The sequence below is a fragment of the Sulfurimonas lithotrophica genome, assembly GCF_009258225.1.
Lineage (GTDB): Bacteria > Campylobacterota > Campylobacteria > Campylobacterales > Sulfurimonadaceae > Sulfurimonas > Sulfurimonas lithotrophica.
Window position 1 is genome coordinate 230687 of sequence record NZ_CP043617.1, and the last position, 53884, is coordinate 284570.

Genomic DNA, 53884 nt, shown 5'->3' on the forward strand with positions numbered 1-53884 from the left:
TACTTTCAAATGCTTCTCTGAAATAGCAACAAAAAAATTCCTTATTATTGAACTTGACATTAAATTCAAAATAGCTTCTTTTTCAGGATTTTCCTTACCAAAGAAGTTGAATCCAACCATTGCTACAACTGCTCCAGAACCTTCAAGATGGGATAACTCTTTTGAAATTATATTTGGTATTAACCCATCTTTTAAAAAGATGTCATTCTCTTCTATAATTGGTTCATCTTCTGTCCTTAAAAAACCAGCCCCATTTTTTAAAGTTCCATCATTTCTGTGAGTTCGTAAAAGTGCTTGACCTGAACAAATTATTTGTCCATCATCTGATTTTCCACCGTAAAGAACATATCGTAAATTAGATATATTAAATGCTGAAAAGTGCCCATTACCATATGAACCACCTGAATTCATTGGGTCACTTTTTTTACTAATGCCATCACTCAATATACTTACTAAAGTTTCTTGATTAAATCCTATACCGTTATCTATAACATACATAATCGGTATTGTGTCTTTTGAGAGCTCTTCCTGAATAGCAGACAAAATGTTTTCTTCTTGGCTGGATAGCTCTTCTTTTTCGATTGCTTCAATCGCATCATTGTATTCAGAAATACCAGGTATCTCACTTTTATTTATAGTATCAATGACAATCTTTACTTGAGCTTCTTTTTTCTTTGCATCGTCAATTGCTGAATCAAAAGAGTTCTGTAATAATTCGCGAATAATAACGGAAGCATCTTTATCGTTTGATGCTGATATAGACGCATTTGTTAATCCACTTTGGCTATCTGCTCTACTAAAAATTAATTTTCCACTATCCATAAATTTCCTTTTTAAAATTTGAAATCAAACATATCATCTTTGCTTGATGATTCAAATCTTTTTTTTACATTTTTCACTGCATCTTCTAAAGAAGTAATAATTTTCTTTACTTCTTTATCCGTATATTCATAGTTGTTTTTATTACTTAAATTACCAACCAAGTGAATCATATGCAAGGCCTTTTGCATTCGTGATTCTGCTAATGATATAAACTTTTCTTTTTTACTCATTAGAAACCTCTTTTATATGTAAATATAGCAGTATATACATATATATATAATATTTTTATTAAAAATACTATATTTTTAATATATAGTTATATATTTATTTTTTTTAATATATAGCATTTTTTTATAATATAGTTTATATATAATTAATTATTTCTTTTATATGCTAATATATTAAGTGTTTAATTTGCAACATATATTGTTTAATCAAATATTTAGTCTCCAAAAACAGAATAATTTCCTCAATAACTTCTTCTTTCAGAGGTTGTTTATTGATAAATTAGATTATTATTCAACAAAGTTAAAAGCTAAAAAATCTCGCTTAGTAGGTGCATCAATATATCTTACTCATGAGGCAATTCAAAAAGATTTAGATGGTAGGATTGAAAAGTTGATGAAAGTATTCGTCATCAATGACGGAAGTGACTAAGTTTCCGCTTTTTTTAATCCATTGGAGATAATGATTTTCATCTTATCACAATCAGCTTCCATACAATCAATAGAAGCGGTAATAAAATCATTGTTTTGTAAAGTTTGTTGATAATCGATATATTCATATCCATTATAGGTAACAATCATATCAAAGAAAAGTCTGAGAGACCGTCCATTGCCTTCATTAAATGGGTGTAGAACTATCAATTCACACATATAATAAGAGAGTTTTTGAGCAAATTCATCTTTTTTTGAAACATCTTCAAAGTCTCTTAGGTAGTTATCATTTTTGAGTTTTGTAAATATCTCTTTTGAGAATGTGTCTAGGTTCATGTATGGGCAGAACATACTCTCACTCTTAGAAATATTTACACTTCTGTATTGCCCACCCCATTCAAATAATGATGAAAATATTGAACGATGAATTTTACAAAGATACACTTCATCAAAAACTGTATTTTCATCTAGTTCATTGTGAAGCTGGTGATAGGCTTCAACTAAAAGCTCTTTTTCAATCTCTGTGATAACTTCTAAATCTTTGATGTTGAGTTTATTGATTGGAACATCACTATCTTCATAGTAGATGTGGTTTGATGGCGGGTAGTATTTCATTTATTTTAATAGAGAAAGATACTGTTTAACTTTTTTCAATACTTCTTTATCTTTAGACGGTTTGTAACCCTCTATTTGATTTGATACAGTAGCAGTTTTGATGGCTTTTTGTTGTGAATACGGTGGTTTACTCATAAATTAACTCCTACTTTTATAATTCTCAATTATATCAAAACTATGATTTATAGTATATAAAATATGGATAATTAAGGTGTCGAATACTATCATTCCATATGGAAAATATTAGTGAGAAACTTATGGGAAACTCTAAACTACCCACACTTACGGGGTTTGATGGAATTCAGTATCCTCTCATCCGCACCATCCCCTTTAAAAATCTTTTAAAACCAGTATTCTTATTTAAGTAAATGTTCCAAAGACTTTTCTATTGTTTTATATTTAAATTCAAAACCTGAATTCTCAAGTGCTTTAGGATATACCTCTTTAGAATCCGTCAATACACTCGAAGCTTCTCCGAAAATAAGTTTTAAAACAAAAGTCGGTATCGGAAAAACTGTCGGACGATTTAATGTTTTACCTAAAGCTTTTGTAAACTCATAATTACTTACGGGCTTTGGCGCAGTTGCATTAAAAATACCGGTAAGTTTATTTTCACTCAAATATAAATAGATGTTTACCAAATCATCTATATCTATCCAGCTTGTCATCATTTTTCCGTTTCCTATAGTACCGCCCAAGCCAAGTTTAAAAGGTGTCAGCATCTGTTTTAGTGCCCCGCCTTCTTTACCTAAAATAACTCCAAAACGTACTATTGCAGTTTTTTTATTGCATTTTAGAGCTTCGGCTTCCCATTCTTTAGTAAGTGAAGCTAAAAAATCATCTCCGTAGCTTTGAAAACTTTCATCGTATTTTGCGTCATTTGGATATGCGCCGATGGCTGAAGTAGATATGAAGTAACCCACATCACTTTTATTTATTGCATTGACGAGTTTTTTTGTAGTATCTATGCGACTTGATACAAGAGTTTTTTTATACTCTTCATTCCACTTTTTTATTATAGGTGCACCCGCAAGATTAAAAACTGCATCTACGTCTTTAAGCTTTTCTAAAATATCATCTTCGTTGTCATTACGATCTATAATTATATAGTCGTTAAACTCTTTAATCAGGTGTGAGGCGACAAAACCACTTGCCCCTGTTAGTGCGACTTTCATCCTACACCTCCGTAATTTATATTTTTTTATTTAAGAATATGAAATATTATATTAACAATTTTATTAAAGTTGGCATTAGTATATTACTTAATAAGTTTTTTTAACTATGACAACACTCGGTATATCCGAGAAAAACATAAGATGATGTAAAGTTGTTTAGGGATAAAATTATTATATGGAAATTGAAAAACTTATAGAAGAAAAAAACTTAAAATTAACTTCTGCCCGCAAGGAGCTTTTAGAAATATTTTTCAGTGCTAAAAAACCTCTTTCATTTGAAGATGTAAAAGATAAAGTTAGTATGGATAAAGCTACTTTTTACAGAAATATTTCAAAGTTTGAAAGTGAATCCATTTTAAAGAGTTTTGAGTCAAACGACAAAAAAAGATATTATGAGCTTCAAAAATCTCCACATACCCATTTTATTTGTAATATTTGTAATAATATAGAGTGTATCGACAATCTTTTTGATGTAAGAATAGATGGTTATATTATTGAAGATCTGATTCTAAAAGGCGTATGCAAAAAATGTAAAACATAACTACTTTTCAATTTTTTTACGCCAAAACTGCACAAGAAAAGCAGTTATTAAAACCAATGCACCCATTATAGATACGGCATATAATGTTCCGCTTGTACCGCCTGTAAAAGGTAAAGAACTAGTGTTCATACCAAAAAAACCTACAATTAAATTCAGCGGAAGAAAAATTGCAGATATTATGGTTAATATATATATCATTTTATTCATTTTATCGTTGGATTTAGCATTATAAAAACTATAAAGATAATCTAACTTAGATAACTGAAGCGTAGCAGAACGCATCGTTCTTTCTATATGTTCGTGTAAATCCATATAATGGTTTATGGGAAAAGTTTCATCATGTTCATAATAGTCTATAAAGTTTTCTATAGTGTTTGAAGTTTTTAAAAGTATCCGTTCTATTTTTAAGATTTCAAGTTTTAACTCCAGCCATACATTCATAAAATTTTCTTTTATCTTATTTTCGTATAGAAGTTCTTCTATCTCCGATATTCTGTCTTGATAGTTTATAAACGATTTTAACATTTTGTCTATATTTTTATCTAGTAATTTATAAGGTTCTTCAAAACGACTTTTTAACTCTTCAAAATTGTTTTGTGTTTTGTTAAAAAAATAACTTTTCTCTTTGGTAATTATAAAACCAAATGATTTTGTTCCAAGTTCTTTTGCAATAACGGGTATGCGTATAATCAGCATATCATAATCATCGTTTTCATCAAAAATTGAGGGGTGCAGTTGGTTTTTTAAATCTTCTAAGTGCAAAGAATCAATTAGGTTTTCAATATTTTGCATATCTATACTTTATTATTTTGTTTCATATTAACATCAAGCTGAGGGAACGGGATGCTGATGTTATTGGCTCTAAGTGCATTATATATCAGTATTAAAAAATCAGATTTCAAAGGGATGTTTTTTTGTTTAGGGTCTCTATTTACCCATACGATTAGTTCCAAATCGACACTGCTGTTGTTCATAAGCGTCATTCTTACATCTGGATTTTTATCCTCATCGCCTCTTATAAAGTTCAAGTCACTTTTTTGCAGTGCATCCAAAACAACTGATTTCACATCTTGAATTTCAGTATCATAAGCTACGCCAAAAGGTATGTGGAGTCGTCTTATTCTATCTTCGAGGGTTAAATTTATAACATTGTTTTGAATAAAAGAGGAGTTTGGTACAATAATGTCTATGTTGTCAAAAGTTTTTATAGTAGTTGAGCGTATTCGCATATCCGTAACCGTACCGCTCAAAGTATCGTTTATCTCTATAATATCTCCGATTCTAATGGTACGCTCAAACATTAAAATAATGCCCGCTATCAAGTTTGATACAACCGTCTGTAAGCCAAAACCTATACCTATGGATAAAGCACCCGCAATGAGGGATAATGATTTTAAGTCTATACCTATACTTCTAAATGCACTCATAAAGAAAATAAGAATAATTATATAGTACCCGATGTTTGATATAAGACGGATACTCATCATACTCATATCTTTATATTTTTTAGTAATTTTTAAAATCCATTTTTTATAAATAAAACCGAGCAAAAAACCTGCCAGTACATACAAAAGAGCTTTTATTAAATTGGATAAGCTGATAGGTTTTTCATTAAATACAAAAAGAGACGACTCAAAAAAATCTTTAGCTTGGGAAGTTATATCCGAAGAAGCAAAAAGATGCGTGGAAAAAAATAAAATACTAAAAAAAACATATTTCATAATATACTTTTGAGAACTACTTTTATTCTTCATCGTTTACTGCCTTTGTAGAAGCTTTTGAGTTTTTTAATTTTATATTCTTATCTAAAGTATATATTTGAAGTAATTTTACACAAAGCTCACTTCTAATTTTAGAAACATCTTTAAAATTTACTTCATAAGATATAAGACATATGATACCCGTTTTTAGATTATTAAGCGTAAAAGTAATTGTATGGTCTATGTTTAAGCTATCAAGTAACTCTCGGGTAACTTTTTTTATATCTTCAAAATTATTATCCGCAGAAAATTCAAACTCTATTAAATCATTTATCAAGCCGTTTTTCTTTTTAGAATAATTATAAAAAACTTTAGTAAAAACATAGCTGTTTGGTATATATATGGTTCTACCTACATTCCTGACTTCTTTTAAATTGCTATAATCTTCAATCTCGTTTAATTTAATTTTCATAAGCGAAATATCTTGTATATCTCCTATAGTATGTTTTGTTTCAAACTGTACCATAACCCTGTCGCCTATTCTTAGCATATTGCTGAAAAATATATAAATGGAAGCGACGATATTTAAGATAATTTCTCTAAGAGCTATTGTTAATGCCGCTGCTACAACACTTAAAAATGTAATAACGTAGATAAAATCTTCCATATATCTCATAATTAAAGACAAAAAAATCATTATATAAAATATGATTGATATAGTCTTTTTGTATATCCCACTCGGATCTTTTTTAAATTTGTATTCCCAAGATAGATATATCATAAAAAATACTCTATATAAGATATATACAATTATTAATACTACGAAAGTAATAATATGCTTTTGTAATTTTTCTTGATAATACTCTTCATACTTTTTATCAAGTTCATCTTTTGTATCGAGTAAGTTAAAATATGTTTTATTTATATTGTCAAAAAATTCATCAAAATATCTTATATCATCTTGGGAAACAATGCCGTTTTGGTTTTTCTTATGATAATTTTTTAAAAGTGAAAAAGCTTTATTAAACTCATTTTTCATAAAAATAAGTTTTTCAATTTGTTTATTTAGTGTTTTTTTTGAGTTTTTGTATATATAATCATAAGCCGTTATTTCCGGTATATTAAATTTATAAGCTAAAAGCAGATTATTAAAACTTTTATTTTTTTCATAAAGAGATAATTTTGATTTTTGTATCTCAAGTCTTCTATTTAAATTCTCTAAAATATGAGTGTTTTTTGTATTGTTTTTTATTTTTTGTTCTATCTTAACAATATTGTTAATGGTAATATAATAATTTTTATTATTTATAAAAGTTTTAATCCATATGTTTTTACTGTCAAATATATTTTTTGAAATATCAGCGTCATCTGAATTTAGTGACGAAGTTAGTAAAAAAAAGATAAAAATTATTTTAAAGTATTTCATTTAATATCCTCTTGATTAATATTTATATACTCACAATCTTCTATAGCATCTTCACAAAAATAAAGTATTTTTTTATTTGCAACTTTTAACTGATTAAAGTTTGCTATATGAAACACTGCATCCCCTTCTTGAATAAGAGGAATTTTGGTCTTTCCTATTATTACTCCGTCATAAGGAGCAGTTAACTTATAAATGTTTTGATCATCCAAAGGCTCGTTTATATAAGCGATAGTTTCACCTTCTTTGACAGTATCGCCCAAATCTTTTAGAGTTCTTAGAATTCCGCTTTGGGTGGCTCTTAGCCAACTGCTGTTTCTCGCAACTAAAGGTATGATTTTTCTTTTTCCTGTTTTTGAAGATTTTGGCAGCATCTCATTTGCTCTAAGAACATTTACAATACCTTTAACACCTATTCGGATGCTTTGTTCATCAAACCTAAGTGCTTCGCCTGCTTCGTATAAAAGTATAGGTACGCCTTTTTCTTGTGCGACTGAACGAAGTGAACCGTCCCTTAATTCTGAGTGAAGAACGACAGGTGCTTCAAAAGCTTTTGCAAGTCTAAAAGTATTTTCATCATCAATATTTGTTCTAATTTGAGGTAGGTTTGATTTATGTATAGATGCAGTATGCAAATCTATTCCCAAATCGCATTTTAATACAATCTCATCAAAAAATATTTTTGCAATCCTGCTGGTAAGCGAACCTTCCGAAGTTCCCGGAAAATATCTGTTTAAATCCCTTCTATCTGGCAGGTAACGCGAAAGATTCATAACGCCGTAAATATTTACTATCGGAACTAAGATAATGTTTCCACGAAGCTTGTTTAATATTTTTAAATTTCTAAATCTTCTTATAATTTCTATACCGTTAAGTTCGTCTCCGTGGATAGCCGCACTTATAAAAATAGTCGGTCCGTCTTCTTTACCGCGTATTACCCTTATAGGTAGTTTAGTAGGCGTATTGTAAAGTTTAGGCAGTTCTATATTTATTGTTTTTTTTGTTCCTTTTTGAATTTTTATACCGTTAATAATAAATTCATTTGCGTATAAAAAACTAAAACAAAAAATAATAACAAGTAAAGTTTTCATAATCTATTCAATAATCTCTTCATTGTTTAATTCGTAAAATTCACTTTGCTCAATAGCATCTTCACTAAAGTACTCCAACTTTTTATCGGCTACTTCAAGGTTTTTAAAATTAGCTATATGAAATACTGCATCCCCTTCTTGAATAAGAGGGATTTCTGATTTTCCTATGATTATACCGTCATAAGGTGATAGTATTTCAAAACTCTCATCACCTAAAGGCTCATCAATGTATGCGATAACTTCATTTTCATAAACGGTCTCACCAAGTGCCTTTATGGTTCTTAGCATCCCACTCTCAATAGAGCGTATCCATTTACTTGTTTTAGTGATTATAGGTGTTTTGGCAACTTTTTTGTTTGGTGTTTTTGGCAGCATCTCGTTTGCTCTTAAAACATTTACAATACCTTTAACACCTATTCGGATGCTTTGTTCATCAAACCTAAGTGCTTCGCCTGCTTCGTATAGAAGTATAGGTACGCCTTTTTCTTGTGCGACTGAACGAAGTGAACCGTCCCTTAATTCTGAGTGAAGAACTACAGGTGCTTCAAAAGCTTTTGCAAGTCTAAAAGTATTTTCATCATCAATATTTGTTCTAATTTGAGGTAGGTTTGATTTATGTATAGATGCAGTATGCAAATCTATTCCCAAATCGCATTTTAATACAATCTCATCAAAAAATATTTTTGCAACCCTGCTGGCTAGCGAACCTTTGGAACTTCCGGGAAAACTTCTGTTTAAATCCCTTCTATCTGGCAGGTAACGCGAAAGATTCATCATTCCATATACATTTACGACAGGTACGAGAATCAAAGTGCCTCTTAGTTTTTTTAGAATATTTAGTTTTCTAAGCCTTCTAATAATTTCTATACCGTTAAGTTCGTCCCCGTGTATAGCTGCACTTATAAATACAGTCGGTCCGTTTCTTTTTCCTCTAATTACCCTTATAGGTAGTTTGGTAGGCGTATTGTAAAGTTTAGGCAGTTCTATATCTATTTTTGTATTTGTCCCTTTTAGTACTTCATAACCACCTAAAAAAAACTTTTCAGCCGGCATCTTATGCTCCTATAGAATCTCTTTTTATTCTTTTTTTCTTTTTTGTCGTATCAGATTTTGGAGTTACGTTTTTTTCTATATACTCCATGATTTTTCCTGCGATATCAAGTCCGGTTGACTTCTCAATACCTTCAAGTCCGGGAGAAGAATTTACCTCCATTACAAGCGGTCCACGTTTAGATGGAATCATATCGACTCCGCATACCCCTAATCCCATTGCTTTTGCAGCAGCTAGGGCAGTTGATTTTTCTTTACGTGTGAGTTTATGTGCGGTTGCACTTCCGCCTTGATGCAGGTTTGATCTAAAGTCTCCTTCGGCACCTTGACGCTTCATTGCACCTACTACTTCTCCGCCTACAACCAAAGCTCTTATATCGGCTCCTCCTGCTTCTTCGATGAACTCTTGAACAAGTAAGTTAACATCCATTCCGTAAAATGCGTCCAGTACTGATTTCGCCGCTTTTTGCGTATCTACCAAGACTACACCTACACCTTGTGTACCCTCTAATATTTTTAACACTAAAGGTGTTCCGCCACTTAAAGCAATAACGTCTTTTGCACTTGATTTATTTGATGCAAAGATAGTCTTTGGCATATCTACGCCGAATTTTGAGAGTACTTGAAGACTTCTAAGTTTGTCCCTGCTTCTTTTTATAGCAAGATTTCCCGATGTGCTAAAAACATCCATCATCTCAAAGTGTCTTACCATTGCAGTACCGTAAAAAGTACGGCTTGCACCTATTCTTGGAATGATTGCATCAGGGACGGGCAACTCTTTGCCTTTGTAGTTTACTTTTAGTTCGCCTTTCATGATCTCAATCGAGCATCTTAAGTAGTCTATAACCTGAATATCCCAGCCTCTTTGTTCACCTGCTTCTACCAATCTTTTAGTAGAATACAACTCTTTATTTCTTGATAATATATATACTCTCATTTCTCTTCCTCCTTTGCTATATACTCCTGCGATACGTCAACTAAAAACTTTCCGCTTAAAAACTTTCTGCCAATTAGCATCGGGAATTTCATGTCTGCTCTGTTTGTTAAAGATATGACGGTTTTATATTTTTTTCCAAAAAAATCGACGGTAACTTTTATTGATGGGCGTGTTTGAAGTTCCCCGTTTGAGCTTCTTACGTTTTTAACCTTGTGAAGCGGCATTTTCATTTTTCTACCATGATATGATTCATGCACTTCATCAAGAAGTTTAAAATGAACAAAGTTATCATCGTCTATGTATATATCATCACAATGAAGGGCATTAGAATCAGCCCCCGTATCGACTTTTGCATCCAAGTCGTATAAATCTAAATCTACGATAGATATAAGTTCTTTTTTACCAATAATTTTTTTATCAACCATCCTAAATATTCTCCACAGTTTATGTCAAGTATTATATCCTTTTTTTCAATATTACCTGCAATCACTATCTAGTAAATATTTAACTCTATTGCCAATTGTTTAACGCTTTTGTATTCATCATTTGAGATTTGTATAATGTTTGGAATATTTAGTTTTTTAAAAGTTTCTGTAGATATTTTAAATATACTAGTTTTTAATTTTTTCTGAACATTTTCTGGGAGTTTTGGATTTATGGCTATTGGATGGCTTGGATATTTACTGGTTTTATAAAGTATAGATACCTTGTTTTTAACCTCTTTATCTTTCATATTGTTAAAAGTTCTAACTATACCTCCGCCAAAGTCACCTATGTTTCTGGCTAAACCTTTGTAAACGGAATCATGTGAATTTACATACAAAACTTTAGAGTTTTTGTCTATATCTATTCCAAACTTTTTTTTAAGCTCATATTTTGTTAGAAGAGTAGCTGCAAATGCTTTTGGAGCGGGAAATAAAAAGGTCGAGCCTTGAATACTTTTTTTATTTAACAGCATTTTTTTAGTACCTAAAACTATACCTTGAATCGATTTTTTAGATCTGGCTACGGCGTTGTAGCCTTTTAATTTATTTGCTATAACAAAGTGGTAGGGATTCATATAAGCTATATCGTATTTTCCTTCATATAACTCTTTTTCAAATTTTGTTATAGAAGATTCTGTTTTAAAGATAATGTTGTAACCGCTTATCTTGGAGAGTTCTTTTGTTATAGGGAGCCACTTTGTCAGAAGTACGTGCGGACTTTGCTGAGGAACTACGCCAAAGACAATATCTTTGGCATTTATGTTTATATAAAATAATATAAAAAAGGACAATACAAACTTCATCTTACACCCATTTTTTACACTTGATATTTGCTATGATATATAAGTGTATATTAAGCAAAATTTATATGTCTTTAGACTATATTAGTCTGTTATGTAACTACAACAATAATCTGTTACAGTTTTTATTTTTAAATCAAAACTTGAATTTGCGGGAACGTTAAAACTCTCAGGCGTGTTCAGTTTTTTAAATTCGCTCTCACCAGGTAATCTTATCTCAAGTTCACCGCTCATCATTTCCATGATTTCGGCTTCATTTGTATCGAAAGTGTATTCTCCGGGTTGCATTACGCCTAAAGTTTGTTTACTTCCGTCTTGTAAAAAAATTGTACGACTGTTAACCTTACCGTCAAAATAAATATTTGCTTCTTTTATCATAGATATATTTTCTAATTTTGTCATTTTGTGTTTTCCTTATTTTATTACGCTAAGAACTATTTCTTTAGCTTCATTTTGAATTGTAGCTAAATGCTCCTTAGAGATAAAACTCTCGGCATAAATTTTGTAAATATCTTCGGTTCCTGAAGGTCTTGCTGCAAACCAACCGTTTTTAGTCACGACTTTAAGTCCGCCAATCATTTTATCATTTCCTTTTGCATTTGTAAAAATATCTGTAATCTCTTCACCTGCTAAAGTTTTTGAACTTATGTCGTTTGGGCTAAGTTTTTTTAGTTTTGCTTTTTGTGTAGAAGTTGCAGGTGCATCACTTCTCTCGTAATATGCTTTGCCAAACTGCTCTTCAAGCTCTTTGTAGATTTGAGAGGGGTCTTTTTTTAATTTTGCAGTTATTTCATATGCTAAAAGGTTTAATATGATGCCGTCTTTGTCGTTTGACCACTCACTGCCGTCTTTTCTTAAAAACGAAGCTCCCGCACTCTCTTCGCCGCCAAATCCAAGATAACCGTTTTTAAGTCCATCAACAAACCATTTAAAACCGACAGGTGTTTCATAAACTTCGGTGTTTATAGATTTTGCAACGCGGTCTATCATAGAGCTAGATACTAAAGTTTTTCCTATTTTTAAACCTTTACTCCAGCCCTCGCGATTTTGGAAAAGATACCAGATAGCAACAGATAGATAGTGGTTTGGATTCATAAGTCCGTTTTTTGTAACGATGCCGTGGCGGTCAAAATCAGGGTCGTTTGCAAATGCTAAATCATACTTGTCTTTTAGTGAGATTAGTGAACTCATTGCATAAGGAGATGAACAATCCATTCTGACTTTTCCGTCATGGTCGCACGACATAAAAGAAAAAGTTTTATCCACTTTATCATTGACTATGTCAAGTCCAAGCCCATATATCTCGTTGATTTTTTTATATACCTCTATACCTGAACCGCCAAGTGGATCGACACCTACATTTAACTTAGCCCCTTGCAGTAGTTTCATATCTATAACTTCATCCAAAGCTTTTACGTAAGGTGTTATAAAGTCAAATTTTTGAGCAGATTCAAAGGCAGTTTTTTCATCAACAGTTTTTACACCTTCAAGCTTATTTGCTATATACTCGTTTGCTTTTGTCTCGATTGTACTCGTAACATCTGTATCTGCAGGACCGCCGTGTATAGCGTTATATTTAAAACCGCCGTCTTGGGGTGGATTGTGCGAAGGTGTTATAACTACGCCGTCACTCAGTTCTTTACTTGTTTTATTTGCTTCTATAACGGTAAAAGAAAGAACCGGTGTCGGAGTATAACCGTCATTCTCAGCTACGGCACATTTGATACCGTTTGCAATAAAAACTTTTAATGCGGAAATTTCGGCAGGAGTTGAGAGGGCATGAGTATCTTTTGCTATAAAAAGAGTGCCTTTTATGTTGTTCTCTTTTCTGTAATCACTTAAAGCCTGACTTATAGCTAGGATATGAGTTTCATTAAAAGAGTTTTTAAAAGAACATCCGCGATGCCCCGATGTTCCAAACACGACTTTTTGTTCTTCGTTGGATATATCGGGTGTATTTTTATAGTATGCATCTATGAGTGCATCTATATCTACCAAATCATTTTTATCTACTATCTTTCCTGCTTTTGCATCTGCCAAAGGGTTTCTCCTAAAAAAATTGTGCAATTATATCAAAAGGCTTCTGTTTTATAAAATACTTATTAAAAAATGTGTATTCTTAGTTTATGTACAAAAAATATATATACACTTTGTTTTTGTTGTTTTTAGCTTTTTTAATGTTCTCAAACGAAAATGCAAAAGAGATTATTGCAGGAATTACCATATTTTTAATCGGTATGGTTTTTATGGAGGATGGTTTTAAACTCTTTAGCGGAGGCATCTTGGAAGATATACTGAAAAAAAGTACGTCAAACTTGTTAAAGTCTATATTTTCAGGATTTTTGGCAACGTCCGTTGTGCAAAGCTCATCTCTGCTTACGATAATAGTTATATCTTTTTTAAGTGCAGAGTTAATAACTCTAAGCGGTGCAGTCGGTGTAATATTCGGCTCAAACATAGGTACTACTACAACGGCATGGATAGTATCTAGCTTTGGGGTAAAAATAGATATAGCAAAATATGCACTGCCGATGATAAGTTTCGGAGTCATTTTTAATTTTAACAAAGATAAAAACTATAAAGGTTTTGGAAATATATTACTTGGACTCGGATTTGTATTTTTAGGCATCGCCTATATGAAAAGCGGATTTGAATCTTTAAAAGATGCAATTGATTTGGCATCTTTGGCAATTGATGGTTATCTGGGAGTTTTAGTATATGTGTTTATCGGCGCAATAGCTACTATTATAATCCAGTCAAGTTCGGCTACTATGGCACTAATCATAACTGCTTTGGCAGCAGGCCATATAGAATACTACAATGCCCTCTCACTTGCTATAGGTGCAAATATAGGTACTACGGTTACGGCAATTATAGGCTCTTTTAACTCAAACAACAATGCCAAAAGATTGGCAGTTGCGCATCTGATATTTAATATAGTTACCGCATTTGTTGCCGTAGTTTTTTTATATCAACTCTCAGATTTTGTAAAATATCTCTCATCAAATATCGGAATATCAAAAGAAGATTATATACTGCAACTTGCACTTTTTCATACCCTGTTTAATGTCTTAGGGGTATTACTGGTAGCACCTTTTACTAAATACTTGGTCAAATATCTTTTATCTATTTTTAAAGAAAAAGATACAGATGCAAAAGCCAAATATTTAGATGAGACCGTTATAAATTTACCCGAAGCTGCACTAAGTGCAATAAAAAAAGAGGTAGAGCATCTTTATGATAACTCTGTTGAAGTTATATCGCATGCACTCTCTCTTCATAGGCATAAATATATTGGCAGTAACGACATTATGTGTGTCGTGGAAGAATCAACGGCAGAGATTTATACCGACATAGACAAGTATTATAATGAAAATATTAAAGGCTTATATAGCGAAATATTATACTTTTCTACACTTGCCCAAGAGGGGATGGAGAGTGAATTACAAGATGAGGTTTATAGGTTGAAAATATCTTGTAGGCATATAGTTGAAGCTATCAAGAGTGTTAAAGAGTTACAAAAAAATATAAACAGGAATCTTCATACTAAAAACAGTTATATAAGAAGCGAATACAATAATTTAAGAAAAAATATTGCTAAAACCATAGATACAATCTATGCTATACGAAATACGGAAGATGATTTAGACAGCATCTCTAAAATACAAATTCTCAAAAAGGAGATTGAAGAGTTAGACTATATTCAAAACGGAAAGATAGATTCACTTATTCGTGAAGATAAAATTGATTCAAAATCGGCTACATCGCTTATAAACGACAATGCGTTTACATATGATATTGCAACAAAGCTTATCGAGTCTGCTATAACATTGTGGGTAAAAGATAAAGATATAAGAACACTGGGAAGGAGTGTATAATGGGTATAGAAAAACTTTTTAAAAAAGTTGAAAAATTTTTTAAAATGGATAAAGATTTGCAAGAGAAAGAATATGAAAAAAAGCAGAAGCTACAAGAGGCTTTGGAGGAAAAAATTGAATCTTTAAAGAAAAAAATCGATGAAAGTGATAGTCAAACTAAGAAACATGAACATAAAAAACAGATAGAATTAATGAAAGGTTTTTTAAAAGAGTTAGAAGATAACTAAAAAGGAGAATAAACTATGCCAAAAAAAGCAAAACTAGATAAAGAAGCACTAGATTACCATCAGTTTCCACAACCGGGAAAAATTTCGGTTGAAGTGACAAAACCTGTTAAAACCCAAAAAGATTTATCTCTCGCATATACCCCGGGTGTAGCCGTGCCGTGTTTAAAGATTGCCGATAATCCATCAGATGCATATAAATACACTGCTAAGAAAAATTTAGTAGCCGTTATATCAAACGGTACTGCAGTTTTAGGTCTTGGCGATATAGGAGCACTTGCATCTAAGCCTGTCATGGAAGGTAAAAGTGTTTTGTTTAAAAGTTTCTCGGCAATAAACAGTTTTGATATAGAAGTAGATACCGATAACGTAGATAGATTTTGCTCTGTCGTATCTGCTATAGCTCCTACATTTGGAGGGATAAATTTAGAAGATATCAAAGCACCTGAGTGTTTTGAGATAGAAAAACGTTTAGTTGAAGAGTTGGATATTCCGGTAATGCATGATGACCAGCACGGAACGGCTGTTATATCTGCAGCGGGGATTATAAACGCAAGTAAGATAGCGGGAAAATATACCGAGCATCTTAAGATAGTAATAGTGGGTGCGGGAGCTGCAGCCATATCATGTGCAAGACTTTACAAAGAGCTTGGTGCGGATGAGATTTATATGCTTGATTCACGCGGATTAATCCATGAGGGAAGAAGTGATTTGAATCATTACAAACGTGAGTTTGCTTGTGAGTGTTGGATGGAACATAAAGAGATATTTGAAAATGCAGACGTTGTAGTCGGGCTTTCAAAACCGGGTACTTTTACACTTGAGGATATTAAACTTATGGATAAAAACCCAATCATCTTTGCTCTCTCAAATCCAACTCCCGAAGTCTTTCCCGATGAAGTGAAAAAAGTAAGACCCGATGCTATAGTGGCAACGGGAAGAAGTGACTTTGACAATCAAGTAAACAACGTGCTTGGTTTTCCTTTTATTTTTAGAGGGGCTTTGGATACACAGGCAAAAGAGATAAATACCCAGATGAAACTTGCAGCTTCAAAAGCTTTGGCACTTTTGACAAAAGAGCCGGTCCCTGAGTATCTAAACGAGATATACGGGAAAAAACTGGAGTTTGGCAAAGATTATATAATCCCAAAACCTTTTGATAAAAGACTGATAGTTGAGGTTTCATCTGCCGTAGCCGAGGCCGCAATAGAAAGCGGTTCGTCACCGCTAAAAGATTTTGATATGGATGCTTACAGAGCTGAACTTGCTACTCTTTTAGAAGAGTAGTATCAGTGCTTTAGTTTATCTACTTTTGAATAAAAAGCTTTCAGTCCAAGCTGTGCTTTTTTATCAAAGTCGTATGAGATGCATTTTAGATAATTGAGTATATCTTTTTTTGCTATGCCTGTTCTTTTTGATGCATCTGAAAGTATATAGTTTGGTATTTTTACTCTTTGCTTTATAAAGTTTTTTTCTATTCGTTTATAAAGTTTTTTATCTTTATGAAAACTAAGAAGGGCAAACACAAAGGGCAAGTTATATTTTTGATTCCACAGTTTTGCCAAATCTATATGCTCACCTCCACTTAGATAATACCTAAGTGCTCTGTCACCTATAAGTACTTCGCCCTCTACTCCCAAAATATCTACTAAAATATTTGATGTTGCCGATGCTACATCTTTTATGTTAGTTTTGCTTGGGATTGCTATTACGCTTTGAACCTCTTTTTTGGCGATAATCCCTAAGTTTACATTGTTGAATTTTCTGGCACGTATGCTTGATATAAACGCCGCATCTACGCGACGGGTTAAAAATTTTTCATTTACGACAGCGGGTACTCCACTATAGTAACGCATACTCATCTTTTGCTGATTACTTTTAGTAAAATGCTTCATAAATACATGAAAAGGCAATAAATTTAAATATTCTATTTTTCCAAAAACCATGGCGAAATTATACTAGATTTAACTTATCTTAGTATAATCACTTTAAGAAATTTAGAACAAATGGAATTATAAGAGATGGTAAGAATAGAGTTTTTAGGTCCTATACAAAAAGAACCATTAGAGTTGGAAATAACAAATTTAAAAGAACTGGCAACTGTTTTACAAGAAGATAAAGATATGAGTGAATGGTTAAAAAATTCCGCCGTGGCAGTGAATGATAACTTAGTGTCTTCACTTGATACAGACTTAAAAGACGGGGATAAAGTCTCATTACTTCCTCCTGTTTGCGGTGGATGATATGTTAGAACTTTATGATGGTTCTTTAGACGTTCCCGCAATTTTAGAGAGATGGTACAAAGAGGAAGAAAAAAGTAATTACGGTGCATTTATTCCCTTTATCGGGACAATTAGAGATGAAGATGATATAGACGGACTTAGTTTTGACGTGTATGAGCCTATTTTAGAATCTTGGTATAGCGCGTGGCAAGATAAGGCAAAAGAAAAGGGTGCGAAAATAAAAATGGCACACTCCCGCGGTGATGTGATGCTTCATGAATCATCTTATATAGCTGCTGTTTTTTCTCCTAAACGTAGAGTTGCATTGGAATTTATAGATGAGTTTGTAGAAGACTTTAAAGCTTCAGCTCCAATCTGGAAATATGATTTAAAAAACGGGAAAAGAATATACGCAGAAGATCGCTCAACTGCTATAAAGGGGTCAGGCTTACTATCGTAAGCTCTTTAGTCGCCTCAGCGGCGCAAGCGAAGCTAAGGGACTTCGTTCCTTCGCGGACTAATAAATGAAGGGTTCCTTCATTTTATGAAATAAAATTAAGGATTTACTATCATGAGTCTATTAAGTTATGAAACAAGTCAAAATATGCTTTCATTGTTGAAAGTAAATAGTTCTAAAACTCAAAACTTACCTCTAAGTGCATCACTGGGCAGAATATTAGCCGAAGATATCGTTGCAAAATATAACGACCCGCAATTTCCGACTGCATCTATGGATGGTTACGCTATAAAATATGCAGATCAGGATTTAGAGGGCATCACAATACTTGGAGATAATCCTGCCGGAAAAAATGAGACAAGGGTTGTAAACAAGGGTGAGTGTATCAAAACTTTTACGGGTTCAAAAATGCCGGAGGGTGCGGATACATTGATTCAGATAGAAAACGTTTCAGTAAATGAAGGTAAGATAAGTATTGATGAGCGTGTAGCTCTTAACTCGTCCGTTCGTCCTGTAGGTGAAGGTTATAAAGCCGGTGACGTGCTTATAAAAAAAGGTACAAAGATAGGTTTTGCCGAGATTGGTGTTATGGCTGCACTTAATAAAGTGATGGTAAAAGTAGCACTTAAACCACGTGTAGGCGTAATATCGACAGGAAGTGAGATACTTGATTTGGGTGAGGAGAGTGATAATCCTGCTCAAATCAGAAGTTCAAACAACTATACTCTAACTGCTTTATTTGAACAAGCAGGAGCTGAGTCTTTGCAACTTGGAACGGTGGGTGATGATAAAGACAAAATCATGCAGATTTTCCAAGACGGACTTGAAGGTGTAGATATCCTTGTAAGTACGGGCGGAGTTAGTGTGGGGGATTATGACTTTGTAAAAGATATAGTCCCTCGTCTCGGTGCAGAAGTTGTCTTTAAAGGTGTAGCCATAAAGCCGGGTCGTCATATACTTGTAGCTCAAAAAGAAAACAAGTTTATCATAGCACTTCCGGGTTTTGCATACTCTTCAACCGTGACGGCTATACTTTACGCCCTGCCATTGGTAGCAAAAATGTTAGGTCGTAAAGAGCCGTATAAGATTGTCGAAGCAAAACTTGCACAAGCTTTTAAAAAACGCTCAAAAAATACAGAATTCACGGCTTGTAACTTAGTTTTAGAAGACGGTGAATACTTTGTAAACTTTAAAGGTAAAAAAGTAGGAAGTTCGGCTATTTTAACAAATATGTTAAATGAAAGTGCCTTGATGATTACAGGTGAAGAAGACGATGACTTGGAAGAAGGCACTTATGTAAATGTTATCTTGTTGGAGAGTATTTAATGAGAGCAGTATCAATAAACTCAGACACACTAGAAGCTAAAGAGATAGATATCCATCTTCAGGCAAATACCGTATATACTTTTTTTAACTCCATACTTATAGACGAGCTGGCTACTATAAACGACCATGTGATATACACGGATGCCGAAGCGCTTAGCAAAGATAAAAAAGCTTATTTTATAGGTGAACAACTAATTGTAGGAGATGCACTTATAATCGGCAGGGATTCATTTGAAGAGGTTGAAGCTACTATACCTTTAAAAGATTTGGAATCACTTGTAAAATACGAACTGAGTGATTTTTATGTAGATGTTCTAAAACTGTTATCGGCTACTGATGTAAATCTTTACAGAGCTTTTGAAGTAGATGCAGAGGGGCAAAAACTGCAGTTAAATACGGAGTGGGTACTTTACACTTTTAATCTTGCAGATGATAAAACTAAAAGTTATTTTATAGCTGAGTTACAAAAAAGTATAGATGCAAAAGACGATGCGATGGAGTTTATGAAAAGAATGGCTAGTCTGGCTATACGCTCAGGTGCTGCCGCTTAAGTTTTGTTCTAAAATCTCTTTAGATTTGTGAGAATTCTAGATATAAACTTTTTATACACTTTCTGGAACACGAAGAACTTATAATTTTAATTTTATTCCAAATGTAAAAGCTTCTTTAGTTCATAAAGGACATTCCAGTATTATTTAATTGAGTTAATAGAAAATATTAATTTATAAGCACCAGTTTCAAAGGATTCATGAATGATATTAATTTGTTTGTCATGAACCTCGGTATTTAAATTGTTGTTACTAATCAAAGAATTGATTATATCTTCAGATAACTCATAATTGATAGATATTAAAGACAAGTCATTACACATATTAACAAAATAACTATAAGATTTTTCAATATTAATTTTATCTTTTATATAAAAAAATAATTGCACTTCTAATTTATTTACATACTCAAGTGTTCCTTCGATTCTATAAACTATATGGCTGTTTTCATTTATAATATCCATATAGTTTGATGTTCCAGTCCATAAGTCATTATAACTTATACGATAATCATTAATATATATGTCATAGTCTTTTAAAAATGAGTTTGCTATAAAGGGATGCCATCCTTTTTCGATATCTATATCATGCATATTTTTTTTCATCTTATTATACTGTTTGATGTCTTGGATAGATTGTTTAATAGTTTCTTTAGATATATCATAAGAAATTAGATTGTGTGCCCATTTTTCAAAACTTTTTCTATCAAAATTAAAAGCCAAGATACCTTTCAATTTAGCATACTTTAATAGTCCTTTATCTTTGATAGCATAACTTAATGATATAAAGCTACTTTCATATGTTACAAATATGAAAAATAAATAAAAGTAAGGAATAATCATAATAGACAAAAATGTTGGAACGAAAAAATCATATAAAGTTTTATAATCAGCAAATTCATCAAAGTTATATATATATTCTTTTGCAGTAAGGAAAATCATTATAAGTCCGATAAATAAAAGTAAGCTATTAATAACTTTAATTGCTGATTGATTTGCTTCTGTATCTTTTTCAATGAATATTTTAGTTATAGATAAAATTGATACTATTGAGATAAACAATAATTCAAAAAATAAATTGAACGTATAAAAAGTAAGTATAAACTGAAATATAACTATTAATGATAAAGTCTCTTTTAAAACAGTTTTAAAACTATATGTATCCTTTTGAAAATGAGTTAATACTCCAACCCCTATGAGCCAGTATATATAATTTTTAATTTGATGATTTTCCCATAGTCCAAATACATTTAATATATATACTAAAAATAATGAGTATATAAACATTATAATAATAGGTGTCATGATTTTTTTGCTAAAAAAAGCTTTTAAAACTCCTTTGAAACTTTTGAATATTTCTATATGGTTTTTTGATATAGCATACCCTATAAAAAGTACAACAATAATTACTATTGCAATTTCTCTGTTATTAAAAATTTCATTTATAGTTGAAATCATATATTGAATCTTATTATGAAATATTATAATCGGCATATTGTATGCTAATTAACATTTGTGTAAATATAACAAATTATTTTGTAGTAAATAAAAGATTATGGCACTTTGCAATATTTTTCTATAAAGAAAATTTTTTTGGTTAAGATATAAATATCTTATGAAAGGAGGGGAAATATTATGGGATTAAAACCGGGACCAAAGCCTAAAGCAAAATCTACAGGTAAGTTAGACCAAAGACGTAGAGATAACAAAAGTACACCAGGTAATAAACCATCTCTAAAACCATCAAAAAGTTCAAAAAAATAAATTTTTTGAAAGAGGGTATAAGTATTACCCTCTTCAATAATGCAGAAGTTAGGAATTAGAGCTTTGTATTATATATTTATTGTAAGTATCCCAAAACCTGTTCTTTTTGGAGCATAAGCATGTTTAATAGTTCTACTTACACCTTATGATATAATATTGCTTATGAAAAAAGAATTTATCCTAAACTATCTTAGTACTGTTAAAAGCAAGTATCAAAACGAAGGCTTTCTAATAAAAGCACTTTTTGGCTCTTATTCTCGAGATGAAGCAGATGATAATAGTGACGTAGATATTCTTGTAGAAGCAACTCCTGAGTTTGCAAACAGATATGGTTTTGGGTCAATTGAACGTATTAAAGAAATTCAGTCTGAAATTTCAAGTGCATTAGGATTGCCTGTAGATTTGGCTGATAGTAGTGGTATGGGAAAAACCGGTAAAAAGTTTATTATAGATAGAGCTATATATGTCTAAAGAATCAATTAGTAAAGTTTATTTGATTCTAGAGAAGATAGAATATATAGAGCAAATTGTTGATAATAACGGTGGTATAGTAAAATCACTTGAAGATAGTGTTACATTAAGACCTGCAATACTTATGCATCTAACAGCCATAGCTGAACAATTTAATAAATTAAAAAAAGATCACGCGGATGACATTTTAAGTGCTTTTGATGACAAAGATGTTAAAGGTATGTATGATGTTAGAACTTACATAGCTCATGAATATGAAGGTGTAAACCTATCTATAGTTGAGTGGATAATTAGAAACGGTCTGCCAAAATTTAAAAAGCAATGTACAGAAATTATAAATAGTTCTAAATGAGAATTCTTAAAAAAGACTCGGTTCTCTTAACTCTTTTATCTTATAGCTCATTCTGTGAATAGGGCTGTAGCCGTGTTTTTTTATAAGTTCTATATGCTTTTTCGTACCATAGCCTTTATGTGATTCAAACTCCCACTGAGGGTATTTTTTTGCTTCTTCTAGTATGTCTCTGTCATGTGTGACTTTTGCTATTATAGATGCGGCACTTACCTCTGCAACTTTTCCGTCGGCTTTTATCATGGTACTAAGACCATCTACACCAAAAGTAGAATTACCGTCAAACAGATACTCGTCTGCATCTAGTGTATCCAAAATTTCACAAAGACCGGACGAGATGCATTTTGATATCCCCAGATCATCTATCTCTTTAGGAGAAAACTTAACTATATGGTAAGTTGAGTTTTGAATAATAAGTTCAAATAATTCTTCGCGTCTTCTCTCAGTTAATTTTTTGGAATCGTTTAAACCATCCACATCCGATGTTAGTATGCATCCAGCCATAACCAAGTCACCCGCACAAGGACCACGTCCTGCTTCATCTATTCCACACAACATTATATATCTTTACTTACAAGTTCTCTGGCATGGGGAAGGTGCACTTGAAAAAGTGCACCTTCATCAACATTTGAAGCTATTATTTTTCCTCCATGATCATCTATTATTCTTTTAGCTACATTTAGTCCTATCCCCATTCCGCCTTCTTCCTTGCTGCTTTGGAATGGGTTAAATATTTTTGGTAGTATATCTTCATCTATCCCGCCTGCATTGTCTTTAAAGTTGACGATAAGGTATTCATCCGTATTTTCTATATATATTTCAAATATTCTTGAATCAAAATCATCTTTTAGCTTTAGAGCATCTAGGGCATTGTTGATAATTATTACAAATACTTGTTCGATTCTTTGTTTTTGAACAGAGATACTGAAGTTATATTTGTCTTTATTCATACCTATGTTAAATATTTCATCTATAAGTTTTACATTCGAGATAAATTTTGATTTATTATAAGATAAAGTTAAAGCCGTTATTAAAGAGGCGTATATATTATTAATCTCAGGTTTTTCTTTTGCCTGAGAAGCAACCTCTCTCATAGACTCGACTATAGATGCTATTCTATTTATACCGCTAAATATGGTCTTGGAGTCTTCTAGTAAATAAGCTTTTTGTTTTACATCTTCATCAAGACTGTCTATGTCTTTTAGTAAAAATTCCAAATTACCCCTGACATAAGTTAAAGGTGTATTTATCTCATGTGTAATACCTGCCGCCATTTTTCCTATTATTGAAAATTTTTCTTCAAGCAGTTTAGCTTCTTCTTTTTCTTTGTGAAGTTGCAGATTTTTATCAACCTCTTCTTTGATTCTTTTTTTTAAATATTCTTCTTGATGAAACAGGTCGGTTATATCTTGCCTTAGGGCAATGTACTCTTCTATCTCATTGTCTTCGTTTATAATCGGTACTATGACAGAGTGTTGATAGTAGGTTCTGCCGTTTTTATTAAGGTTTTTTAATCTTCCGTGCCATATTTTTTTATTTGTAATGGTTTTCCACATATCAAGATATACGGCATCAATAGTCTCAGGATGCTTGACAATATTGTGTGCTTTTCCTATTAGTTCCTCTTTTGTATAACCGGACATTTCGCAAAATGCATCGTTTGCGTAGGTTATAACACCGTTTTTATCTGTCTTGGTAACTGCGGCACTTGCATCTATAGCACCTTTGTACTCCTCCAAAAGCTTTTGTTCATTAAGGAATTTTCTTTTTTGGATTATGCGGTTTTTATATTTGCAGAGTACTTTTTCTAACCTCTCTTTGGATATAGGTTTAAACAGGTAAGCATCTATACCGATATCGACGGCAGCTTCGGTAATCTCTTTTTCAAACAAAGACGTAAAAAGAATTATCGGGATATCTTCATTTATAGATTTAATATGTCTTGACATTTCAAGACCGTCTAAAATAGGCATACGTAAATCTGTTAAAATTATATCTGGTTTATATTCGATATAGCTGTTTATACCCTCTTGGCCGTTTGTAACGGTATATATATTTTTAAAAGTATATTCTTGTAAATACTCGGATATTTCAGCTCTTATATCGTCATCATCCTCTACAAAGAGTATAGAAATATCTTTTGAAGCCATATGTTAATCGTTTAATATATTATCTATCTTTTTACTTAGCTCGTTTAATGAAGGAAATGGTTTCATTATATAATCGTTTGCACCGTTTCTATGGGCATTTAGAACTTTATCAAGGGTTGAAAAAGCAGTCATTATAAGAACCTTTACATTAGGAAGCTTTTCTTGTAGTTTAGGTAAGGCATCCAAACCGTTCATTTGAGGCATCATGATATCTAGTAATATCAAGTCGGTATCATTTGGAATAGAGGATATTGCATTAAGAGGATTGTCAAAAGTTTTTACTCTATATCCTTCTCTGGAGAGATGTTTTTCAAGCATTAATAAAATTTCATTCTCATCGTCTATAATAGTAATTGTTCTTACACCTGTATCCATTATATTCTAATCCTTATCAAACTATTTTTAGCTTATTAACAGCTACCGTTTTTAATATGTTGATGATATTATAACATATCATAACAGTTAGATAAGATAAAAATAGTTTTATTGCTTATCTCTTGTTAATGACATATTATTTTGCATATTTTCTATCTCTTTATTTGCAGGTATTACTATATTGTCATCTACTTTTAATTTTTTAGATTTCGTTTTATCTTCATACTTCATGTTCGATAAGATATGTTTTATCGTATTTATACGTGCGACTTTTTTATCGTCTGAGCGAATAATAGTCCATGGTGCATGTTCGGTATGAGATGCCAAAAGCATGGAATATTTTGTCATAGAGTAATCATCCCATAACTCTTGAGATTTTTGATCCACGTCGGAGAGTTTAAATTGTTTTAACGGATCTGTTTTGCGTTTTTCAAAACGTTTGTTTTGTTCATCTTTAGTGATAGAAAAATAAAACTTGAAAATTTTTATACCTGAATTATCGAGCATCTTCTCCAGTTCGGGAACTTCATGCAAAAACTCCGAGTGTTCCTCTTGTGTACAAAAATCCATAACCCTCTCAACTCCTGCACGGTTATACCAACTTCTGTCAAACAAAACCATTTCACCGGCAGATGGTAGATGCTGTACATATCGTTGAAAATACCATTGAGTTTTTTCTTTGTCGCTTGGTTTATCAAGTGCTACGACTCTTGCACCACGCGGGTTTAGATGCTCTATAACCCTTTTTATAGTACCGCCTTTTCCTGCAGCATCACGCCCTTCAAATATCATAAGAACTTTTAGACCGTGCTTTTTTACATGATTTTGCATCTTAAGAAGCTCAATCTGAAGCATACGAAGCTCATCTTCATACTCTAGCACTTCTTCTTTTATCCAAACAGGGACACGTTTTTTCTTTTTGTCAAAGTTACGTTTTTCATCTTCTAAAAGTTGTTCTATCTCTTTTTTTCTTCTATCCGGATGCACAAAATCCGATTTATCCTTTGCATCGCCAAGTGCATCTTCAACCATTTTTCTTTTTGACCCCATTTTAATCTCCTAATGCCCATATATCAAATGGTATCATCTCTATCCTTGAAAAAGGATGAGAGATGGTAGCTTCATTATTCATTGTTATGGCAGTTATTTGAGTAATGCCGTAGGTAATAATAAAAGCTTCTATAGACTCCACTTTTTTAAATAGAGTCCGCTCATCTGCAAAGGGCATCGATAAAATTATCTCACTGTCTTGTGGCAGATAAAAATCTATACCTTCTTCATAATATATTTCGTGATTATGTTTTAGCAACTCAAGATAAAGCATATTTTCAAATAGGCGACCAAAATGTTTTTGACTCACAAGGGCTGATTTTAGTGAAATATCACAAAGATATATTTTTTTTGTAGCCCGTTGACTATTAAATTTTGAGAGTTGATGGATATAGTTTTTAGAGACTAAATTATCATAACTCTTATATAGTTTGTCTTTTGAAACTCTTTGTGTTTGCTTTAGTCTTTCATATATAGAAAAAGGTGAGAGTTTTGTACTTGTCATTTTTGCACAATTTTTTAGTATCTCAAACTCTTGGGGTTCAAGTATGCACTGAAGAGATTTTTGTATGTATGTAATCCTTTCATCAGAATTTATTTTATGCATAGCAGGATATCCGCCTAGTTGTACAAAATGGTTTAGTGCAGTTGAATCATACTTATGCTCATATGCTAAAAACTCTTCGTAATCAAGTGGATAAAGCGTTACTTGAGTTAAGTACTCATTTTGTATGGGCATTTGTGACGTGATTATAAGCTGAGATACATTTGGTATTTTAAACTCTTTTGTATAGTTATCATAAACAAGTACATCTATTCTGTTTTTTATGCAAAATTTGGATATATGTTTGTTAAACTCTTCTATATCAATTCTCACATCTGAACAATCTATATATATATAAGTATTTTTTTTAAGGCTTAGAAGATAGTTTTTTACAAGTTTTGTCTTGCCTACTTGTGATATTCCGTTTATTTGATAAGAAATATTGTCTTCTATATATAGTTTTCTATATTGAAACTTATTGACGATTAAATCTGTTTTATAAAACTCTTCAAGTAAATTTTGCATAGTGTAATTTTACTACTTCCTTATTAAAAGGAAATAAAATATAAAATATTTTCAAATTTACCCCCTGTAAACCTTGAATATCAGAATGTATCTCGGTATAATTCCGCTCCCTTAAATAGTTAGCACTAAAAAAATCAAATAGCTAACGAGTTCTTTAGAAGGAAAATTATGGAAAAAATTCGTTTGAAATTGAAAGCTTACGATCATCGTGTATTAGATAGATCAGTAGCGTCAATCGTAGAGGCTGTAAAACGTACTGGTGCGGTTATCCGTGGTCCGATACCTTTACCGACAAAAATTCGTAAATATACAGTTTTAAAATCACCGCACGTAAACAAAAGTTCACGTGAGCAATTTGAAATTCGTATGCACGCTAGAATGATAGATATCGTTTCTGCAACTCCAGAAACTGTTGATTCATTAATGAAACTTGACTTAGCACCGGAAGTAGACGTAGAAGTACGTTCTATGGATAAGTAAGGAGAACATCGTGGAATATATTGTTGAAAAAATCGGTATGAGCCGTACTATCACTGTACCTAGTAAACCAGTTACTTTATTAAAAGTAGTTGATGCTAAAGTATGTGAAGTTAACGATGGAACTGCTATTGTAGCTTACAACAGCGGTAAAAAAATGAATAAATCAATTGAAGGTCAACAAAAAAAGTATAGCCTTTCATCTGAGTTTAACCGTTTCGTTACTTTAGAAGTAGCAAACACTGAAGCCGGTGATTTAGATTTAGCACCTTTAGCAGAAGCTAAAATTTTAAAATCTACTTTTACTACTAAAGGTCGCGGTTTTTCCGGTGCTATGAAGCGTTGGAACTTTGGTGGCGGTCCTGCATCTCACGGTCACAGATTCGGTCGTAGAGTAGGTTCAATCGGTAATGCTGAATGGCCAGGTCGTGTAATGAAAGGGCGTAAGATGCCTGGACAATACGGAAATGTACAAAATAGTGTTAAAAATGAAATCGTTTCTTACGATGCTGAAAACGGTGTAATTGCTGTTTTAGGTTCAGTATCTGGTGCAAACGGTTCATTAGGTCGTGTAAAGGTAGCTAAATAATGAGCGCAATCGTTTTAAATGAAAAAATGGAAAAAGCATCTGAGTTAGCACTACCGGAGAGTTTCGCAGGTATCAACCCTCATAACTTATACCTATATGTAAAGTCAGCTCAAGCAGCTGCACGTGCTAATACGGCATTTACAAAAGGTAGAAGTGACGTTAGAGGTGGTGGTAAGAAGCCATGGGCTCAAAAAGGTGGTGGACGTGCACGTGCCGGTTCACGTCGTTCTCCGGTATTCGTAGGCGGGGGTAAAGCTTTTGGTTCTCAAAACAACCGTAATTACGATTTAAAAGTAAATAAAAAGCAGAAAAAACTTGCTTTAAACTTTGCTTTAAATGAGCATGCACAAAATGGTAGTTTATTTATCGTAGATAGCATCGCAGTTGAGTCTGGTAAAACTAAAGATGCATATGCAATGTTTAAAGCACTTGGTCAAAGAGATACTCTTTTTGTTAAGTCTTTATTAGATGAAAAAACTTTTTTAGCGTTTGAAAACATTGCTGATACTTATGTTATCGAGTCTAATGAATTAAACGCATACTTAGCTGCTAACTTCCGTTCAATCGTGATCGAAAAAGCAGTATGGGAAACTCTAGTAGGTGAGGCGAAATAATGGCTGATATTACAGATATTAAATCTATACTATATACAGAGAAGACTCTTGGAATGCAAGAAGATGGTGTAATCGTTGTACAAACATCTCCTCGTATGACTAAGACTGGTCTTAAAGAGGTTTTTCGTGAGTATTTTGGAATCGTTCCAACAAATGTTAACTCACTTAATCAAAGCGGAAAAGTTAAACGTTTCCGTGGTGTACCTGGTAAACAAAATGACTTTAAAAAGTTCTATGTTAAGTTACCAGAAGGTGCACAAATAGAAAGTTTGGCGGTGTAACATGGCAATGAAAACTTATAGACCGACTACTCCGTCACGTCGTTTTTATACAAATATTGACAGCTCAGACATTACGGCTAAAGCAAGTGTTCGTTCACTTCTTAAAAAGCTTCCTGTTCACTCAGGTCGTAATAATAACGGTCGTATCACTTCTCGTCATAAAGAGGGTGGAGCTAAGAAACTTTACCGTATCATAGATTTCAAAAGAAATAAGTTTGGAATTCAAGGTACAGTTAGTACAATTGAGTATGATCCATACCGTAACTGTCGTATCGCACTTATCACATATGCTGATGGTGAAAAAAGATATATCCTACAACCTAAAGGTTTAAATGTAGGTGATAAAGTTGAATCTGCTGAAGCTGGTTTAGACGTTAAACCTGGTAACACTATGAAACTTAAAAATATCCCTGTTGGTACATTAGTTCACAACATTGAGCTTAAGACTGGTAAAGGTGGACAATTAGTTCGTTCAGCTGGAACATCTGCTCAAATCATGGGTCGTGATGGTAAATATGTATCTTTACGTATGCCTTCATCAGAGATGCGTTTAGTACTTGGTGAGTGTTTAGCTACTTGTGGTGTTGTTGGAAACGAAGAATATACTAACATCGTTTTAGCTAAAGCTGGTCGTACTCGTCACATGGGTATCCGTCCTCAAACTCGTGGTTCTGCAATGAACCCAATTGATCACCCGCATGGTGGTGGTGAAGGTAAAACGAACTCAGGTCGTCACCCAGTTACTCCTTGGGGTAAACCAACGAAGGGTGCTAAAACTCGTCGTAAAAAAGCTAGTGATAAATTAATTATTACTCGCCGTAAACCAAATGCTAAAAGGGTAGGATAATATGGCTCGTTCAGTAAAAAAAGGTCCTTTCGTAGATGATCATTTAATGAAAAAAGTTATGGCTGCTAAAGAAAGCGGCGATAAAAAACCTATAAAAACTTGGTCAAGAAGATCTATGGTTCTTCCTGATTTCGTTGGTTTAACATTAAATGTTCACAATGGTCGCCAATTTGTTCCTGTATATGTTACAGAGAACCACATTGGTTATAAACTTGGTGAATTCGCTCCAACTCGTACATTTAAGGGCCACAAGGGCTCTGTTCAGAAGAAGGGGTAATCATGGCTAGAGCATTATTAAAATTTATTCGTGTATCACCGATCAAATCTCGCTTAATTGCTAGAGAGATTCAAGGTATGAACGCTGAAGAAGCGTTAGCAGCTTTAGAATTCACTCCAAACAAAGCAGCGAAAATTATCTCTAAAGTTGTTGCATCTGCAGTAGCTAACAGTGGTAATGAAGCTGAAGATTGTACAATCACATCATGTCGTGTTGACAATGGTCCGGTACTTAAACGTTTCCGTCCACGTGCTCGTGGTATGGCTTCAGGTATTAGAAAACCAACAGCACATATCTTAGTAGAAGTAGAGGGTAAATAGAATGGGTCAAAAAGTTAATCCTATTGGTTTACGTCTTGGAATCAACCGTAACTGGGAAAGCAGATGGTTTCCTAACTTTAAAACTGCTCCTGCAGCTTTAGGTGAAGATCACAAGATTCGTACATATTTAAAGAAAGAGTTATACTATGCTGGTGTTTCTAACATTATCATTGAAAGAACTGTTAAGCGTCTTCGTGTAACTATCGTAGCAGCTCGTCCCGGTATTATCATCGGTAAAAAAGGTGCTGATATCGAGAAACTTAAAAACAATCTTCAAAAACTTATAGGGAAAGCTATCTCTGTAAATATTAAAGAAGAGAAAAAAGCTAACATCTCCGGTCAATTAGTTGCTGAAAACGTAGCTACTCAACTAGAGCGTCGTGTTGCGTTTAGACGTGCGATGAAAAAAGTTATGCAAAACGCACAAAGAAGTGGTGCTAAAGGTATTAAAGTATCTGTAAGTGGTCGTCTTGGTGGAGCTGAAATGGCTCGTACTGAGTGGTACTTAGAAGGTCGTGTTCCTTTACATACTCTACGTGCTAAAATCGATTACGGTTTCGCAGAAGCTCATACTACATACGGAATTATCGGTATCAAAGTATGGATCTTCAAAGGTGAGGTACTAACTAAAGGTATCCCTCAAGAAGCTAAAGAAGAAAAAAAAGAGCGCCCTCGTAAACGTGCTCCAAGAAAAGAAAAGGCGGAATAGACTATGTTAATGCCTAAAAGAACTAAATACCGTAAAATGATGAAAGGGCGTAACCGTGGTTATGCTCGTAGTGGATACAAAATCGCTTTTGGTTCTATTGCTATTAAAGCAGTAGAAGCTGGTCGTATCAACTCTCGTCAAATTGAGGCTGCTCGTATCACATCTACTCGTGCGATTAATCGTCAAGGTAAGATTTGGATTCGTGTTTTTCCTGCTAAGCCGTTAACTAAACGTCCTCTTGAAGTACGTATGGGTAAAGGTAAAGGTCCAATCGATCAGTATGTTATGAACATTAAACCTGGTCGTATCATTTTTGAAATGGCTGGTGTAAATGAAGAGTTGGCTCGTAAAGCTTTAACTTTAGCACAACACAAGTTACCGTTCAAAACTAAAATTATTACTGCGGAGATGAGCAATGAAATATTCTGATTTAGCAGATAAAACAGTGCACGAGCTTGAGGCAATGTTAAAAGAGAAGAAAACTGAACTTTTCACTCTTAAGATAAAAAAACAAATGATGCAATTACAAAACACTAGTGAACTTAAAGTTGCTAAAAAAGATATTGCTCGTATTAACACTGCTATCACTGCAGCAGCGAAGTAGGGGTTTGTAGATGACACATAAACGTGAAATTCAAGGTAATGTGATTAAAATTGCAGGTAACAAGACTGCTACTATTTCAGTAGAGCGTCGTGTTATGCATCCACGTTACCACAAAGTTGTAAGAAAGTTCAAAAATTATCTTATCCATGATGAGAAAAATGAACTTAAAGTTGGTGACGAAGTTGTAGCAATAGAATGTCGTCCGCTTTCTAAGACTAAATCTTTTAGACTTAAATCGGTTGTAAAAGGAGCAGAGTAATGATCCAAGGTTTTACTCGTTTAAACGTAGCTGATAATACAGGTGCTAAAGAGATTATGTGTATTAAGGTGCTTGGTGGTTCTAAACGTCGTTATGCTAGAGTAGGTGACGTTATCGTTGCTTCTGTTAAAAAAGCGACACCGACTGCTAAAGTTAAAAAAGGTAAAGTTGTAAAAGCTGTTATAGTTAGAAGTGCTAAAGAAGTTCACCGTGAAAACGGTTCTCTTATCCGTTTTGACGATAATGCAGCTGTTATACTTGATGACAAGAGAGAACCAATCGGTACTCGTATCTTCGGACCTGTTGCTCGTGAAGTACGTTATGCCGGTTTTATGAAAATCGTATCTCTTGCACCGGAGGTTGTTTAATGGCAAAGTTTAATTTCAAAAAAGGCGATACTGTAGAAATTATCGCTGGAGATGATAAAGGTACAAAAGCAACTGTTCTTTCTGTATTACCTAAGAAAAATAAGGTAATCGTTGAGGGTTGTAAAGTTGCTAAAAAAGCTATCAAACCTACAGAAGATAATACTAAAGGCGGACATATTAATAAAGAGATGCCGATAGATGTATCAAACGTTCGTAAAGTGGAGGCGTAATTATGGCTCGTATGAAAGAAAAATATTTAAGCCTTAAACCAGAACTTCAAAAAGAGTTAGAGATAGCAAACGTAATGCAAGTTCCTGCATTAGAAAAAATCGTTATCTCTGTTGGTGCCGGTTTTGCAATGAAAGATAACAAGCTTATCCAAAACATTGAAGACACAATTACTAAGATTGCCGGTCAAAAAGCATCTACTGTAATTGCTAAGAAATCTGTAGCTGGTTTTAAAGTTCGTGAAGGTATGCCTGTTGGTGTACGTGTTACGCTTCGTGGCGAGAACATGTACAACTTCTTTGATCGTTTAGTATCTATTGCACTTCCACGTGTGAAAGATTTCCGTGGTGTTGCTAGAAACGGTTTTGACGGTCGCGGTAACTATAACTTTGGTTTGCAAGAGCAATTAATCTTCCCGGAGATTACTTATGATTCAATTATGCAAATTCACGGTATGAACATTACGGTTGTAACTACAGCTGAAAATGATAAGGCAGGATTTGCACTACTTGCAAAATTAGGTATGCCTTTTACTAAAGGGAGTAACTAATGGCTAAGAAGTCTATGATAGCTAAAGCGGCACGTGAACCTAAGTTTAAAGTTCGTGGTTATACACGTTGTCAGATTTGTGGACGTCCACACTCTGTAATGAGAGATTTCGGTATTTGTCGTGTTTGTTTTAGAAAAATGGCAAATGAAGGTATGATCCCAGGTGTTAGAAAGTCTTCTTGGTAATCCAAGAAGAAACTCCTAACAATAGCAGTCGAAAGACTTGCAAAATAAGGAATTAAAAAATGATTAATGATTTAGTATCAGATGCGTTAACACGTATCCGTAATGCTGGTATGAGAAAGCTAGATGTTACTACTCTTGTTCACTCTAAAAGTGTTGAAGCTTTAGCTAACATTCTAGTAGAAAAAGGTTATATTGATAGTTGTAACGTTATCGAAGACGGCGTTAAAAAAACTATTAAAGTTGTATTAAAGTATGATGAAAACGGTAACACTGTTATCAATGAAATGAAAAGAATCTCTAAACCGGGACGTCGTGTTTACAAAGGTAAAGAAGATATCAAACGTTTCAAAAACGGTTACGGTACTATCGTAGTATCTACATCTAAAGGCGTTCTTCCTAACGATAAAGCTTATGAGCTTGGTATCGGTGGTGAAGTAATGTGTACTATTTGGTAGGAAGGAGTTAACATGTCAAGAATTGGAAAAAATCCGGTAGATTGTACAGCTGACGTTAAAGTTAGCAGCAATGGAAATGTTATCACTTTTTCTAAAGGTAACAAAAGCGTTGATTTAGATACAAAAGGAAATGTTGATTTTTCTATCGATGGAAATATTATTACTTTTGCAACAAAATCTGAAGATAGACAAGATAGAGCATACTGGGGTACTTACCGTGCACTAGCTCAAAACATAGTAACTGGTTTAACTACAGGTTATCAAAAACAACTTGAGATTAACGGTGTTGGTTACAGAGCTGCTGTACAAGGTAAAGTTCTTAACTTACAATTAGGTTTTTCACACGATATCAACTATGACCTACCGGAAGGTTTAGAAGCGGCAGTTGATAAAAACGTGATTACATTAAAAAGCCATGACAAACAATTAGTTGGTCAATGTGCAGCTGAAATCAGATCTTTCCGTCCACCGGAGCCTTATAAAGGTAAAGGTGTTAAATATGTTGAAGAACATATTGTACGTAAAGCTGGTAAGACAGCGGCTAAATAGAGGAGGGCATATTAGATGAACGCAAAAGTATTAAAAAATAAATTAGCTTCTCGCATAAAGCGTAAGCGTCGTATTCGTGCAAAAATATCTGGTAGTGCTACACTTCCTCGTGTTTCTGTATTTCGTTCAAACCGTTATTTAACTGTTCAAGCTATAGATGATGCTACGGCTACTACAGTTATCGGTATGAATTCAAAAGCTATCAATCAAAAAGCTAACAAAGAGGGTGCTGCTGCACTTGGTGAAGCATTTGCTGCTAAACTAAAAGAAGCTAAAATCTCTGAGATCGTGTTTGATAGAAACGGTTACCAATACCACGGTGTAATTGCTGCATTTGGTGACGCACTTCGTGCAAACGAAATTAAGTTCTAGGGGTTAAGATGGAAATCAATAGAGAAGATTTTGAAGAATCAATTGTAAATATTGGTCGTGTTACTAAAGTTGTAAAAGGTGGTCGTAGATTTCGTTTTACTGCATTAGTTGTAGTTGGTGATAAAAACGGTACTGTTGGATTTGGAACCGGTAAAGCTAAAGAGGTTCCGGATGCAATCAAAAAAGCTGTAGATGAGGCATTTAAAAACTTATCGACAGTTAGTATTAAAGGTACTACTATTGCACATGATATTGAGCATAAATTTAACGCTAGTCGTGTTTTATTAAAGCCGGCTTCTGAAGGTACGGGTGTTATCTCCGGTGGAGCTATGCGTCCTGTTTTGGAGCTTGCTGGTATTCAAGATATTTTGACTAAGTCAATTGGCTCAAATAATCCAAATACTGTTGTTCGTGCTACAGTTGAAGCACTTTCAAAATTAAAAGGATAGTCAAATGGGTATTGAAAATTTAACTCCGGCTGAAGGTTCTACTTCTAGCCGCAAAAGAGTTGGACGCGGACAAGGTTCAGGTACTGGTAAGACTGCTGCTCGCGGTCAAAAAGGTCAAAAATCTCGTTCAGGTTATAAGCAAAAAAGAAACTTTATCGGTGGTCAGTTACCGTTAGCGAAGATTCTTCCAAAAATCGGTTTTAACTCTAAAAACGTTAAACCTTATGTAATTAATGTTGAAAAAATCAAAGCAGTAGCTGAGTTAGATGAAATCACTATGGAGAGTATCCGTGGAGTTCATAAAATAGCTGCTTCTGTTGAAAAAGTTAAATTGGTTGGTGCATCTGCAAAAGATTTAGCATCAAAAATTAAAGACGACAACATTACCACTACAGGAAAATAGTCGTGAATAAAAATCTAGTTAATAAGATACTTATTACAATCGGGTTTTTATTTATTTACCGCCTACTGGCATACGTGCCGGTTCCTGGCGTTGATACTGCTGTTATAGCTTCATTCTTCGATTCACATCAATCAGATGCATTAGGTCTTTTTAATATGTTCAGCGGAAATGCCGTTGAGAGATTATCTATCATTTCACTTGGTATTATGCCTTACATTACCGCTTCAATTATCATGGAACTACTTGCTGCAACTTTTGCACCGCTTGGTCAGATGAAAAAAGAACGTGACGGTATGGTTAAATATATGCAAATTATTCGTTATGCGACAATTGCAATTACTCTTATACAAGCTGTAGGTGTTAGTGTAGGATTACAAAGTTTAACCGGACCAAATGGAAATAGTGCAATATTAGCTGATCATAATACATTTATAATGTTGTCGGCTGTATCAATGCTTGCAGGTACTATGTTACTTATGTGGATAGGTGAGCAAATAACTCAAAGCGGTATCGGCAACGGAATATCTTTAATCATTTTTGCAGGTATAGTTTCGGCTATTCCGTCTGCAATAGGTCAAAGTATTGAGATGGTAAATACCGGTGCGATGAGTTTCTTAACTGTTTTAGCAATATTAGCTCTTATATTAGCTACCGTAGGTATTATTATCTATGTAGAGCTTGGTGAACGTCGTGTCCCTATTACATATGCTAAAAAGACTATGATGCAAAACCAAAATAAAAGAGTGATGAACTATATACCTATTAAAGTTAACTTATCGGGTGTTATTCCGGTTATTTTTGCTTCGGCAATTTTAATGTTTCCTATGACGGTATTATCATCTAGTACTAATCCTACAATTCAAGCTATTGCCGATTTATTAAATCCAAATAGTTACTTCTTTAACTTTTTGACTTTTGTATTTGTTGTTTTCTTTGCATTTTTCTATGCATCTATTACATTTAACGCAAAAGATATCTCGGATAATCTAAAAAGACAAGGTGGATTTATACCCGGTATTCGTACAGGTGATGCTACAAAAGAGTTCTTAAATATGACTGCTTCAAACTTAACTGTTACGGGAGCGTTATATTTAGGTCTTATTGCAACATTACCTTTTATGATTATAAAAGGTATGGGTGTTCCGTTCTTCTTTGGTGGTACTGCAGTTTTAATCGTAGTTCAAGTTGCACTTGATACTATGAGAAAAATCGAGGCTCAAATTTACATGAGTAAATATGAAACTCTTAGTGCGGTTGGTCTATAAATAATGGCGATTTCGCTACGAAAACCACAAGAGATAGAAAAACTTCGCGCTGCTAACAAAATTGTTGCCGGCGCGTTAGAACTACTTAAACAAAACACTAAACCCGGAATCTCTTTAAAAGAGTTAGACGCTATGGCTGAAGAATATATCTTAAGTAATGGTGCAAAACCTTCTTTTAAAGGGCTTTACGGTTTTCCCGCTTCTGTATGTACATCATTAAATCAAGTTATTATTCACGGTATTCCAAACGATTATAAACTTCAAGATGGTGATATAATCGGTTATGATATCGGTACTGAACTAAACGGCTGGTACGGAGATGCCGCTATAACTGTCGGTGTCGGTAAAATTTCCGAGCAAGATGAAAAACTAATAGCTTGTGCTAAAGAAGCTCTTTATGAAGCTATCGAAGCTATAAAAGACGGAATGAGATTTAAAGAACTATCAGCAGTTTTAGAAAACTCTATCCGTTCACGCGGTTTTGTACCTTTATATGACTTTTGCGGTCACGGTATCGGTAAAAAGCCTCATGAAGAACCGGAAATTCCAAACTACTTGGAGCATGGAAGTCCGAAATCGGGTCCTAAGATAAAAAACGGAATGGTTTTTTGTTTAGAGCCTATGATTTGTCAAAAAGATAGTTCAAAAGTTATTTTGGAAAATGGCTGGGATGTAGTTAGTGCCGATGGGTTACGCGGTTCACACTATGAGCATACTGTTGCAATAATCAACGGTAAAGCTGAAATTTTATCAAAAATTTAAAAGGTTAACAAAAATGGCAAAAGCTGATGTTATCGAAGTAGATGGCAAGATTGTTGAGGCTTTACCTAATGCAACATTTCGTGTTGAGTTAGATAATGGACACGTGATTTTATGTCACATCGCTGGTAAAATGCGTATGCATTACATTAAAATCCTACCTGGAGATAAAGTTAAACTTGAACTTACTCCTTACTCTTTAGACAAAGGTCGTATCACTTACAGATACAAATAATAGACAAACACCTATTTTTGGTGTGTGTCTATATGACCTTTATGCTTTTTTAAAAAGTCGGTATCGTATATATATTCGCTAATCTGTCTTAGTGTATCTTCATCATATCCAAGTTCGGGCATTAACTCATATTTTTTTACGGCATCGAGCATTATAGAAGTTTTGGCACTTGGTTTTAAAATCCATTTACTCATATAATCTACAAAATCTTTTTTTTTAGGAAATACTGCTTTATAACGCCTTTGTACCTCAGTAATAGAAGGAGCTGAAACTGCTTTATGCTCAAAGTGACAAGTGATGCAGTTACCGTGAAAAAGCAATGCACCCATATCGAATGAAAACAGTTCTACAGATACTGCTATGGATGCAAAAAAAAACCTAAGCATCTTATTTTGCACCCCTCACTAACACAGGTAAAAATTTAGCAGCCCATAGTACAAAGAGAATTAACCATGTCGTAAATGAGATATCAAATAAAAAGTTTAAACCCCAAGAAAAACCAATATTTAAGCTGTATAAAAAACGAGTTAATACAACTATCTGGGTAAAGTAAAACAGACCCAATACCAAGCCTTCAGCTTGTGGTGGTTGACCTGAGTGACCGTATGTTACACGAGTACCAAAACCTATTAAAATAGTAGTTAGAAAACCTAAAGCTATTAAGTGAATACCTAAGAAGTAAAACGAAGTATCTAGGTATAGCTCAGCTATAAGAGAGATAGCATCTAATACAAATGCAGCAGGTAACCAAAATAAGCCTAGATGCAGTATCCAGATTATCGGATGTGCATTTTTGTCTAGTATTTTCCATTTTAAAAATTCACCAAGCATATATAATCCAAGAAGAATATCTACGATTATTTCTGCAATTTTCACATAATCATATGAATTAAATGTAGCCAGAATTGTTTTTATAATAAATAGTACAAATACTGTACCAATAAACCTTTCATCTTTTTCTTCCATAGAGTGTGAGAAAAAAGGTATCATTCTTTGTCCAACCGCGAATGTTAAAAAGATTAAAAACATAAAAAAAGATAAAGCTATTGCAAACTGTTGTATCACCGGTATAAATATTGAAATAACCATTAAAATATTTCCGGCTAATCCAAATTTAAAAGCTCTAAGCATCCAAAAAGGATCTTCTAAATTTGCAGCGGTAGAGTTTTCAAATAACTTTTTTAGTTTTTTTACTATAAGGTAGTTTCCGTATATTATAAGAGTCGTTGCAATCAATAAAATAGTTACATGAGTTAATGCCCCTATTAAAAAAAGAATAAAACCAAATAAATTTATATAAAACAGCTTTTTATAAAAGGGCTTTTCTACATTGTTCATGCCTGTGTATTTAGGGTAGGTTGTAAATAAAAAGCCTGTAAATATATTTATGAAAACTATAAATATAAGCGAATATACATGAAAAAAAAGGGCATCTACACTAAGCGTTAGCACACCTTTATATCCCAAAGCAAATATAAGCATCATTATTATCGTATTTGATATCCCTAATGTAAAAAAAGGCTGATGCACTTGTGATAAAAAATAGTTTTCTTTTTTAGTTTGCGGTTTTTCTTGTGAAAATGTCAAATTAAAAACTCCATATCTAGTTTTTTTGCATATGCATTTAGCATAGCTTTTTCAAAGTCGTTGTTTGTAAAATAGTTATATCCAAAACATTTTTGCCATAATTCATGCGGTTCCATGCACATGTAAAAAAAGACTTTATTTTTACCGCTTTGCCATGGTTTAAAAGCTTCATATGCCGATTTAAACATATCTATTTTGGTACTTTCCGGATAAGATGTTTTTCCGCTTGCATCTATGTGGGGGATTTGCGTGATTTTGGTCTTAAAGTCACGCCCCCGTAATTGTTTGATAACAGGTTTTATAAATGTTAAAGTACCAAAACTAACTAAAACAACTTCATATGAGTGAAATTGTACTAAAAGCTTTTCATAAACTCTTTGATACTCATCAAGGTAACCTTCATACTCAACTATGGGATGAAAATGAAAGCCAACTTTTATGTCTTTGTCTGCTAATTTTCTGGCACTGTTTATACGTTTTTCGAGTGATGCAGTTAGATGTTCTTCGTTATCGATTATAGTTTGTGTATTTAGACTCCAGGTAACTATTATATTTTTTGGTACATCGTTTTCTAAAAAGTATTTTATATTATCCGACTTTGTTTTAAACTCTAAGATTACGTTTGGATTATTTTTCGCGAAGTTAAATAGTGCATCTAAAACACCTTCACGGTTTCCAAACATAAGCGAATCGGAACTTTGACCCGTACCTATATGGTATGTTTTGTTTTTATCGAGTTTTAGATTTTTTAGTTTATCCGCAAAACCTTTGTCAAAAGTAATAGTGTTTTGATTGTAAAAACTTTGAATTGAGCAGTAGGAACAATCAAAGCCGCAACTCTCGACTGCATCTAATGTTAAAAGATTACAGCACCTAGTCTTCTCAGATGCAACCGGACACAGACCAAGTCCAAAGCCTTCCTTCTCCTGTACCTTAAATGTGAACTTCTGTTCAGAGCTTTGTATATGGGGTGTAAAATCTTTATATGAGTTTGCTTTTGTTTTTAAAGCCTCGTAGTCTTTTTTAACTTTTTGCAAAATCGTTTTTTTTTCTCGAAGAGTGTGAAGTTCATACTCTGAAAATATATCCATTATACTTCCCTCATCCCAAAGAGTTAGATCTCTTGCGATATCTACGGTTTGTTTTATATCTTGATGGGAAAAATTAAATTCTATTGCTTTTTTTTTGATAAATTCTTGTTCACCTAATGAAAGTTTTTTAAAAAATGTGTTTTCTATAGCTTTTGCAAACTTTTGTTCGTAATTGTTCATAAACGAATTTTAGCGAAAATTTTGCAATTTGACATATTTTTTAGTCTTTTAAGATATTTATGGAAATATTTTTAATAGATATTTGATAAGGAAAAAAATATGATTTTAGGTAAGTGTCCATATTGCGATGATGGGATGATCGAAGTAAGAGATAAAGAAGTTAACGGGAAAAAAGTAAAACTATATGCTTGTTCAAATGCTCATTGGACTACAGAAGACGGAGAGATGTTTGAATTAAAAGAAGATTCAGGCTGTGATTTTCGTGTATGGCAAAATTCATTGGCAAGATACGGAAAATGGCTTAGCTATAAAGATGTGAAAGATTTATTAAAAGATGAATCGATTGAAGTTGAACTTCTTAGTAAAAAATACGGTAAAAAAACTTACTATAATAAACATATAACATTAAACCAAGAGTATGGAGTAAGCGTAATTTGGGATTAGATTTATAAAGTTATAATTTCGGCTTAATAAAATTTTTAAAAAGTTTTGGGTATAATTCGCGTCTGCTTTGCTGTTTTAACATAAAAGTTAGAGTGTTTTTACCTATGTAATTATACATAGATAAAAGTATTGGCAAGCTCGTTTTCTCGCCACAAGGCGTAGCTTTAGTGACTGAATATAGTTTGGACTTATTCAAACATATGAGAAGACAATAGAACTGCCTAGAAGCAGCAAAGACAACTAAACACAAGGACTTACGATGAAAGTAAGAGCTTCAGTAAAGAAGATGTGTGATGACTGTAAAGTTATCAAGAGAAAAGGTATTGTAAGAGTGATCTGCAAGAACCCAAAACATAAACAAAGACAAGGGTAATTATGGCTCGTATATCAGGTGTTGATTTACCAAAGAAAAAAAGAGTAGAGTATGGTCTAACATATATCTACGGAGTTGGTTTACATACTTCACGTCTTATCTTGGACGCTACAGGTATTGACTATAACAAAAGAGTTTTTGAATTAAGTGAAGATGAAGTAGCTGCAATTACAAAAGAAATTCGTGCTAACCATATGGTTGAGGGTGATCTTCGTAAACAAGTTGCAATGGATATCAAAGCACTTATGGATTTAGGTTCGTACAGAGGTTTACGTCACCGTCGTGGTCTTCCATGTCGTGGTCAAAAAACTAAAACGAATGCTCGTACTCGTAAGGGTAAGAAAAAAACTGTTGGCGCAGCGTAAGTTAAGGTAGGATAAATAGTATGGCAAAAAGAAAAGCTGTTAGAAAAAAAGTAGTAAAGAAAAATATTGCTCGTGGTATCTGTCATATCGCAGCATCATTTAACAACACTTTAGTGACTATCACAGATGAGATGGGTAATATGATTGCTTGGAGTTCTGCTGGTTCTTTAGGATTCAAAGGTTCTAAAAAATCTACTCCGTTCGCTGCACAGGCTGCTGTTGAAGCTGCAGTTGAAAAAGCGCAAGTACATGGTATTAAAGAGCTTGGAATTAAAGTACAAGGTCCAGGTAGTGGTCGTGAGACTGCAGTAAAATCAGTTGGTGCTATAGAGGGTATCCGTGTTACATTCATGAAAGATGTTACTCCATTACCACATAACGGTTGTCGCGCACCTAAGCGTCGTAGAGTTTAAGGAGATTACTAATGGCAAGATATAGAGGTCCAGTAGAAAAAATCGAAAGAAGATTTGGTGTAAGCCTTAACCTTAAAGGTGAGCGTCGTTTAGCAGGTAAATCTGCTTTAGACAAAAGACCATATGCTCCGGGTCAACACGGTCAACGTCGTGGTAAAGCTAGTGAGTACGGTTTACAGTTAAATGAAAAACAAAAAGCTAAATTTATGTATGGTGTATCTGAGAAGCAATTCCGCGCACTATTCGTAGAAGCTAAAAGACGTGACGGTAATACAGGTACAAACCTTGTTACATTAATCGAGCAAAGACTAGATAACGTAGTTTACAGAATGGGATTCGCATCTACTCGTAGATTCGCTCGTCAACTTGTAACTCACGGTCACATCTTAGTAGATGGTAAAAAACTAGACATCCCTTCATACCGCGTTAAAGTTGGTCAAAAAGTTGAAGTTAAAGAATCTAGCAAAACAAATGCACAGATTGTTCGTGCTATGGAATTAACTAGCCAAACTGGTTTAGCTCCATGGGTTGATACTGACAATGAAAAAGTTTTCGGAATCTTTACTCGTTTACCGGAGCGTGAAGAAGTTGTAATTCCTGTAGAAGAGCGTTTAATCGTTGAGCTTTACTCAAAATAAAAAATAACAAAGGCGTATAAATGAAAAAGATCAAAACTACTCCACTAGCTCCACAGCAATTTGAGGTAGAACAAATTAGTGATAATGAAGCTAACATTATGGCATACCCGTTTGAAACCGGTTATGCAATATCTTTAGCACATCCACTTCGCCGTTTTTTATTAAGTAGTTCAGTTGGTTATGCTCCGATTGCTATAAAAATCGAGGGTGCTAAGCACGAATTTGACTCTGTGCGCGGTATGCTTGAAGATATTTCCGATTTCATCTTAAATCTTAAAGATATTCGCTTTAAGTTAAACGGTGATGCCGACTCGGCAAAAATCGACTATAGCTTTGCAGGACCTTGTTCAGTTAAAGGTAGTGATTTAACTAATGATGAAGTTGAAGTTGTAACTCCGGATGCACACTTAGCTACATTAAATGAAGACTCTACTTTAAACTTTACTATCAAAATAGCTCAAGGTATCGGGTATGTTCCAAGTGAAGATACTTCAGATGAGCTAGAAGATGGATACATCGCTCTAGATGCATTTTTTACACCTGTTAGAAGTGTAACTTATAAAATAGAGAATGTACTTGTTGAAGATAATCCTAACTTTGAAAGAGTTGTATTAAACATTAAAACTGATGGACAAATTTCACCTGTTGATGCGTTTAGAAACTCTTTAGAAGTTATGTATGCTCAACTTGCTGTATTTAACAGTGAGATTAGTGTAAAAGCTCCGACTACAATTGAGAGAGTTGAAGAGTCACCGGATCTTAAAAAACTTACTACACATATTGATTCTTTAGGATTAAGTGCTAGAAGTTTTAACTGTCTTGACCGTTCAAGCATAACTCTAGTCGGTGAAATTGTACTTATGAGTGTAAATGATCTTAAAAACGTTAAAAACCTTGGTAAAAAATCTTATGATGAGATAGTTGAAAAGGTTCAAGAGTTTGGTTACGAAGTCGGTGCTGATTTAGCAGACGATGTAGTTAACGCTCTAAAAAAACAAATAGAAGCAAAATAAGGAAATAATGATGAGACACCGTCATGGATACCGTAAACTAGGACGTACAAGTGCACACCGTAAGGCACTTTTAGCAAATCTTAGTATTTCGTTAATTGAACATGGTAAAATTGAAACTACTGCAGTTAAAGCAAAAGAGTTACGTTCTTACGTAGAAAAATTAATTACAGTAGCTGGAAAGGGTGATTCAAATGCTCACAGAGCTGTATTTGCATCACTTCAAAGTAAAACTGCAACTAAAAAACTAGTTGAGGAGATTGCACCACAGTACGTTGAGCGTCAAGGTGGTTACACTAGAATTACTCGTACTCGTATTCGTCGTGGAGATGCTACGACTATGGCTTTTATCGAATTAGTATAATTTAATATTTTATACGGTTATAGAGTAAATCTCTCTAACTTACGCTAACGCTGAGTTTGACTCGGCGTAAAGCCCACACGCAGTAACTTCGCCCTAAATAATTTCCCCCTAAATAATCAACTTAGGATAATCATGAAAAAAATCATATTCGGTACACAAAGAATTTCTGAACACAATCCACAGCATCTGCAAGCTTTAAAAGAGGCTATAAAATCAGGTATTAAAATAATTGACACGTCACCCTCGTATATTGACGGAAGTGCACAAAGAACAATTGCTTTAGCCTTTAGAGAGCTTGAAGATGATATTAAACAAAATATTGAGATTATTTCAAAGTTTGACATAAACTCTAATCCAACTGAAGTCTTAGAAAAATCTTTAAAAGATTTAGAAATAGATTATATTGATTGTTTATTGATTGAAAATCCAGAGAGTATTTTATATAAAGCCTTAGAAGAAGGTTTAAGTAAAGATGAGAGATTGGATGAGATGAATAGGGTTATTTTTGATGCTTTTTTAGAATGTGAATCTCTTATCCAAAACGGTAAGATTAAATCATACGGTATAAGCAGTGAAGCCTTCTCTATAGTGCATAATAATGATAAATTCTTACCCTACGAAGACTTAATCACTTTAGCGCATAATGCGGCTGAAGAATTAAAAAACAACAATCACGGTTTTAGCACGATAGAGTTACCGATAAATATTTTAGAGTCAGAAGGCTTAATTTGTGCAAAATGGGCTAAAGAAAATTCTCTGCGTGTTATAGCTACAAGGCCATTAAATGCAATAACTAACAATCAAGTTTACAGACTTGCAGATTATGACGAATCACATGAATATTATCATCATTTAAATGAACTTTTAGAAGTTACGGATAATGAGATGCTAAAACCATTGTTTAACTTGTTTGAAGAGCTTGACGCATCCAAGCATAAATTTGGCTGGATAGGTGACTATGAGACTTTTTTATATACTCAAGCCATACCGCATATACAAAAATCTTTAAAGTCTATAGATGAAAAAAATGCTCAAACTATGTTAAATTTTATAGATTTATTTTTGATAGAGTATAAAAAGATGGTAGCTTATGAGTGCTCAAAAAAGACGAAAATAGCCTTAAAAGAGGTGTTTAAAGATTGCCGTTTAAGCATGCAGGAGTGTGCATTAAGCTATTTACTAAATATTGACGATATAGATTATATAGCGGTGGGGATGCGTAAACCTTCCTATGTTCATGAAATTATGAGTTTAGGATGATAAATTTATCAATTGTTAAGCGCTTTTATCATATTTTATGTTATTAATATTTTTTAATGAATAAGTTGTGGTAAAAGGAAAAAAATGATACCCTTTAGTGATGAAGAACTTGTAGGACCTGTAAAGAGTGTTATTGATAAAGTCAGACCCTCTATAGCATTAGACGGTGGGGATATTGAATTTATAGCCGTTAAAAACGGGAGTGTCTATGTACAGTTAAAAGGTGCATGTATAGGCTGTGCAAGCAGCGGTACGACTTTAAAATACGGGGTTGAGCGTCAACTTCGTATGGATATACACCCTGAACTGACAGTAGTAAATGTTCCTGCAGGTATGGAAAACGATATAGATAATCTTTAGTAAGGAGGATGTTATGGGTGTAATAAGCAAATACAAAATATTATCACAAGCAAAAGATAGCTTCTCAAAAGCAGAGTTTGATGTTGCCTTAAAAAAGTTTGCTACCGTATTACAAAACTATCCTAATTCCAAAGAAGCTTACAACGGTGTTATACTATCTGAAATGGCAATGAGTGGAGAAGGCGGTGCTGAAGCACTGTTTGATTATTATGAAATACTTAAAGAAGAGGATAGTGAGCAAGCAGATGTAATTATGGCTGATTTATTGTCAAATATGGATGGAGCTATCGATACTTTAGGAGAGATGTTTGCCGAGCCTATACGCGATAGATTAGAATATGAAGATGGGATACTTTATAGTGATTTTAAAAAGATAATAGAAGAAGGTGCTACTTTTAAAGAAACTTTTGAAAATATAATGTTTTCAACTCGTGTGATTATTACCGATAAAGAAGATTTTCTTGAATTTTTAGACTCTTTGATTGAACACGGATTTAACAAAATGGCTATAAACTATTTAGAAGGTGCATTAAGTGCTTATCCATCGGATGAAAAATTAAGAAATTTATTAACAAAACTATCACAAGGTAAGATGATTGAAAATTGAGCTGCCTGATCAGGCTTTTAAATACGTAAGTGAAAATTCAAAAGAGTGTGACGAACAAACGGCATTTGTTCTAACCAAACAAAATGAAAAGTATCTTCAAAATGCAAAAGATAATAACGCCCACTCCATTATAAAAATAGAAGAAATTGCAAAACTCTTTGCAATAGATAGTATTAAAATAGTAGGTATTACGGGTACAAACGGTAAAACTACAACGGCAAGTGCTATATATTCGTTTTTGTTAGATTTAGGCTATAAGGCAGCCTTCCAAGGTACCCGCGGTTTTTTTATGAACGATGAAATAGCCGAAGGTAAAAGTCTTACAACTCCAAGTGTTTTAAATACATATCTGCACATTTACCAAGCTGTTGAAGCGGGATGTGATTTTTTCATCATGGAAGTAAGTTCACATGCAATTGTGCAACAAAGAGTTGAAGGTTTAAACTTTGAATTGAAAATTTTAACGAATATTACACAAGATCATTTGGATTATCATAAAACTCTAGGTGAGTATATATCCGTAAAAAACAGTTTTTTCCAAGATGGGTCTAAAAAACTTATAAATAAAGATGAGCCTAAAGCATCTTTTAACATTAAAAACACAATGACATATGGCATAGAAAATCCGGCTACATATAAACTTATGGCATATTCACTTAACAATGCATCTAGCGGAATAATACAATATATGCAAGATGAAGTAGTACCTTTTACATCTTCATTACACGGTTTTTTCAATCTTTACAACTTAATGGCGGCAATTTCAGCCGTGCATATACTTACCGGTAAAAAACTTGAGGAAATTGTACAAGTAGTCGATAATTTTGCAGGTGTCAGCGGTAGAATGGAACAGGTTAGTGATGAACCCAATGTTATAGTCGATTTTGCTCATACGCCTGATGGTATGGCTCAAGTTTTAAATGCATTAAAAGAGAAAGACCTGCTTGTTGTTTTTGGCGCAGGCGGAGATAGAGATAAAACTAAACGTCCTCTTATGGGTAAGGTTGCATCTACTCTTGCTAAAAAAGTTTATATCACAAGTGATAACCCCCGCACGGAAGATCCGGATGCTATCATAAAAGATATACTTGAAGGTATTGAAGATAAAACAGACGTAGCTGTTGAAGTTAACCGTAAAAAAGCTATTGAGATGGCACTAAAAGACCAAAAAGACGATGAAGTCGTGGTTGTCCTTGGAAAGGGTGACGAGGCTTATCAGATCATATACGATCAAAAACTTCCCTTTGATGACAGGGAAGTTATTAGAGAGATATTAAACTCTTAGTTTACTGTGTAAGTTCTTGTGATTGGTGCTAAAGTCGCAGCAGATGTATTCGTTTCTTCAAATACGGTAGCTGTGACATTTGTATCGCCTGTTAAAATGGTTATAGTAGCTACATAGTTTTCATCAACTGAAATTACTGCACCGTTATCTGCACTCCATTCAATATTTCTTTTTATTACTTTTGAAGTATTGTCTTCAAAAGTACCTGTAGCTTCCAAAATATAACTGCCTGTAGAATTTATATCTGCATTAGTGATATTGAAATCGGTAAGTTTGATTATACTAACATTTATCTCATCGCTAAATCTTCCTGAGCTTATACCTACAATTGAGCTTCCTCCGTTACTTGCGGCACTTACACTTCCGTTATACATATACAAAGTGTTGTAATCACTGTTATTCCAAATAGCAGCATCATTGATTTGAGCAGTAGTTGAATCGGTATATGTAGCCATGGCAGTTAAGTCCGTAGCTTCATCGGTTGAGTAAATTGAAATATTTCCTTCAACGATTTCAATAGATGCTATATCTGCAACTACGGCTGTTTTTGTGTTTTCTCCACACGCGGTAAAAAATACGCTAAGTAGTATTAACAATGAGTAAAAAGTCTTTTTCATAATCTGTTTCCTAATATCTTATATTAAATCCGAAGTAAAATGTGTCAACATTAGACTTATATTTTAGTTCGTATGCAATTGTATCAACAGCTTCATAGGATAAATCTTTATAATTATAAGCTATTTCAAAATCCAGATATTCGTTTATAGGTATGTATGTACCGACTTCAGCATTGAAACTTCCGAAATTCAGTTTTGATTGAAGCTCCCTGTTTACATCCATATATCCAGCACCGAAACCCAGTTTTATAAATGGAAGTACGTATATATCAAAGTCAAATGTTTTTACAAGTGCTATATTTAGAGCATATTTTTCTCCGTCATTATTTGAGAAGATTTTAGAATCATTATCTAAAGCTTCTAAAGCAAATTCTATAGAATAGTTTTCTCTTATCCCGTAACCTAATTTAAGTCTAACAGACTCAGATGAAGATTTTGCTGCTATATTGCTAAAATCTTCGTTAAATTTTCCATAATCAAGACCAAAATAAATTTTGGCTTCGGAATAAAGTGACGTTGTTAAAAGTGTTAAAATTATTATCAATGATTTCAAGTGAATGTTCCCAATATTAATATTTTTTGAATTATATCCAAATAAGTTATCTCTTAACTTATATATATGGATATATTTTGTTATAATTCCGCTATTAAATTTAAAATAGGATAAATTATGGGAATTCCACAACCGGCTTTTTATATATTTAAGTGTGAACAATCGGCACCTCCCGGTATGCCAAAACCTTCTTGTGTATCTGCGCAAAATCCAGAGTCTCAAGAGTTGTTTCAATACTTAGCACAAAAACTTATGCAAGAGGGTGTAATGGGAACGGTACAACCTATTCGTACAGGCTGTATGAATCGTTGTAATGTAGGTCCGGTTATGCTGGTAGAACCTGGTCATATAATGTACACAGGCTTAACTAAAGAAAAAATTGATAGAATTATAAAAGAGCATATCATGGAAGGCAAAGTAGTAGAGGAGTATGTAATAGACTCTGAACTATGGGATGAACCAATCTCACCGGCAGATATGAAAAAACAGATGGGAATGTAGGAAGATTTGATGAATATTGAGATGTTATATAGTAAAATTCATCGTGCAACCGTTACGGATGCTAATTTAAACTATGTTGGTTCTATCACTATTGATGAAGAGTTAATGGAAGCTGCAAAGATGCGTGTCGGTCAAAAAGTTGAGATTTTAAACATCAATAACGGTGAGCGTTTTTCAACTTACATCATCTTGGGTGAACGTGGTAAGCGTGATATATGTCTAAACGGTGCAGCTGCTCGTAAAGTGCATAAAGGCGATAAAATTATCATTGTTGCATACGCTTCGTACACTGAAAAAGATTTAGAGACATATAAACCAAAAGTTGTTTTATTAAACGATGAAAACAACATCGACGAGATAGTGGATTCAATCTAATGTTTGGTAACTTGGGTGATATGACTAAGATGCTAGAAGGGATGCAGGAAAATGCTTCCAAACTTCAAGCAGAGTTGGAGTCTAAAACTTTTAGCGTAAAAGCCGGCGGCGGTATGGTTGAAGTTAGTATTAACGGGAAAGGGGAAATTGTTGATTTAGAGATTGACGATTCTCTTTTAGAAGATAAAGACTCTCTTCAAATTTTACTTATCGGTGCAATGAACGATGCATATGATATGGTTCAAAAAAACCAGCAAAACTCCGCACTTAGTATGCTTGGTGGAATGGGTGGAAAAAATCCATTTGGAGCTGCGTAGATGTTAAGAGTGTTTTTCGCTCTTAATTTTCTTATTTTAAACCTATTAGCCTGCAAAGGCGGATATCAAACTTGTATACAAAAAGTTCAAGACTCAAACTCTATCCAAAGACAGACTATTCAAATCCCAATTTCAAAAAAACAAAAACTTATATACTCAAATATTGCCCCTGATGCTAAAATAATCAAACACGATCCATTTTTAAATTTGTATCTTATAGAAGCTAACAAAAGTTTCAAATATCCTTTTAGAACTAATTATAAATTATCCTTAGGTCATGCTGCAGTTGATAATACAATGGCAATTGAGGGTAAATTCAAAAGAAAACAGATAGGGCTTAACAGACTTGCCAATTTTACAGAAGTTGTAAATACTCCGGCACTTTTACTTAATTCATGTTGTGCACTGGAAGGTTTAGTTACGCCAAAAGGGATAATTCAAAAAGAATATATTGATAACTTTTTAAAAAATAAAAAAGTTGCTTATGGCGATATCGGTATAAGAGCCGATGATAAAAACGATAAAGTTATAATCAGCAGGATTAATCCTTTTGATAACTCTATTAAGCTAAAAAAAGGTGATATCGTTTTAGCAATAGATTCAAAAGAGGTAAAAGATGCTTCTTTTTTAATGTGTGAAATATTATTTAGCGATATAGGTAAAAAACATAAGTTAAAAATAAAAAGAGATAAAAAGATATTAACCATAGAGGCTATAACGAAAAAACGTTTTGGCGGTGGTGCTATAAGCGATACTTTTTTAGAAACAAAAGGTTTATACTTCGCTAATGATTTAACAATCTTAAAAATCTCAAAAAATTTTAAGAGTTACGGCATAAAAGTTGGAGACAAACTTCTTCAAGTTAATGGGAAAAAAGTGAGTTCAACATTTGATATAAGAAAAAATATAGATGACTTTAAATCTCATGCATCTTTACTTTTTGTAAGAGATGATTTTCAGTTTTTTGTAAATATCAACTAAATATCTCTTGTAATATTAATATGTAATTAACAAGAAAAACAATAAAATTTCATATGCAAAATTTTGAGAAGTTTTTACAAGATAATTTACCGGTATCTAAGTCAATTCATCCGACATATGAAAAAGCGTTGCATGAGATGTTAAAAGCTGGTGGAAAAAGGTTCCGTCCTGCTCTTTTGTTAGGTGTTGTAGGTGCGTATAACAATCTATTGATCGATGGTGCTAGACATGCAGCTTATGCAATAGAGTTACTTCACACATACTCACTTATTCATGATGATTTGCCTGCAATGGACGACTCGCCTCTTCGCCGTGGAAAGCCGACACTTCATGTAGTGTATGACGAAGTTACGGCTATACTTGTTGGTGATGCTTTAAATACTTACAGTTTTGAAGTTTTAGCAGATGCACCGTTTTCGGATGCTATAAGGGTTAAGCTGATTCGTGAGCTCGCATATAACGGCGGTTTAAACGGTATGGTATTGGGGCAGGCTATTGATTGTTACTTTGAAAACCAGCCACTAAGTATAGATGATGTAAAGATACTTCATACTAACAAAACAGCTAAACTCATAGCGGCTTCACTTAAGATGGGGGCAATTATAGTAGGAGAAGAGGAATTAGGTGAAAAACTTTATGATTTTGGTATAAAACTTGGAGTATTATTTCAAATTCAAGATGATATTTTGGATGTTACTCAGACAAGTGAAGAGGCCGGGAAGTTAACTAATAACGACGAAGATAAAAATAGTTTTGTGACTTTAATAGGGCTTGAAAACTCTATGAAAGAAGCAAATATTTTAGCAGATGAACTCACTATGGAGTTAAACAACTTTGATGAGAATTTAAAAGAATCTCTCTCATCATTACTTACAAAATATATTAACAGACACAGATAAGGAACAACAGACAATGAGCAATCAAATGCGTCAAAAGATGGCAGATACAATTAGGTTTTTAGCAGCAGATATGGTTCAAGCGGCAAATTCGGGTCACCCGGGTGCACCTATGGGATTAGCTGACATCGCAGTAGTTTTAAGTGAGCATTTAAATCACAACCCTAAAAACCCGTCTTGGTTAAACCGTGACCGTCTTGTATTCTCAGGTGGACACGGAACTGGACTTATATATTCTTTATACTATCTTTGGGGGTATGGTTTAGAGATAGATGATTTAAAGAATTTTCGTCAACTTGATTCTAAAACACCTGGACATCCTGAATACGGTCATACAAAAGGTGTTGAGATTACTACCGGACCTCTTGGTCAAGGTATTGCAAATGCTGTCGGTTTTGCAATGGCTAGTAAATTTATGGGTGCTCAGGTTAACAGCGAGACAGCATCTATGATAGACCACAACGTCTATTGTCTGTGTGGTGATGGCGATTTGGAAGAGGGTATAAGCTATGAGGCCTGTTCAATCGCAGGTCACAATAAACTTGATAACTTAATTCTTATTTATGATTCAAACCGTATCACTATTGAGGGTTCTACTGATTTAAGCATCTCAGAAGATATCCGCGGTAGATTTATCTCTCAAGGTTGGGACGTATTAGAGTGTGACGGTCACAACTTTGATGAGATAGACAGCTCAATCACAACAGCTAAGGCTAATTCAAAACCGACACTTATCATAGCAAATACGGTTATTGCAAAAGGTGCGGGTGAGCTGGAAGGTTCACACCACTCTCACGGTGCTCCTCTTGGTGAAGATATCATCAAAAAAGCAAAAGAGGCAGCAGGGTTTGATCCTAAAAAATTATTCCATGTAGATGAAGATGTAATGGTGCGTTTTAGATGTGCTATAGAAGAGGGAGATTTAAAAGAACGTGAGTGGATACACTCTCAAAAAACAATGCCTCTAATGGAGCAAAACGAAGCCCTTGAAGCACTTCAAAATCCTGATTTTTCACGTATCCAGTGGCCTGAATTTGACAAGGCTGATGCTACTCGTTCTACTAACGGAAAAATTATGAACGCTATTGCAAAAGCGGTGCCTAGTTTTATAGGCGGGTCTGCTGATTTAAGTCCGTCTAACAAAACTGACTTAAAAGATATGGGAGTATTTCCAAAGGGAAGAAATATTTACTTCGGTATCCGTGAGCATGCTATGGCATCTATTGTAAATGCAATGGGATTATACGGTGGACTTTTACCGTTCTCTGCAACATTCTTCGTGTTCTCAGATTATTTAAAACCGTCTGCTCGTATAGCTGCACTTTCTGGAATCCAGCACTTTTTCGTATGGACGCATGATTCTATCGGTGTAGGTGAAGACGGTCCGACTCACCAGCCAATTGAACATCTTTCGCAGTTTCGTGCATTACCTAACTTTTATGTATGGCGTCCGGCAGATGGAGCTGAGAATATTGAAGCTTGGAAAAAAGCATTAGAGATGAAAAACTCTCCAAGTGCATTCGTATGTTCACGTCAAAATCTTTCAGTGCTTCCACAAGCAGTTAGCGGAGATGCTTCTAAGGGTGGTTACTTACTTGCATCTGATAGCGATGCTGTAATAACTCTAATGGCTAGTGGATCTGAAGTTGAATTGGCACTAGATGTAAAAACGGCACTTAATGAAAAAGGTGTATC

Annotated in this window: 78 protein-coding genes (2 of these 78 cut by a window edge); 51 read left to right on the forward strand and 27 right to left on the reverse strand. The window is 33.7% G+C overall.

Features of this window, described 5'->3' with window-relative positions:
• The 5 genes from FJR48_RS01145 to FJR48_RS01160 form a co-directional block, all read right to left on the reverse strand.
• Positions 1-822, reverse strand: the beginning of a protein-coding gene (locus FJR48_RS01145) for a hypothetical protein (RefSeq protein ID WP_152306343.1). 1038 nt of this gene lie to the left of the window's left edge; only the first 822 of its 1860 coding nucleotides appear in the window; its start codon is at positions 820-822; its stop codon lies off the left edge, out of view.
• Between the two features lie 11 nt (positions 823-833).
• Positions 834-1052, reverse strand: coding sequence for a hypothetical protein (locus tag FJR48_RS01150; protein ID WP_152306344.1), 219 nt, complete (start codon positions 1050-1052; stop codon positions 834-836).
• 423 nt (positions 1053-1475) lie between these two features.
• Complete coding sequence (locus tag FJR48_RS01155; protein ID WP_152306345.1) at positions 1476-2093, reverse strand: Fic/DOC family protein; 618 nt, start codon at positions 2091-2093, stop codon at positions 1476-1478.
• Positions 2094-2228 carry a hypothetical protein gene (locus tag FJR48_RS12415; RefSeq protein ID WP_277872379.1) on the reverse strand — a complete coding sequence of 45 codons (135 nt, stop codon included), beginning with the start codon at positions 2226-2228 and terminating at the stop codon, positions 2094-2096. It lies immediately after the preceding gene.
• Positions 2229-2449: 221 nt separating this feature from the next.
• Positions 2450-3268, reverse strand: coding sequence for a TIGR01777 family oxidoreductase (locus FJR48_RS01160; protein ID WP_152306346.1), 819 nt, complete (start codon positions 3266-3268; stop codon positions 2450-2452).
• Positions 3269-3443: 175 nt separating this feature from the next.
• Here FJR48_RS01160 and FJR48_RS01165 point away from each other — a divergent pair, with 175 nt between their 5' ends.
• Positions 3444-3809, forward strand: coding sequence for a Fur family transcriptional regulator (locus tag FJR48_RS01165; protein WP_152306347.1), 366 nt, complete (start codon positions 3444-3446; stop codon positions 3807-3809).
• Here the strand turns inward: FJR48_RS01165 and FJR48_RS01170 are convergent, their stop codons facing one another.
• The 10 genes from FJR48_RS01170 to pgm form a co-directional block, all read right to left on the reverse strand.
• The gene (locus tag FJR48_RS01170) at positions 3810-4601 is read right to left on the reverse strand and encodes a magnesium transporter CorA family protein (RefSeq protein ID WP_152306348.1); all 792 of its coding nucleotides are present in this window, start codon (positions 4599-4601) and stop codon (positions 3810-3812) included.
• A 2-nt stretch (positions 4602-4603) separates the two neighbouring features.
• Complete coding sequence (locus FJR48_RS01175; protein ID WP_152306349.1) at positions 4604-5563, reverse strand: mechanosensitive ion channel family protein; 960 nt, start codon at positions 5561-5563, stop codon at positions 4604-4606.
• Complete coding sequence (locus FJR48_RS01180) at positions 5553-6935, reverse strand: mechanosensitive ion channel family protein (RefSeq protein ID WP_152306350.1); 1383 nt, start codon at positions 6933-6935, stop codon at positions 5553-5555. Before FJR48_RS01180 ends, FJR48_RS01175 begins: the two co-directional genes overlap by 11 nt.
• Positions 6932-8023 (reverse strand): succinylglutamate desuccinylase/aspartoacylase family protein, encoded by a 1092-nt coding sequence (locus FJR48_RS01185; RefSeq protein WP_188108594.1) that lies wholly within the window; start codon positions 8021-8023, stop codon positions 6932-6934. The genes FJR48_RS01180 and FJR48_RS01185 overlap by 4 nt, the downstream gene beginning before the upstream one ends.
• Before the next feature lie 3 nt (positions 8024-8026).
• Positions 8027-9076 carry a succinylglutamate desuccinylase/aspartoacylase family protein gene (locus FJR48_RS01190; protein ID WP_188108595.1) on the reverse strand — a complete coding sequence of 350 codons (1050 nt, stop codon included), beginning with the start codon at positions 9074-9076 and terminating at the stop codon, positions 8027-8029.
• A 1-nt stretch (position 9077) separates the two neighbouring features.
• Complete coding sequence (gene rimK / locus FJR48_RS01195) at positions 9078-10010, reverse strand: 30S ribosomal protein S6--L-glutamate ligase (RefSeq protein ID WP_152306351.1); 933 nt, start codon at positions 10008-10010, stop codon at positions 9078-9080.
• Complete coding sequence (locus FJR48_RS01200) at positions 10007-10435, reverse strand: ATP-dependent zinc protease family protein (protein WP_152306352.1); 429 nt, start codon at positions 10433-10435, stop codon at positions 10007-10009. Before FJR48_RS01200 ends, rimK begins: the two co-directional genes overlap by 4 nt.
• A 68-nt stretch (positions 10436-10503) precedes the next feature.
• Complete coding sequence (locus FJR48_RS01205) at positions 10504-11298, reverse strand: phosphate/phosphite/phosphonate ABC transporter substrate-binding protein (RefSeq protein ID WP_152306353.1); 795 nt, start codon at positions 11296-11298, stop codon at positions 10504-10506.
• Between the two features lie 81 nt (positions 11299-11379).
• Entirely contained in the window at positions 11380-11697 is a 318-nt protein-coding gene (ppnP, locus tag FJR48_RS01210) for a pyrimidine/purine nucleoside phosphorylase (RefSeq protein WP_152306354.1), read from the reverse strand.
• A 12-nt stretch (positions 11698-11709) separates the two neighbouring features.
• Positions 11710-13335 carry a phosphoglucomutase (alpha-D-glucose-1,6-bisphosphate-dependent) gene (gene pgm / locus FJR48_RS01215; RefSeq protein ID WP_152306355.1) on the reverse strand — a complete coding sequence of 542 codons (1626 nt, stop codon included), beginning with the start codon at positions 13333-13335 and terminating at the stop codon, positions 11710-11712.
• An 86-nt stretch (positions 13336-13421) separates the two neighbouring features.
• Here pgm and FJR48_RS01220 point away from each other — a divergent pair, with 86 nt between their 5' ends.
• From FJR48_RS01220 to FJR48_RS01230, 3 genes are read left to right on the forward strand one after another with little or no spacing between them, the layout of a single operon-like run.
• Complete coding sequence (locus tag FJR48_RS01220; protein WP_152306356.1) at positions 13422-15173, forward strand: Na/Pi cotransporter family protein; 1752 nt, start codon at positions 13422-13424, stop codon at positions 15171-15173.
• The gene (locus FJR48_RS01225) at positions 15173-15400 is read left to right on the forward strand and encodes a hypothetical protein (RefSeq protein ID WP_152306357.1); all 228 of its coding nucleotides are present in this window, start codon (positions 15173-15175) and stop codon (positions 15398-15400) included. Before FJR48_RS01220 ends, FJR48_RS01225 begins: the two co-directional genes overlap by 1 nt.
• Positions 15401-15415: 15 nt before the next feature.
• A complete protein-coding gene (locus tag FJR48_RS01230; RefSeq protein ID WP_152306358.1) occupies positions 15416-16684 on the forward strand; it encodes a malic enzyme-like NAD(P)-binding protein in 1269 nt (422 codons plus the stop codon).
• Positions 16685-16686: 2 nt separating this feature from the next.
• On the opposite strand, the gene FJR48_RS01235 is transcribed toward FJR48_RS01230, so the two are convergent.
• Positions 16687-17253, reverse strand: a complete 567-nt coding sequence (locus FJR48_RS01235) for an MqnA/MqnD/SBP family protein (protein ID WP_347402079.1) — start codon at positions 17251-17253, stop codon at positions 16687-16689.
• Positions 17254-17418: 165 nt separating this feature from the next.
• Between FJR48_RS01235 and FJR48_RS01240 the strand changes: the two genes are divergently transcribed.
• From FJR48_RS01240 to FJR48_RS01255, 4 genes are all read left to right on the forward strand, one after another.
• Entirely contained in the window at positions 17419-17640 is a 222-nt protein-coding gene (locus FJR48_RS01240; RefSeq protein WP_152306360.1) for a MoaD/ThiS family protein, read from the forward strand.
• Between the two features lies 1 nt (position 17641).
• Positions 17642-18079: a molybdopterin synthase catalytic subunit gene (locus FJR48_RS01245; protein WP_152306361.1), complete on the forward strand. Its 438-nt coding sequence runs from the start codon at positions 17642-17644 to the stop codon at positions 18077-18079.
• 111 nt (positions 18080-18190) lie between these two features.
• Entirely contained in the window at positions 18191-19402 is a 1212-nt protein-coding gene (locus tag FJR48_RS01250; RefSeq protein WP_152306362.1) for a molybdopterin molybdotransferase MoeA, read from the forward strand.
• The gene (locus FJR48_RS01255) at positions 19402-19953 is read left to right on the forward strand and encodes a hypothetical protein (protein WP_152306363.1); all 552 of its coding nucleotides are present in this window, start codon (positions 19402-19404) and stop codon (positions 19951-19953) included. The genes FJR48_RS01250 and FJR48_RS01255 overlap by 1 nt, the downstream gene beginning before the upstream one ends.
• Before the next feature lie 140 nt (positions 19954-20093).
• Here the strand turns inward: FJR48_RS01255 and FJR48_RS01260 are convergent, their stop codons facing one another.
• Positions 20094-21443 (reverse strand): hypothetical protein, encoded by a 1350-nt coding sequence (locus tag FJR48_RS01260; RefSeq protein ID WP_152306364.1) that lies wholly within the window; start codon positions 21441-21443, stop codon positions 20094-20096.
• A gap of 141 nt (positions 21444-21584) precedes the next feature.
• On the opposite strand from FJR48_RS01260, the gene FJR48_RS12420 reads away from it, so the two are divergent.
• From FJR48_RS12420 to FJR48_RS01270, 3 genes are all read left to right on the forward strand, one after another.
• On the forward strand, positions 21585-21713 hold the full coding sequence (locus FJR48_RS12420; protein ID WP_277872380.1) for a hypothetical protein: 129 nt from the start codon (positions 21585-21587) through the stop codon (positions 21711-21713).
• A 162-nt stretch (positions 21714-21875) separates the two neighbouring features.
• Positions 21876-22184: a nucleotidyltransferase family protein gene (locus FJR48_RS01265; protein ID WP_152306365.1), complete on the forward strand. Its 309-nt coding sequence runs from the start codon at positions 21876-21878 to the stop codon at positions 22182-22184.
• Positions 22177-22536 carry a HepT-like ribonuclease domain-containing protein gene (locus tag FJR48_RS01270; protein ID WP_152306366.1) on the forward strand — a complete coding sequence of 120 codons (360 nt, stop codon included), beginning with the start codon at positions 22177-22179 and terminating at the stop codon, positions 22534-22536. Before FJR48_RS01265 ends, FJR48_RS01270 begins: the two co-directional genes overlap by 8 nt.
• Before the next feature lie 6 nt (positions 22537-22542).
• Here FJR48_RS01270 and rnhB read toward each other — a convergent pair whose 3' ends face one another.
• From rnhB to FJR48_RS01295, 5 genes are all read right to left on the reverse strand, one after another.
• Positions 22543-23091, reverse strand: a complete 549-nt coding sequence (gene rnhB, locus FJR48_RS01275) for a ribonuclease HII (protein ID WP_152306367.1) — start codon at positions 23089-23091, stop codon at positions 22543-22545.
• Positions 23091-24683: an ATP-binding response regulator gene (locus tag FJR48_RS01280; RefSeq protein ID WP_152306368.1), complete on the reverse strand. Its 1593-nt coding sequence runs from the start codon at positions 24681-24683 to the stop codon at positions 23091-23093. The genes rnhB and FJR48_RS01280 overlap by 1 nt, the downstream gene beginning before the upstream one ends.
• Positions 24684-24686: 3 nt before the next feature.
• Entirely contained in the window at positions 24687-25058 is a 372-nt protein-coding gene (locus tag FJR48_RS01285; RefSeq protein ID WP_152306369.1) for a response regulator, read from the reverse strand.
• Between the two features lie 108 nt (positions 25059-25166).
• Complete coding sequence (gene ppk2, locus FJR48_RS01290) at positions 25167-26108, reverse strand: polyphosphate kinase 2 (protein WP_152306370.1); 942 nt, start codon at positions 26106-26108, stop codon at positions 25167-25169.
• Position 26109: 1 nt separating this feature from the next.
• The gene (locus tag FJR48_RS01295) at positions 26110-27177 is read right to left on the reverse strand and encodes an ATP-binding protein (RefSeq protein ID WP_152306371.1); all 1068 of its coding nucleotides are present in this window, start codon (positions 27175-27177) and stop codon (positions 26110-26112) included.
• 168 nt (positions 27178-27345) lie between these two features.
• On the opposite strand from FJR48_RS01295, the gene rpsJ reads away from it, so the two are divergent.
• The 23 genes from rpsJ to infA are packed head-to-tail and all read left to right on the forward strand — an operon-like array spanning position 27346 to position 37972.
• Positions 27346-27657, forward strand: coding sequence for a 30S ribosomal protein S10 (rpsJ, locus tag FJR48_RS01300; protein ID WP_152306372.1), 312 nt, complete (start codon positions 27346-27348; stop codon positions 27655-27657).
• A gap of 10 nt (positions 27658-27667) precedes the next feature.
• Positions 27668-28243 carry a 50S ribosomal protein L3 gene (gene rplC / locus FJR48_RS01305; protein WP_152306373.1) on the forward strand — a complete coding sequence of 192 codons (576 nt, stop codon included), beginning with the start codon at positions 27668-27670 and terminating at the stop codon, positions 28241-28243.
• Positions 28243-28857, forward strand: coding sequence for a 50S ribosomal protein L4 (gene rplD / locus FJR48_RS01310; RefSeq protein WP_188108596.1), 615 nt, complete (start codon positions 28243-28245; stop codon positions 28855-28857). The genes rplC and rplD overlap by 1 nt, the downstream gene beginning before the upstream one ends.
• Positions 28857-29138, forward strand: a complete 282-nt coding sequence (locus FJR48_RS01315) for a 50S ribosomal protein L23 (RefSeq protein ID WP_152306375.1) — start codon at positions 28857-28859, stop codon at positions 29136-29138. The genes rplD and FJR48_RS01315 overlap by 1 nt, the downstream gene beginning before the upstream one ends.
• Before the next feature lies 1 nt (position 29139).
• The gene (gene rplB / locus FJR48_RS01320) at positions 29140-29985 is read left to right on the forward strand and encodes a 50S ribosomal protein L2 (protein WP_152306376.1); all 846 of its coding nucleotides are present in this window, start codon (positions 29140-29142) and stop codon (positions 29983-29985) included.
• 1 nt (position 29986) lies between these two features.
• Positions 29987-30262 carry a 30S ribosomal protein S19 gene (gene rpsS / locus FJR48_RS01325; protein WP_152306377.1) on the forward strand — a complete coding sequence of 92 codons (276 nt, stop codon included), beginning with the start codon at positions 29987-29989 and terminating at the stop codon, positions 30260-30262.
• A 2-nt stretch (positions 30263-30264) separates the two neighbouring features.
• Positions 30265-30582, forward strand: coding sequence for a 50S ribosomal protein L22 (gene rplV, locus FJR48_RS01330; protein ID WP_152306378.1), 318 nt, complete (start codon positions 30265-30267; stop codon positions 30580-30582).
• Between the two features lies 1 nt (position 30583).
• The gene (gene rpsC, locus FJR48_RS01335; RefSeq protein ID WP_152306379.1) at positions 30584-31291 is read left to right on the forward strand and encodes a 30S ribosomal protein S3; all 708 of its coding nucleotides are present in this window, start codon (positions 30584-30586) and stop codon (positions 31289-31291) included.
• Between the two features lie 3 nt (positions 31292-31294).
• Entirely contained in the window at positions 31295-31720 is a 426-nt protein-coding gene (rplP, locus tag FJR48_RS01340; protein ID WP_152306380.1) for a 50S ribosomal protein L16, read from the forward strand.
• Complete coding sequence (rpmC, locus tag FJR48_RS01345) at positions 31707-31895, forward strand: 50S ribosomal protein L29 (RefSeq protein WP_152306381.1); 189 nt, start codon at positions 31707-31709, stop codon at positions 31893-31895. The genes rplP and rpmC overlap by 14 nt, the downstream gene beginning before the upstream one ends.
• Before the next feature lie 10 nt (positions 31896-31905).
• The gene (gene rpsQ, locus FJR48_RS01350; RefSeq protein WP_152306382.1) at positions 31906-32154 is read left to right on the forward strand and encodes a 30S ribosomal protein S17; all 249 of its coding nucleotides are present in this window, start codon (positions 31906-31908) and stop codon (positions 32152-32154) included.
• Positions 32154-32522: a 50S ribosomal protein L14 gene (gene rplN / locus FJR48_RS01355; protein WP_152306383.1), complete on the forward strand. Its 369-nt coding sequence runs from the start codon at positions 32154-32156 to the stop codon at positions 32520-32522. The genes rpsQ and rplN overlap by 1 nt, the downstream gene beginning before the upstream one ends.
• Positions 32522-32752, forward strand: a complete 231-nt coding sequence (gene rplX / locus FJR48_RS01360) for a 50S ribosomal protein L24 (protein ID WP_152306384.1) — start codon at positions 32522-32524, stop codon at positions 32750-32752. The genes rplN and rplX overlap by 1 nt, the downstream gene beginning before the upstream one ends.
• A gap of 2 nt (positions 32753-32754) precedes the next feature.
• A complete protein-coding gene (gene rplE, locus FJR48_RS01365) occupies positions 32755-33300 on the forward strand; it encodes a 50S ribosomal protein L5 (protein ID WP_152306385.1) in 546 nt (181 codons plus the stop codon).
• The gene (locus FJR48_RS01370) at positions 33300-33485 is read left to right on the forward strand and encodes a type Z 30S ribosomal protein S14 (protein ID WP_152306386.1); all 186 of its coding nucleotides are present in this window, start codon (positions 33300-33302) and stop codon (positions 33483-33485) included. The genes rplE and FJR48_RS01370 overlap by 1 nt, the downstream gene beginning before the upstream one ends.
• A gap of 59 nt (positions 33486-33544) precedes the next feature.
• On the forward strand, positions 33545-33940 hold the full coding sequence (rpsH, locus tag FJR48_RS01375) for a 30S ribosomal protein S8 (protein ID WP_152306387.1): 396 nt from the start codon (positions 33545-33547) through the stop codon (positions 33938-33940).
• A gap of 12 nt (positions 33941-33952) precedes the next feature.
• Positions 33953-34489, forward strand: a complete 537-nt coding sequence (gene rplF / locus FJR48_RS01380; RefSeq protein WP_152306388.1) for a 50S ribosomal protein L6 — start codon at positions 33953-33955, stop codon at positions 34487-34489.
• Positions 34490-34504: 15 nt separating this feature from the next.
• Positions 34505-34861, forward strand: coding sequence for a 50S ribosomal protein L18 (gene rplR, locus FJR48_RS01385; protein WP_152306389.1), 357 nt, complete (start codon positions 34505-34507; stop codon positions 34859-34861).
• An 8-nt stretch (positions 34862-34869) separates the two neighbouring features.
• The gene (gene rpsE, locus FJR48_RS01390) at positions 34870-35310 is read left to right on the forward strand and encodes a 30S ribosomal protein S5 (protein WP_152306390.1); all 441 of its coding nucleotides are present in this window, start codon (positions 34870-34872) and stop codon (positions 35308-35310) included.
• 4 nt (positions 35311-35314) lie between these two features.
• Positions 35315-35713 (forward strand): 50S ribosomal protein L15, encoded by a 399-nt coding sequence (gene rplO, locus FJR48_RS01395; RefSeq protein WP_152306391.1) that lies wholly within the window; start codon positions 35315-35317, stop codon positions 35711-35713.
• Between the two features lie 2 nt (positions 35714-35715).
• A complete protein-coding gene (gene secY, locus FJR48_RS01400) occupies positions 35716-36978 on the forward strand; it encodes a preprotein translocase subunit SecY (protein ID WP_152306392.1) in 1263 nt (420 codons plus the stop codon).
• Between the two features lie 3 nt (positions 36979-36981).
• The gene (gene map / locus FJR48_RS01405; protein WP_152306393.1) at positions 36982-37740 is read left to right on the forward strand and encodes a type I methionyl aminopeptidase; all 759 of its coding nucleotides are present in this window, start codon (positions 36982-36984) and stop codon (positions 37738-37740) included.
• A gap of 13 nt (positions 37741-37753) precedes the next feature.
• A complete protein-coding gene (infA, locus tag FJR48_RS01410) occupies positions 37754-37972 on the forward strand; it encodes a translation initiation factor IF-1 (RefSeq protein WP_152306394.1) in 219 nt (72 codons plus the stop codon).
• Between the two features lie 11 nt (positions 37973-37983).
• Here infA and FJR48_RS01415 read toward each other — a convergent pair whose 3' ends face one another.
• Genes FJR48_RS01415 through FJR48_RS01425 form a run of 3 tightly spaced genes read right to left on the reverse strand, consistent with a single transcriptional unit; the run spans position 37984 to position 40830 of the window.
• Positions 37984-38358, reverse strand: coding sequence for a c-type cytochrome (locus tag FJR48_RS01415; RefSeq protein ID WP_241856080.1), 375 nt, complete (start codon positions 38356-38358; stop codon positions 37984-37986).
• 1 nt (position 38359) lies between these two features.
• Positions 38360-39559, reverse strand: a complete 1200-nt coding sequence (locus FJR48_RS01420) for an NnrS family protein (protein ID WP_188108597.1) — start codon at positions 39557-39559, stop codon at positions 38360-38362.
• Positions 39556-40830, reverse strand: coding sequence for an SPL family radical SAM protein (locus tag FJR48_RS01425; protein ID WP_152306396.1), 1275 nt, complete (start codon positions 40828-40830; stop codon positions 39556-39558). The genes FJR48_RS01420 and FJR48_RS01425 overlap by 4 nt, the downstream gene beginning before the upstream one ends.
• A 99-nt stretch (positions 40831-40929) precedes the next feature.
• Between FJR48_RS01425 and FJR48_RS01430 the strand changes: the two genes are divergently transcribed.
• From FJR48_RS01430 to FJR48_RS01480, 11 genes are all read left to right on the forward strand, one after another.
• Positions 40930-41274 (forward strand): hypothetical protein, encoded by a 345-nt coding sequence (locus tag FJR48_RS01430; protein ID WP_152306397.1) that lies wholly within the window; start codon positions 40930-40932, stop codon positions 41272-41274.
• Between the two features lie 259 nt (positions 41275-41533).
• Positions 41534-41647: a 50S ribosomal protein L36 gene (rpmJ, locus tag FJR48_RS01435; RefSeq protein ID WP_152306398.1), complete on the forward strand. Its 114-nt coding sequence runs from the start codon at positions 41534-41536 to the stop codon at positions 41645-41647.
• A gap of 2 nt (positions 41648-41649) precedes the next feature.
• Positions 41650-42012: a 30S ribosomal protein S13 gene (gene rpsM, locus FJR48_RS01440; RefSeq protein WP_152306399.1), complete on the forward strand. Its 363-nt coding sequence runs from the start codon at positions 41650-41652 to the stop codon at positions 42010-42012.
• Positions 42013-42032: 20 nt separating this feature from the next.
• Entirely contained in the window at positions 42033-42425 is a 393-nt protein-coding gene (gene rpsK, locus FJR48_RS01445; RefSeq protein ID WP_152306400.1) for a 30S ribosomal protein S11, read from the forward strand.
• Positions 42426-42436: 11 nt separating this feature from the next.
• Positions 42437-43063: a 30S ribosomal protein S4 gene (gene rpsD, locus FJR48_RS01450; protein WP_152306401.1), complete on the forward strand. Its 627-nt coding sequence runs from the start codon at positions 42437-42439 to the stop codon at positions 43061-43063.
• A gap of 20 nt (positions 43064-43083) precedes the next feature.
• Positions 43084-44076, forward strand: a complete 993-nt coding sequence (locus FJR48_RS01455) for a DNA-directed RNA polymerase subunit alpha (RefSeq protein ID WP_152306402.1) — start codon at positions 43084-43086, stop codon at positions 44074-44076.
• A gap of 10 nt (positions 44077-44086) precedes the next feature.
• The gene (gene rplQ, locus FJR48_RS01460) at positions 44087-44437 is read left to right on the forward strand and encodes a 50S ribosomal protein L17 (RefSeq protein ID WP_152306403.1); all 351 of its coding nucleotides are present in this window, start codon (positions 44087-44089) and stop codon (positions 44435-44437) included.
• Positions 44438-44569: 132 nt separating this feature from the next.
• Positions 44570-45697 (forward strand): aldo/keto reductase, encoded by a 1128-nt coding sequence (locus tag FJR48_RS01465; RefSeq protein ID WP_152306404.1) that lies wholly within the window; start codon positions 44570-44572, stop codon positions 45695-45697.
• Between the two features lie 84 nt (positions 45698-45781).
• Positions 45782-46057: a NifU family protein gene (locus tag FJR48_RS01470; protein WP_152306405.1), complete on the forward strand. Its 276-nt coding sequence runs from the start codon at positions 45782-45784 to the stop codon at positions 46055-46057.
• Positions 46058-46070: 13 nt separating this feature from the next.
• The gene (locus tag FJR48_RS01475) at positions 46071-46664 is read left to right on the forward strand and encodes a hypothetical protein (protein WP_152306406.1); all 594 of its coding nucleotides are present in this window, start codon (positions 46071-46073) and stop codon (positions 46662-46664) included.
• Positions 46654-47949 carry a UDP-N-acetylmuramoyl-L-alanyl-D-glutamate--2,6-diaminopimelate ligase gene (locus FJR48_RS01480; RefSeq protein ID WP_152306407.1) on the forward strand — a complete coding sequence of 432 codons (1296 nt, stop codon included), beginning with the start codon at positions 46654-46656 and terminating at the stop codon, positions 47947-47949. Before FJR48_RS01475 ends, FJR48_RS01480 begins: the two co-directional genes overlap by 11 nt.
• Here the strand turns inward: FJR48_RS01480 and FJR48_RS01485 are convergent.
• Positions 47946-48566, reverse strand: coding sequence for a hypothetical protein (locus tag FJR48_RS01485; protein WP_152306408.1), 621 nt, complete (start codon positions 48564-48566; stop codon positions 47946-47948). The two genes, FJR48_RS01480 and FJR48_RS01485, sit on opposite strands and share 4 nt — an antisense overlap.
• A gap of 10 nt (positions 48567-48576) precedes the next feature.
• Positions 48577-49119: an outer membrane beta-barrel protein gene (locus FJR48_RS01490; RefSeq protein WP_188108598.1), complete on the reverse strand. Its 543-nt coding sequence runs from the start codon at positions 49117-49119 to the stop codon at positions 48577-48579.
• A 117-nt stretch (positions 49120-49236) separates the two neighbouring features.
• Between FJR48_RS01490 and FJR48_RS01495 the strand changes: the two genes are divergently transcribed.
• The 6 genes in view from FJR48_RS01495 to tkt are tightly spaced (at most 53 nt apart) and all read left to right on the forward strand, a layout consistent with a single transcriptional unit that may run on beyond the window.
• Positions 49237-49620 carry a (2Fe-2S) ferredoxin domain-containing protein gene (locus FJR48_RS01495; RefSeq protein WP_152306410.1) on the forward strand — a complete coding sequence of 128 codons (384 nt, stop codon included), beginning with the start codon at positions 49237-49239 and terminating at the stop codon, positions 49618-49620.
• A 9-nt stretch (positions 49621-49629) separates the two neighbouring features.
• Complete coding sequence (gene panD, locus FJR48_RS01500; protein WP_152306411.1) at positions 49630-49995, forward strand: aspartate 1-decarboxylase; 366 nt, start codon at positions 49630-49632, stop codon at positions 49993-49995.
• On the forward strand, positions 49995-50312 hold the full coding sequence (locus tag FJR48_RS01505; protein ID WP_152306412.1) for a YbaB/EbfC family nucleoid-associated protein: 318 nt from the start codon (positions 49995-49997) through the stop codon (positions 50310-50312). The genes panD and FJR48_RS01505 overlap by 1 nt, the downstream gene beginning before the upstream one ends.
• Positions 50313-51293: a DUF7488 domain-containing protein gene (locus tag FJR48_RS01510; RefSeq protein WP_152306413.1), complete on the forward strand. Its 981-nt coding sequence runs from the start codon at positions 50313-50315 to the stop codon at positions 51291-51293. It abuts the gene before it with no gap.
• Positions 51294-51346: 53 nt separating this feature from the next.
• The gene (locus FJR48_RS01515; protein WP_152306414.1) at positions 51347-52192 is read left to right on the forward strand and encodes a polyprenyl synthetase family protein; all 846 of its coding nucleotides are present in this window, start codon (positions 51347-51349) and stop codon (positions 52190-52192) included.
• Positions 52173-53884: the 5' portion of a transketolase gene (tkt, locus tag FJR48_RS01520; protein ID WP_277872384.1), read on the forward strand. 241 nt of this gene lie beyond the right edge of the window; the window shows 1712 of its 1953 coding nt (coding positions 1-1712); the start codon lies at positions 52173-52175; its stop codon lies off the right edge, out of view. Before FJR48_RS01515 ends, tkt begins: the two co-directional genes overlap by 20 nt.

Excerpts from the sequence above, each read along its gene's own strand:
- FJR48_RS01150 (WP_152306344.1), bottom strand. The coding sequence starts at position 1,052 with ATGAGTAAAAAAGAAAAGTTTATATCATTAGCAGAATCACGAATGCAA.
- FJR48_RS01155 (WP_152306345.1), bottom strand. The coding sequence starts at position 2,093 with ATGAAATACTACCCGCCATCAAACCACATCTACTATGAAGATAGTGAT.
- FJR48_RS12415 (WP_277872379.1), bottom strand. The coding sequence starts at position 2,228 with ATGAGTAAACCACCGTATTCACAACAAAAAGCCATCAAAACTGCTACT.
- FJR48_RS01160 (WP_152306346.1), bottom strand. The coding sequence starts at position 3,268 with ATGAAAGTCGCACTAACAGGGGCAAGTGGTTTTGTCGCCTCACACCTG.
- FJR48_RS01165 (WP_152306347.1), top strand. The coding sequence starts at position 3,444 with ATGGAAATTGAAAAACTTATAGAAGAAAAAAACTTAAAATTAACTTCT.
- FJR48_RS01170 (WP_152306348.1), bottom strand. The coding sequence starts at position 4,601 with ATGCAAAATATTGAAAACCTAATTGATTCTTTGCACTTAGAAGATTTA.
- FJR48_RS01175 (WP_152306349.1), bottom strand. The coding sequence starts at position 5,563 with ATGAAGAATAAAAGTAGTTCTCAAAAGTATATTATGAAATATGTTTTT.
- FJR48_RS01180 (WP_152306350.1), bottom strand. The coding sequence starts at position 6,935 with ATGAAATACTTTAAAATAATTTTTATCTTTTTTTTACTAACTTCGTCA.
- FJR48_RS01185 (WP_188108594.1), bottom strand. The coding sequence starts at position 8,023 with ATGAAAACTTTACTTGTTATTATTTTTTGTTTTAGTTTTTTATACGCA.
- FJR48_RS01190 (WP_188108595.1), bottom strand. The coding sequence starts at position 9,076 with ATGCCGGCTGAAAAGTTTTTTTTAGGTGGTTATGAAGTACTAAAAGGG.
- rimK (WP_152306351.1), bottom strand. The coding sequence starts at position 10,010 with ATGAGAGTATATATATTATCAAGAAATAAAGAGTTGTATTCTACTAAA.
- FJR48_RS01200 (WP_152306352.1), bottom strand. The coding sequence starts at position 10,435 with ATGGTTGATAAAAAAATTATTGGTAAAAAAGAACTTATATCTATCGTA.
- FJR48_RS01205 (WP_152306353.1), bottom strand. The coding sequence starts at position 11,298 with ATGAAGTTTGTATTGTCCTTTTTTATATTATTTTATATAAACATAAAT.
- ppnP (WP_152306354.1), bottom strand. The coding sequence starts at position 11,697 with ATGACAAAATTAGAAAATATATCTATGATAAAAGAAGCAAATATTTAT.
- FJR48_RS01220 (WP_152306356.1), top strand. The coding sequence starts at position 13,422 with ATGTACAAAAAATATATATACACTTTGTTTTTGTTGTTTTTAGCTTTT.
- FJR48_RS01225 (WP_152306357.1), top strand. The coding sequence starts at position 15,173 with ATGGGTATAGAAAAACTTTTTAAAAAAGTTGAAAAATTTTTTAAAATG.
- FJR48_RS01230 (WP_152306358.1), top strand. The coding sequence starts at position 15,416 with ATGCCAAAAAAAGCAAAACTAGATAAAGAAGCACTAGATTACCATCAG.
- FJR48_RS01235 (WP_347402079.1), bottom strand. The coding sequence starts at position 17,253 with ATGCGTTACTATAGTGGAGTACCCGCTGTCGTAAATGAAAAATTTTTA.
- FJR48_RS01240 (WP_152306360.1), top strand. The coding sequence starts at position 17,419 with ATGGTAAGAATAGAGTTTTTAGGTCCTATACAAAAAGAACCATTAGAG.
- FJR48_RS01245 (WP_152306361.1), top strand. The coding sequence starts at position 17,642 with ATGTTAGAACTTTATGATGGTTCTTTAGACGTTCCCGCAATTTTAGAG.
- FJR48_RS01250 (WP_152306362.1), top strand. The coding sequence starts at position 18,191 with ATGAGTCTATTAAGTTATGAAACAAGTCAAAATATGCTTTCATTGTTG.
- FJR48_RS01255 (WP_152306363.1), top strand. The coding sequence starts at position 19,402 with ATGAGAGCAGTATCAATAAACTCAGACACACTAGAAGCTAAAGAGATA.
- FJR48_RS01260 (WP_152306364.1), bottom strand. The coding sequence starts at position 21,443 with ATGCCGATTATAATATTTCATAATAAGATTCAATATATGATTTCAACT.
- FJR48_RS12420 (WP_277872380.1), top strand. The coding sequence starts at position 21,585 with ATGGGATTAAAACCGGGACCAAAGCCTAAAGCAAAATCTACAGGTAAG.
- FJR48_RS01265 (WP_152306365.1), top strand. The coding sequence starts at position 21,876 with ATGAAAAAAGAATTTATCCTAAACTATCTTAGTACTGTTAAAAGCAAG.
- FJR48_RS01270 (WP_152306366.1), top strand. The coding sequence starts at position 22,177 with ATGTCTAAAGAATCAATTAGTAAAGTTTATTTGATTCTAGAGAAGATA.
- rnhB (WP_152306367.1), bottom strand. The coding sequence starts at position 23,091 with ATGTTGTGTGGAATAGATGAAGCAGGACGTGGTCCTTGTGCGGGTGAC.
- FJR48_RS01280 (WP_152306368.1), bottom strand. The coding sequence starts at position 24,683 with ATGGCTTCAAAAGATATTTCTATACTCTTTGTAGAGGATGATGACGAT.
- FJR48_RS01285 (WP_152306369.1), bottom strand. The coding sequence starts at position 25,058 with ATGGATACAGGTGTAAGAACAATTACTATTATAGACGATGAGAATGAA.
- ppk2 (WP_152306370.1), bottom strand. The coding sequence starts at position 26,108 with ATGGGGTCAAAAAGAAAAATGGTTGAAGATGCACTTGGCGATGCAAAG.
- FJR48_RS01295 (WP_152306371.1), bottom strand. The coding sequence starts at position 27,177 with ATGCAAAATTTACTTGAAGAGTTTTATAAAACAGATTTAATCGTCAAT.
- rpsJ (WP_152306372.1), top strand. The coding sequence starts at position 27,346 with ATGGAAAAAATTCGTTTGAAATTGAAAGCTTACGATCATCGTGTATTA.
- rplD (WP_188108596.1), top strand. The coding sequence starts at position 28,243 with ATGAGCGCAATCGTTTTAAATGAAAAAATGGAAAAAGCATCTGAGTTA.
- FJR48_RS01315 (WP_152306375.1), top strand. The coding sequence starts at position 28,857 with ATGGCTGATATTACAGATATTAAATCTATACTATATACAGAGAAGACT.
- rplB (WP_152306376.1), top strand. The coding sequence starts at position 29,140 with ATGGCAATGAAAACTTATAGACCGACTACTCCGTCACGTCGTTTTTAT.
- rpsS (WP_152306377.1), top strand. The coding sequence starts at position 29,987 with ATGGCTCGTTCAGTAAAAAAAGGTCCTTTCGTAGATGATCATTTAATG.
- rplV (WP_152306378.1), top strand. The coding sequence starts at position 30,265 with ATGGCTAGAGCATTATTAAAATTTATTCGTGTATCACCGATCAAATCT.
- rpsC (WP_152306379.1), top strand. The coding sequence starts at position 30,584 with ATGGGTCAAAAAGTTAATCCTATTGGTTTACGTCTTGGAATCAACCGT.
- rplP (WP_152306380.1), top strand. The coding sequence starts at position 31,295 with ATGTTAATGCCTAAAAGAACTAAATACCGTAAAATGATGAAAGGGCGT.
- rpmC (WP_152306381.1), top strand. The coding sequence starts at position 31,707 with ATGAAATATTCTGATTTAGCAGATAAAACAGTGCACGAGCTTGAGGCA.
- rpsQ (WP_152306382.1), top strand. The coding sequence starts at position 31,906 with ATGACACATAAACGTGAAATTCAAGGTAATGTGATTAAAATTGCAGGT.
- rplN (WP_152306383.1), top strand. The coding sequence starts at position 32,154 with ATGATCCAAGGTTTTACTCGTTTAAACGTAGCTGATAATACAGGTGCT.
- rplX (WP_152306384.1), top strand. The coding sequence starts at position 32,522 with ATGGCAAAGTTTAATTTCAAAAAAGGCGATACTGTAGAAATTATCGCT.
- rplE (WP_152306385.1), top strand. The coding sequence starts at position 32,755 with ATGGCTCGTATGAAAGAAAAATATTTAAGCCTTAAACCAGAACTTCAA.
- FJR48_RS01370 (WP_152306386.1), top strand. The coding sequence starts at position 33,300 with ATGGCTAAGAAGTCTATGATAGCTAAAGCGGCACGTGAACCTAAGTTT.
- rpsH (WP_152306387.1), top strand. The coding sequence starts at position 33,545 with ATGATTAATGATTTAGTATCAGATGCGTTAACACGTATCCGTAATGCT.
- rplF (WP_152306388.1), top strand. The coding sequence starts at position 33,953 with ATGTCAAGAATTGGAAAAAATCCGGTAGATTGTACAGCTGACGTTAAA.
- rplR (WP_152306389.1), top strand. The coding sequence starts at position 34,505 with ATGAACGCAAAAGTATTAAAAAATAAATTAGCTTCTCGCATAAAGCGT.
- rpsE (WP_152306390.1), top strand. The coding sequence starts at position 34,870 with ATGGAAATCAATAGAGAAGATTTTGAAGAATCAATTGTAAATATTGGT.
- rplO (WP_152306391.1), top strand. The coding sequence starts at position 35,315 with ATGGGTATTGAAAATTTAACTCCGGCTGAAGGTTCTACTTCTAGCCGC.
- map (WP_152306393.1), top strand. The coding sequence starts at position 36,982 with ATGGCGATTTCGCTACGAAAACCACAAGAGATAGAAAAACTTCGCGCT.
- infA (WP_152306394.1), top strand. The coding sequence starts at position 37,754 with ATGGCAAAAGCTGATGTTATCGAAGTAGATGGCAAGATTGTTGAGGCT.
- FJR48_RS01415 (WP_241856080.1), bottom strand. The coding sequence starts at position 38,358 with ATGCTTAGGTTTTTTTTTGCATCCATAGCAGTATCTGTAGAACTGTTT.
- FJR48_RS01425 (WP_152306396.1), bottom strand. The coding sequence starts at position 40,830 with ATGAACAATTACGAACAAAAGTTTGCAAAAGCTATAGAAAACACATTT.
- FJR48_RS01430 (WP_152306397.1), top strand. The coding sequence starts at position 40,930 with ATGATTTTAGGTAAGTGTCCATATTGCGATGATGGGATGATCGAAGTA.
- rpmJ (WP_152306398.1), top strand. The coding sequence starts at position 41,534 with ATGAAAGTAAGAGCTTCAGTAAAGAAGATGTGTGATGACTGTAAAGTT.
- rpsM (WP_152306399.1), top strand. The coding sequence starts at position 41,650 with ATGGCTCGTATATCAGGTGTTGATTTACCAAAGAAAAAAAGAGTAGAG.
- rpsK (WP_152306400.1), top strand. The coding sequence starts at position 42,033 with ATGGCAAAAAGAAAAGCTGTTAGAAAAAAAGTAGTAAAGAAAAATATT.
- rpsD (WP_152306401.1), top strand. The coding sequence starts at position 42,437 with ATGGCAAGATATAGAGGTCCAGTAGAAAAAATCGAAAGAAGATTTGGT.
- FJR48_RS01455 (WP_152306402.1), top strand. The coding sequence starts at position 43,084 with ATGAAAAAGATCAAAACTACTCCACTAGCTCCACAGCAATTTGAGGTA.
- rplQ (WP_152306403.1), top strand. The coding sequence starts at position 44,087 with ATGAGACACCGTCATGGATACCGTAAACTAGGACGTACAAGTGCACAC.
- FJR48_RS01465 (WP_152306404.1), top strand. The coding sequence starts at position 44,570 with ATGAAAAAAATCATATTCGGTACACAAAGAATTTCTGAACACAATCCA.
- FJR48_RS01470 (WP_152306405.1), top strand. The coding sequence starts at position 45,782 with ATGATACCCTTTAGTGATGAAGAACTTGTAGGACCTGTAAAGAGTGTT.
- FJR48_RS01475 (WP_152306406.1), top strand. The coding sequence starts at position 46,071 with ATGGGTGTAATAAGCAAATACAAAATATTATCACAAGCAAAAGATAGC.
- FJR48_RS01485 (WP_152306408.1), bottom strand. The coding sequence starts at position 48,566 with ATGAAAAAGACTTTTTACTCATTGTTAATACTACTTAGCGTATTTTTT.
- FJR48_RS01495 (WP_152306410.1), top strand. The coding sequence starts at position 49,237 with ATGGGAATTCCACAACCGGCTTTTTATATATTTAAGTGTGAACAATCG.
- panD (WP_152306411.1), top strand. The coding sequence starts at position 49,630 with ATGAATATTGAGATGTTATATAGTAAAATTCATCGTGCAACCGTTACG.
- FJR48_RS01505 (WP_152306412.1), top strand. The coding sequence starts at position 49,995 with ATGTTTGGTAACTTGGGTGATATGACTAAGATGCTAGAAGGGATGCAG.
- FJR48_RS01510 (WP_152306413.1), top strand. The coding sequence starts at position 50,313 with ATGTTAAGAGTGTTTTTCGCTCTTAATTTTCTTATTTTAAACCTATTA.
- FJR48_RS01515 (WP_152306414.1), top strand. The coding sequence starts at position 51,347 with ATGCAAAATTTTGAGAAGTTTTTACAAGATAATTTACCGGTATCTAAG.